This window comes from Ruegeria sp. BF7 (genome assembly GCF_056538605.1).
On the sequence record NZ_JBQFTM010000023.1, the window covers coordinates 1 to 41,827 of the forward strand.

Genomic DNA, 41,827 nt, shown 5'->3' on the forward strand with positions numbered 1-41,827 from the left:
CGCAGAAAACCCCGTCACCCGATGGGGAAGAACAATCAGCCAAATCACACCATCCCTCGTAACAACTCCTATCAACGCCGCAGTGAATTAAAGGCGTAGACCACCGCTTTTCAGCGGCGTGTGCCTGCATTAGCTTGCGGTGTGCAACTCTTGTCTTATCATCCTGCGGACCGTCACCGGGCTGCTGGTGGCGTCACTTCAATTCACGCAGTTCCTGTCGGGCTGGCGTATCGGTAACGCATAAAGTACGGAGAAATCATGTCGGGTCATGGCTATGAATCGGGTCGTCTGAACCTGCCCTTTGTCGGTATCGCGACCTTTGGCAAGAAGCCTTATGTTGAAGACTGGGACAAGATCGATGCCGATGTCGCTATCCTTGGCGCGCCGTTTGATTTCGGATGTCAGTACCGTTCGGGCGCTCGGTTCGGACCACGTGCCATACGCGAGGCCTCGACCCTGTTTAGTTTTGGCCACGCCGGGGCCTATGACCATGAGGATGACGCCACCTATCTGGGCAGCGATGTGCGTATCGTTGATTTGGGCGACGCTGATATCGTTCATACCAAGACAGACGAAAGCCACGCTAACATCGAATACGGGGTGAAAAAGATACTGGACGCCGGTGCCCTGCCGGTGACGATCGGAGGCGATCACTCGGTCAACATTCCCTGCATCCGTGCTTTTGCCGAGGATTGCGAAAAGAACGGCCCGATTCACTTAGTCCAGATTGACGCGCATCTGGATTTCGTGGACGAGCGCCACGGCGTCAGCCAAGGTCACGGCAACCCGATGCGACGGGCGATCGAAAAGGACTATGTCTCGGGGATGACGCAGCTGGGCATCCGCAACGTGTCTTCGACTGCCAGGGAAGGCTATGTGGATGCCCGCGCGCGCGGCTCGGATATCCTTTCGGTCCGGCAGGTGCGCAAACTGGGAACGGATGGTGTTCTGGACCGTATCCCCGAGGGCGCACGCTATTATGTCACCATAGATATCGACGCGTTCTGCCCCTCTATCGCGCCGGGAACCGGCACGCCCAGTCATGGCGGGTTTCTGTATTATGACGTGCTGGAAATCCTGCAGGGGCTGAGCAAGCGCGGCAACGTGGTCGGCATCGACTTGGTCGAGGTTGCCCCGGCCTATGATCAGACGGAAAGCACGCAAATCCTGGCGGCGCAGGTTCTGCTGAACTTCCTTGGTTTCATCTTCCACAACCGAAGATAGTGGCTAACCCAGATAGGCACGCAGACTGGGTGGCGGGTTGTCGAACAGCTGCTCTGTCGCCGCAGGCGGGTGCGCCCGTTCGTCGGCCACAAGCACGGTCTGGTCGGCGATGCGGCGGGCGTCCTGCGGGTCATGGCTGACCATCAGCAGGGTTGTTCCGGTCTCGGTCAGCAACCCCGCAACAAGGTCCAGCATTTCGGCTTTCAGTGCGGGTCCCAGCGCCGCAAAAGGCTCGTCCAGCAACAGCATTTCACGGTGTTGCACGAGGACCCGGGCCAACGCCACCCGGCTTTGTTGCCCGCCCGACAACTCGGCCGGTTTGCGTCCCTCAAAGCCGGGCAGTGCCACGCGGGCCAACGCGATCTGGACCTGCGATTGCTCCTCGGCCGACAGCCGCCCGTTGGGGCGCAGGCCCAGAGCAACGTTCTGTTCAACCGTCAGATGTGGAAACAGGTTGCCATCCTGAAACAGCATCGCCAGCGGGCGCTTGCCAGGAGCGAGACCGGAGATGCGCTGCCCTTGCCACAGGATTTTCCCCTGTTTGAGGCCGCGAAACCCGGCAATAGCCTCCAACAGCGTCGACTTTCCCGCGCCGGAGGGGCCGACGATAGCAACGCTGGACCCGGCTTCGACAGAAAAGTCAGCCTGCAAGGTGAAACCGCCATTCTCAATGACGCAACCGTCAAGTTTCAGCATGTAATCGCCCTCCGCGATCCAAAAGCCAGAACGCCCCCATCGAAAGCAACAAAAGCAACAGCGCCGCCCCGGCCGCCGCCTGCATTTGATAGGCCCCCATCAGCCGGTAAATCTGCAGCGGCAAGGTTGCGATCTGCGGATCGGCGAACAGGGCGATCACGCCGAGATCACCCATCGACAGCGCGGCCGCAAGACCTGCAGCAAAGCGGATTTGCGGGCGCATTCGGGGCAGCAGAATCCGGGTGAAGAAGGTCTTTTTGCCTATGTCCAATGACAGTGCCAGCCGCCCATGCCGCGTGACCACATCCCGCGCCGCAGGCACCAGAATACGCAGGGCGAATGGCAGCGCCATGACCGCATTCACCAGCGCCGTCACCGGCAGCGCTAGTGCGGTTGGGTTGGCCACCGGACGGATCAGGATGAACAGGCCAGTTCCGATCACCAAGGGCGACGCCGCCAGCCCCAGAATACCGCTGAGTTCGACGATCCCATACCGCCCGGTCGCAACGGCCATGGCCATGGGCAAGGCCAGCATCAACAGGACGGCCGTACTGGCCGCCGCCACCAGAACCGAGATCAGCGCGGCGCGGAACACCAGCGAAGGCATCTCGAACAGCCCCGAGATCCCCGAAATGACCACTGCCGCCAAGGGCAGCAGCAGAAACGCCGCCGCCGCCAGTATCCAAAACGTGTCAAGCACCGGCGCGCCGCCGTCCCAGCGGCGGATGGCCCGGTCCAGACCTGCCCCAAACCCATCTCCGCGCGAGAACTTCAAGGCGGCCAGTGCAGCCGCTGCGGTCAGGGCCAGTTGCAAGGCGGACAACAACGCCGCCCGGCCAAGGTCAAAATCATAGGTAAAGGACTGATAGATCGCGAGTTCAATCGTCGTCGCCCGTGGCCCTCCGCCCAAGGTCAGGGCGACGGCAAAACTGGTCAGACAGATGGCGAAGATCACGGCCAGTACACCCGGCAGGATGCGCCTGAGCATTGGCAGTTCGATCAGACGAAACATCGCCATCCCGTCACAGCCCAGTTGCGCGGCCAAACGAAAGCGTTCGGCCGGGATTTCCTGCCAGGCCTGCAGGATTAGCCGCGTGGCCAGCGGTAAATTAAAAAATACATGTGCCAGCACAACGCCGTGCAACCCGTAGATCCGCATCGGCGGCAAACCAAAGAATCCCAATACCTCCGAAATCCAGCCCGCGCGGCCAAAGACCTGCAACAGCCCGAGGATCGCCACAATGACCGGCAGAATGAACGGCGCCCCGAGCAAAGCAATCAGAAAGCGTCGTCCCGGAAATCGCCGCCGGGCCAGTGCCCGCGCAACAGGAACCGCTAGCGCTGCACTGAACAGGGCCGACAAAACCGCCTGCACAAGCGTGAACCGCAAGGCGGCCCAATCCGCCGGGCCGAATCCACCTGCCGCTTCGGCCCGCAGGGCTACGGCGGCGAGTGTCCCCAAAATCAGCGCGGCAACCATAGCCGCCGCGCCAACACCCGGCCAGGGGCTTACTGGCTGAGCGCGCTCAGCCATTCCGCAAGCGCCTGATCCCGCACAACGGCGGCCTCATCCGGAGAAAACAGCAGGGATTTTTCCGGCTGAATCAGCGTCTCGAACCCTTCGGGCAGACCAACTGCCGGGGTCACCGCCGGATACATCCAGTTGGTGGTCGGGATGATCTGCTGGAACGCATCTGAGACCATGAAGTTCAGAAACTGATCCGCCAGTTCCGGCTGATCGGACCCGGCCAGCTTGGCCGCAACCTCGACCTGCATATAGTGCCCTTCGTCGAAAGCGGCCGCCGCTTTGCTGGCGTCTTCCTCGGCGATCAGGTGATAGGCGGGCGAGGTGGTGTAGCTGAGGACCATGTCGGCCTCACCTTCCAGAAACAGGCCATAGGCCTCGGACCAGCCTTTGGTCACGGTAACGATGTTGTCGGCAAGACCGGCCCAGACATCTGGCGCCTCATCGCCATAAGCCGCCTGCACCCACAACAGCAGTCCCAGACCGGGGGTCGAGGATCGCGGGTCCTGAATGATGATCTTGGTGTTACCCTCGGCCAGTTCACGGAAGTTCGCAGGAGCCGCAGCATCCGCGTTATGGACAAAAGCGAAATAGCCCCAATCATAGGGCGCGAACACGTCATCCGTCCATTCGATCGGCAGCGTGTATTCGGCACTGACTGCGCTTGGGGCAAACAGGCCAGTTTCCTTGGCCGCGGTGATCAGATTGGTGTCCAGCCCCAACACCACGTCGGCGTCCGAGTTCTCGCCCTCCAACCGGATACGCGATAACAACGCCGCACCGTCCTCGACGCCGACAAGGTTCAGCTCGCAGTCACAGACCGCCTCAAACGCCTCTTTCACCTGCGGGCCGGGGCCCCAGTCCGAAACAAAGCTGTCATAGGTGTACACGGTCAGCTGAGGTTTATCGGCTGCCATAGCCGTGGTTGCGCTCAGGATTCCCGCAGCAATCATCAGATGTTTCATGTCATCCTCCATTGCGGCGAGAGGGCAAGGATGGATGAAACCGTTACCTTTCCCTCCGCCGGTTCTAGCCGGTTCAGGTTCAACGGGTTCGCCTATGGCATCTCAGCGTGGCAGGCCACGCACCCCGAGGTGAGGCTCTGACTAGGCGGGAACCGACCAAAAGACAACCCGTTTCGCATGCTGTCCGTTGGTCGGCTTCACCTTATTCCGCCGCGATGACCTGATCGGACGGGGCGCTGATCGGGGTCCAGTTCAGGTCTCCGGTATAACGCCAGGCCAGCTTGCCCTGGTCGTCCATGGCGATCAGATGCAGCCAGCCGTTGTCGAACAGCGCCTGCACCTGCGGGTGCCGATCAAGAATGCCCGACATCGCCTCGGGCGGTGCTTCGACGACAACCGACAGGCGAAGCGGTTCATGTTGATAGCTTTCGCCGTCATGGATCGACTGCCACGGTAAGCCCGGACGGGGCGCGCCGTTGTTGCCTTCAAGCACACCGATACCACCGACTACATTGTGCAGCAGCTTGTTGCCGCCGCCGAACAGGGCGGGCGCCACGGTCGAGCCGTAATATTGCAGGCTGATCCAGCTGACGACCACCACCGGGGCGGTCATGATCAGTTCCAGCACGCCAAAGCCGTCATCCTTGCGCCAATCGTAATTGTGCAGGAAGGCTTGCCCTTCCAGGTTCGCCCCGTCCGTGCGATGACGCGGGGCTATGATGAAGGCACGGCATCCGGCCAGGCCCCATTCGGGGCGGGTTTCAGCCCAGTCCTGCGCGCGGCGCTGAATATCCGTGGCGTTGTCGGCGCGCGGCAGACGTACCGCGCGTTCGGCCCGGGCAAGCTGTCCGGCCACATCCAGCCAGGTTTTCACCTGCGCCAGATCACCGGCCCGGTCGCCGGGCGGCAAATCCTGTTCATACAGGCTGACCCGATCTGTTGTGGTCGAGTGCATTGCTGCGACAAACAGGGTGTCGGCGGGGATGTCGATCCCCTGCCCAACCAACCCCGAACGGACCTGCGCATCGTTCAGCAGCCCGGCCAACAGCCGCGCGTTCACGTCGCCCGAATGACCTCCGCACGCGCCACAATGCAGCGCGCTTTCATGCGGGTTGTTGGTCACCTCGGCCCCGTGCCCGACCATTAGAACGATCCTGGCGAAACTGTCGGTCAGAGACATCGCCGTCAGCACCGCCTTGGCCATGCCAACGCGAGTGTCCAGATCGATTTTCGGGTCCAATTGAGGTGTCGGGTCAACCTTGGACTTTCCGGCAACCCCCAATGCGTCGCGCATCAGCTTTCCGGCATACAAGGGCCCGGTCGCCTCGACAAAAGCAAACGAGGATACAGCGGCCAGCTTGAACCGGCCCCAGGCCCGCTTGGCCCGGGCCGAGTAACGGCGGGCCAGATCCGCACCCGCCGGTTCCTTGGCCTGAGAGCACACGGATGGCTGTAACAACACCGGGCCATGGACCTCGGTGACATCCGACCCCGCTGCCTTGTGCGCACTGGCAAGGCCAAAGAACCCCGCAAACCCAAGCGTTTCGATCCCGGGATCCTGCGCCTCAAACGCGCGGCGGAACACCTCGGACCGGACGTCGATGCAGAACGCGGCCTGCACCTGCGCCCGACCATCGGCTTTGCGCGCGGTGCCCGAAAGCAGCCTTTCTCCCAATGCGCGTTGTTGTGCCCGTTCGGCGGCCTCCTGCAGAGCAGCATCGATCACAAATTCGGCGGTTGGCGTCACCGGTGCCGCATGCGCGGCCACAATCTCTGCCCATCGCTCGGCGATCTGATCTTCGTAAAGCACGAACAGCGCCTCATCGAAGACCATCCGCACGGCCAACAGCTCGGTCACGGTATTGTTCTGTTCACCTTTCAGCTCAGCTTCCCACTGCAGGTAGCGCGCGTATTGCGCCCATCCGCCCAGGGTCGTCAGCCACCGATGATAGGCGGTAGCGGCTGCCTCGGTGCTGAGCCCTAGCCGTTCGGACGACCGGCCAACTGCCCGCCAATGCGATCGGTTGGTACCCGCAACAAAGGCGCCAAACCCGGTCAGACCCTGAATTTCCGGCGTCAGGTCGCGAGAGGCAAACTCGCGCCAGACGCTGAAAGCGCCTCCGGTCCGGGCCTGTTGCCACAAAGCCTGCCCTTGATCGAAATGGCTGGCCGCCCAGATGCCGATGCGGTCCTCAATCAGGGCAGGCCAGTCCGTACCGGAAACCTCGGCCGCCAGTTCAGCCACAGTGGGCAAAGCTTCGGTATGCGGTGCCTCCGTTTTCAGCGAAACCATGACATCCTCAAGGCTTGGGACGTTGAACGGTCCCTCAATTGAAGAAAGCGCATCCAGAATGTCCGCCTCGGTCATCTCACCCGTACGCAACTTTGCAGCCCAATGTGTCCGATCAGGTGTGATCCGTGTGCCCGCAACCCGCGCCAGTCGCGCCGAGGTCACGGCCAGCGGCTCGTCGCTTTGGCCGAGAAACGGGTTCACCGCGACATTCGAAGATAAAGGGAACAAGGGCGGGATCGCATAAGCGGCGGATTTGGCTTCGGCCACCAGTTCCAGAAGTGGTGCGGTATACGCTTCGAGCTTTGCAAACATCGGTTCAGTTCCTTTCAGGCTGCGGACCGTCTGGACCAACCGTCCAGCAACTTGTCGAAAATCGCGTTGGCATAAAGACCGTTTGACAGGTGAACCCGCAGGCCCGCCGCTGCCGGGTGCGCCGCCCACAGCGGGAAAGTCGCCTGCGCCACCGCAACGAACCCAAAACTCAGCAAGGCCAGCACGATCAGCGCCCATTCCAGCGGTCCCGGCGCGGGGGTGGCGGGCAAGGCTCCGGCGGTCACATGCTGCGCAATGATCTGCAGCACGAAGTAACTGACCGAGGTCACCAGCGCATAGACCGCCGTGCGCTGTGTCAGCTGACGCGGCGCGGCATCGGCAAAGCCCTGCGCCAGCAGGTAAGCCACGCCGAAGATCAGGATGACGCCAAGAGTAATGGCCTGAACCGACTTGCCGTCAAAGCCCAGCACCGTCCCGACCAAAGCATAGATCACGATCGCTGTCCCGAAGGCCCGTAGCACGTTGCTGGCACTGGGCACCGCAATGGGACCGGGGCGGTGAATGGCGGTAACGTTTTTTACCGCCTCACCCGAGCTGAGGAACGCATGCGCTTTGTACAGCGAATGCGCCACGATATGCAGCAGCGCCAGCGGGAACAGCGCAAGCCCACACTGCATAACCATGAATGCCATCTGGGCAATCGTGGACCAGGCCAGCGAGGTTTTTACCGCAGGTTGGGTCAGCATCACCAACCCACCAAACAGCGCGGTGAACCCGCCCAACATCACCAGCAGGGCCATCACTCCGGGCGCCGCCAGCATGACATCGGCGAAGCGGATCAACAGGAATCCACCCGCATTTATCACACCCGCATGCAGCAGGGCCGAAACCGGCGTCGGGGCCTCCATCACCTCGGTCAGCCAGCCATGCACTGGGAACTGGGCCGAGGCCAGAACTGCCGCGACTGCGATCATCAGGGCCGCCGTCGTGGTCAGCCAGTTGGACTGAACCGTCGTCAGGATCGTGTGGATATCGGTGGTTCCGGTTGCCGCGATCAGCTGAACCACGGCTGAGGCCAGGGCGCATTCACTCAGCCGTGACACAATTGCCTTCTTGCGTGCGGCGCGTTGTGCAGTTGCGCGATCCGGGTAGAACAGCAGTAGCTTGTGCAGAACCAGACTGGTCGTGGTCCACGCAACCAACAACTGGATCAGGTTGCCCGACATAACCAACATCAGGACCGAGGCCAGCACCAAGGCCATCCATTGGGTGAATTTGCCCTGTCTGGCCTCGCCATCCATATAGGTCACAGAATAGCGCAGGACGATCCAGCCAATGAAGCTGACCAGCACCAGCATCACCGCGCTAACCGCATCCAGCCTGACTGACAACCCAACGCCGAAGGCTCCGATCAAGGCCGACGTGCCGGGGCCGTAGATCACCAATAAAAAGGAAGCGGCGGAGGCGATCACGAAGGCGGCAAAGGCCGCGGCTTCGGCCAGTTTCGGCACTCGGCCCGGGCGCAGTCCCGGATGACGCCCTGCATAGATTGCAGCAGCGATCAGGATCAGCGGGTTGAGGAGTGGGAGATAGAGATACAACATGGTGACGTGTCCCTGGGTTATCCGTTTGGGACAATCAGTTAGGACAGATTCTGTGTCATTAAAAATTCATTGTTCTTCTTATTTCGTTCTATTAAATAGAACGTTATGCCACTGAACTATCATCACCTGAGGTATTTCTGGGCCGTGGCCCATGACGGGAACCTTACCCGTACGGCACAACGGCTGAACCTGTCGCAATCCGCCTTGTCGGTGCAAATCAAGCAACTAGAGGAACGGTTGGGCCACGATCTTTTCGAGCGTCGCGGTCGTCAATTGTACCTCACCGAGGCCGGACGCATCGCCCTGGACCATGCGGATGCGATTTTCTCGACAGGACAAGAACTTGTCGCCACTCTGACCGAGACGGTGCAGACCCGCAAAGCCTTGCGCGTGGGGGCCTTGGCGACCCTGTCGCGCAACTTTCAGATCGGATTTCTACGCCCCATCCTGTCGCGGCCGGATGTCGAGGTGATCCTGCGGTCCGGTAGCCCGGCCGAGTTGATGGAGGGGCTTGAGACGCTGAACCTCGATCTGGTTCTGATGAATCGCCTGCCACCGGATGACAGCCTAACCCCGTTTGAGACTCACCAGATCGCCGAACAGCCGGTCAGCATCATCGGCACGCCCGACCGGCTGGACCCCAAAACGCCGATCAAAGAGCTGTTGAAAACGCAACCTTTCATCTTGCCCACCACCGACAACAGCGTGCGCACAGCGTTTGATGCCATGGCCAGCCGCCTGTCAGAACGCCCGCAAGTCGCGGCCGAGGTCGATGACATGGCGATGGTGCGACTTTTGGCGCGCGAGGATATCGGGCTGGCCCTTGTCGCGCCCATCGTCGTTACGGACGAACTGAATTCAGGGCGGCTGGTCGAAGCGCAGGAACATCCGCGCATCAAAGAAGCCTTCTACGCCATCACGCTGCGCCGCCGTTTTCCCAATCCGTTGGTTCAGGACCTGCTGTCACACGATCCTGACCCCATGCTTTTGCCCTGACCCCCACGAGCGGAAGAAATCGTACTCTTACGTATAGTGACAGGCAACAAAATGCTCCGGTAAAACCGCGCGCAATTCGGGTGCTTCGGCGCTGCATCTACCCTTGACAACCGGGCAGCGCGTGTGGAACCGGCACCCGGACGGAGCGGCCAGCGTGTTGAGAGTTTCGCCCCGAAGCCGGATCGGATCAAACCCCGCATCCGGGACGGCGGTGCAGATCGCGCACTGCAGAACTTGGATATAGGGGGTGTTTCGGCGCAAAGAACAACGTTTCGGTTGGGGCGCATTCGGCGAATTTCCCGGCATAGAGCACCGTGACCCGGTGCGACATCCTCACCACGACGAACAGATCGTAGGTGACGTACAGGGACGGAACACCTATCTCGGCCAGAATCGACACATCCAACGCTGAAACGCCTTCGTCGCAGAGCAGATGTTCCAGAATTAGCCTGCAGCGCGCCGCAATCTCGCGCACACGGGCATCCATCTGTTTTCCTTGATCGTGCTTGCGGCCGCCAGCGGCTCGGTATTGATATCGCGCACGGTCATGCGCTGGTTCAGCGAGGAATACGTATCCTGAAACACCAGTCTCATCTTGGACGGACCTTGCGCAGCTCGGACTCGGACGCATACGGCAGATCGATGTCACCTTTTTTCTTGCGGGTCTAGATCGGGACGTGGGCGGGCAGGTCCTTGACCTCGATCAGCGTATCGCTTTTGGGGATCATGTCGCGCTCTGATCTTTGTCACCGTGCCGTCGGCAGAGCACAGTGAAGCCCGGCATCGAGGTAGGTTCAACAAGTTCCTTCGCGTCTCAAATGCCGGAAGTTGCCCGTGCGCATATGACTGGGAACGGGAAGTCGGTCAACCGGCTCATGGGGCCGGGAGTATCACCCTGCACCGGTTTAAGCCGGTTATGCAAATGCTCGATGCTGTGGGTCGCGTCAACACCGCCGGGATGTACAGCCACGGGGTCTGTTCGATGGGCCGCACCGATTGTGCCTGCTGCAGAAGAACTCCCCTCAATACCAAGGGTGGACTCAAGCCGAGCCAGACGAAGAACAGCGCTTTGGCAGAGAACTAGGCGACGGCTGGACGCTTCCCGCGCTCGCACTGCGATCATCGATGAAGACTTCACAACCCACCTGTTGAGAGTGGCGAGGTCCACTTGAACGCCACGTTCGGCCATAATCTCTTCTAAACTCCGATACGACAAAATGTGCCGCAATTAGAAGTACACAGCATACAAAACTGCATCCTTGGGAAAATGGCCGCCGTTCAATGAGACCATGCTGAAACCTGTGAAAGAAACATATGCTGAGAACAAAAGTCGGAACCTGCGTGATCGCCAATCTAGACGAAAAAGCTTGCGACACACGCTGCAGGTCACACAGCCCGGCAATTAATGATACATCCCAAAAACGACTGCTCAACAAACCATTTATTTTGCGCAAGTTATTAGGCAGGCAACCAGCATTTAAGCGCACCGTGACAACAAAGCCCCTCAAAAAGGTTCACTTTTACGATACCGCCCCCCGCCACAACATGGGCGTTTCTGTCGGCTTAGCCGCCTGCTCGAGAATCTTGGTGATCAGACCATGGTTCGGGGATTTTCCGCAAACCGGATCCGAGGCCGACGCGTCCCCGGAGATGGCCAGCGCCTGGCAGCGGCAACCACCGAAATCGATTTCCTTTCGGTCACAACTCTGACACGGCTGGGGCAGCCAGTCAGTGCCGCGATAGGCATTGAACGCCGGGCTATCGAACCAGATTTCCGCAAGCTTTTTATCCTGTACAGATTCGAATGCTAGATGCGGAATACTCTCGGCCGCGTGGCACGGAAGAACTGTCCCGTTTGGCGTCACGTTCAGCCCAGTCGATCCCCAACCGCCCATGCAGGATTTGGGGAAATCCGCATAATAGTCAGGCGGCACGAAGTCGAAGGCCAACGTCCCGCGCAGCCGGTTTTCAGCCTCGGCCACGATACGTTTGGCCTCTATTGTCTGCTCACGCGTTGGCAACAGGTGATTGCGGTTCTTCGTGGCCCAGCCGTGAAACTGCACGCAGGCCACTTCAAGCCGGCGCGCGCCCATCTCGACCGCCAATTCGATGGTGCGTTCCAGATCGTCCAGATTATGCCGGTGCATCACCGCATTCAGCGTCAGAGGAATTCCCCGGTCTCTGATTTCGGCCGCCACCTTCATCTTGCGATCAAATCCGCCCCGATACCCGCCAACCCAATCCGCCAGCTCCGCATTGGTACCCTGCAGTGAAAGCTGGATGTGATCCATCCCCGCCGCTTCTAACACATCCAGCCGTCGCGGGGTCAGACCAATCCCACTGGTGATCAGATTGGTATACAGCCCGGCATCATGTGCCCCCTGCATCAATTCCACGATATCCGTGCGCGATGCAGGCTCACCGCCCGACAAATGCAACTGCAGAACACCGAGCTCTGCCGCCTGCCGAAAAACATCGACCCATGTTTCAGTGTCCAGTTCGCTGTCACGACCCAGCAAATCGGAAGGGTTCGAACAGTAAGGGCAGGCCAGCGGACAGCGGTGCGTCAGTTCCGCCAGCATGGCGATGGGTGAAGGTACACTCATAAGTGGACCCCCAGAAACATCCGGGCGCGCAACCCGATCATGAACCGCTGCACATCCTTGGAAATCTGCTCTTCGGGGGCGTCGTAAGTTGTTGCGAGGTCAGCAATGATTGCGCCAAACTCGGCGTAGCCATCCACCCGGGACAAAATAGCTTCGCCAATCTTGTCCAGAGCTATGGCCTTTTCAGGCGCCAGCAGAACCTTGCCGCCCCGCAGCCGGTCCTCCACCATTCGAACACCACGCGGCAGATAAGGGCGATCCGTATCGGTTAACGCCAGGCTCATGCCATGCCTTCTCCGGGCTGCCAGGCACCGGGCGGAATGCGGCCCGGTTCCACATATGCTCCCCACAACGCATCCAGCTGCGCCCACAGCACATTGGTCTTGAAGATCAGCGCCTCGCAGGCCGCATCCTCCTTTACCGGCGTATCGGCGTGCTCCAGAACCCAGGCCAATCCGAATTTCACGTCCTTTGGGGCCTCGGTCAGACGTTTTTTGAAATACGACATGCTTTCGGCATTGGCGAAATCATAGTGCTGCAACATACCCTCAATGCGGCGTTCGTGGATCTTGGGCGCGAACAATTCAGTGAGCGACGAAGCCACCGCCTCGAGCAAAGGTTTATCTCGTACATAGCGGATATAAGCGTCCACAGCGAATTGCGTGGCTGGCAGAACCCCCCGTCCGCTTGCAACATAATCAGGGTCCAGCCCTACCGCCTCGGCCAGCTTCAACCAGCGGCGAATTCCTCCGCCACCGTCCACATTACCGTCGTGATCCTCGATCCGGCTGCGCCATTCCCGCCGCATCTGCGGATCGCTGCACCGGGACAGGAAAGCGGCATCCTTCATCGGTATCGCTGCCTGATAGGCCCAGCGGTTGATGACCCAGGCCCGCACCTGGTCCGGATTACATTGCCCTCCGTGCAGCATGTGGTGAAACGGGTGCTTGTCGTGATAGCGTTCGGCCCCGATCGCACGCAGCCGCTCTTCCAGTGTTCCGACGTTGCGGCTGTGTGCGTTCATGTCACTATCTCCATCCCATCAGCAGCGACGCGCCAGCCCTGAGCGTGAACAAATGCGCGTTCCGGGCCGTCCGGCTGCCAGACCGGGTTTGTGTTGTTGATGTGTATAAAAGTCTTGTCTGCCTTCAGCCCGGCCAGTCGGGCAATCGAACCTTCCGGTCCGCCGATCGAGATATGCCCCATTCGTTTTCCGGATTTCACGCCGGTTCCCGACCGGATCATCTCGTTGTCGTCCCACAGCGTGCCGTCAAAGAACAAATGGTTCGCATCCGACAAGGTTTCCAGAAGATCCACGGTCACATCCGCGCATCCGGGAACGTAATAGGCCACGGTCTGCCCGTCGCTCAGGCGAACCCCCACAGTCTGTTCCCCGACCATATCGGTCTGAACCGTCTCGCCTTCCATGAACAGCGGCACCTTGCCCGGCACCGGGAACACCCGGGCCTGCAATCCCGGCAGAACCTCAAAGCCGTGGCCGATCTTAATCCGTTCCCGCGAAACCTTTTCCGCGTTCACCGCGTCAAACACACAGTTGTCCTCCAGAACCTTGTGGATCTCGGAAGTCGCATAGATTGTGAACGGCGTCTGCTCGCGCAGGGAAAGCAATCCGGCGATATGGTCAATATCGCCATTTGTCAGCAAAACTGATGCAATAGGTGAACCCCGCAAGCCGCGCGGATGCATCGAGGGGCAGGCCATCATCTGGGCGCGAATATCGGGGGATGCATTCAGCACCGCCCAATCGCGTCCACCCAGAGAAACGGCCAGCGATGACTGGCTCGCCGGGGCGATCTTGCCGCTACGAGCATCCTGACAATTGGAACAACCACAGTTCCACTGTGGCAGTCCGCCACCAGCCGCCGCGCCAAGAACCAGAAACCGCATGGCCGTTACCCGTTCAGACGCGGTTCAAAACAGATCACGTTCGTATTCGCGACCTTCGTCCTCGGACGGCGCGTACATGTTGATTTCCATGCCGCAGTTCACTTCTTTTAGTTTGGGTGCTGTCCAGGCCATCTTACTTCCTCCGCTGGCGGGTTAGAGTGCCTTAAACCTACCAACGAGCCCCAATCTTGCGTATTGGCCTTTGGTCGTAGACCGGGTCTGCGACCAATGTCCAATAGGGTGCGCGCACCTCCGCTGCGTAGGGTCGTTACATGCGCGTTATTTTGTTCACACTGCTGTTCTGCCTTTCGGCGCGCCTTGTTCCGGCCGCGCCGCTGGACCGGGCGACGCTTTCCGAGCTTATCATGCCACCGTTCTCCCTCGGTGACCCCATCGGTGAAAACGGTGTCTATCAGTTGCTGAACTCGGGGGGGGCCAAGGCAGGATATGTTTTTGAAACCGAACCGCTTGCCCCCCTGCCCGGCTTTTCGGGATCGGCGATCAACGCGCTGGTTGTCCTCGATTTAGAGGGAATATTCCTGGACGTACGCCTGATCGAACACAATGAGCCGATCTTTGTGTCAGGCTTGGGCGAAGCTCCGTTTCACAGATTTTTCGAACAATATCCCGGGTTATCCATTTCCTCATCCATCGTCGTCGGAACCCCCTATGGCAGCGGTGGGACCGGTTCGTCGCTGGTCTATCTGGATGGCGTCATCAAAGCCACAGCCTCGGTTCGTATCGCCCATGAATCGGTTATGGCCGCTGCCCTCGCCGTCGCACGGGAGAAGATGGAAGGGATTTCGACCATTCCACCCGCACATCCCGATCCGGAGTATTCCGAAGCCCTGACATGGGAAGATCTCGTGTCGCAGGGCATCGCAACCCATACAGTCATTTCCAATGCTCAGGTCAACGACGCCTTTGACGACACCATTTGGGAGGATGACGATCCCGAGGCCCAAACTGACCCGGACGCGCCTTACCTCGATCTCTGGATCGTGGATCTCGGTCCACCCTCCATCGCCCGCACGGTCTTGTCCGATGGCGGGTTTCGCGAGTTGCAGGACTTTCTCGCAATCTCACCGAATGACGAACCGATTCTGGTGATTGAAACCGCTCGTCACGGATTGGTCAGCCCGGATTTCGTGCGCAACACCGCGCCGGACTGGCTGTCTGCGGAACAAGACGGATTGCCGGTTGCGCTGCGCGACAGCGATCTATTTGTCGAACTGTCGGACAACTTGCCTGGCGAGTTGCATGACGGGGCTATGATGATCCTGCGAACGGACCGGCGCCTCGGGTTTGATCCTTCCCGGAAATGGACCCTGAACGTCGCCGCCACCCGCCAGCACGGCATGTTCCAGCCTGAAACCGGCTCTATCAATCTGCCGGTCACCCACGCAACCGACGAGCGGTTTTTCTCGCGCGCAAAAGCAACAAAGGCGACCCCCCCCTGGTTGGATGCTCTGCGCGCGCGGCAGGCCGACATGATCATTCTGACCCTGTTCCTGACCGGCCTGACCGCGCTGCTGTTATTTGCCCAGAATCCACTGGCACAAAGCCGCACCCTCACCCCGACTCGACTGGTGATTCTTGCTTTTGTGACAGTGTTTGTCGGCTGGTGGGGCCAGGGCCAGCTGTCAGTTGTCACGGTGCTGGCGGTTGTTCGTGCCACGTTTGAAGGCGGCAGTTTCGCCTTTTTGACCTATGATCCATTTTCGCTGCTGATCTGGGGGGCCACTTTTCTCGGGTTCGTTCTTTGGGGTCGCGGTTATTTCTGCGGCTGGCTCTGCCCTTTTGGCGCGTTGCAGGAATTCGCCCATAACCTCGGACGCACTCTGAGCCTGCCCCGGCTTGAGCTTTCGCCCGCGTGGGACTCACGATTCAAGCTTTTAAAGTACGCGGTGCTGGCGGGTCTTTTCATCACTCTGTTCACAGCGCCTGACCAATTGGACAAAGCCGCTGAGGTCGAACCTTTCAAGACTGCCATCACCACGTACTTCATCCGCGACTGGGGCTATGCCACCTATGCTGCGATCTGGCTGATCCTGGGGATGGTGCTGTTCAAGGGGTTTTGCCGTTATGTATGCCCGCTGGGTGCGGTGATGGCCATTGGCGGCTTGATCCGGGGGCGCGACTGGATCAAACGGAGAAGGGAATGCGGGTCACCTTGCCAACTGTGCAGGGCGAAATGCGCCTATGGCGCGATCCGTCAATCCGGCGCAATCCGATATTCCGAGTGTTTCGGCTGCCTTGATTGCGTCGCCATCCACAACGATCAAAACCGATGCGTACCTTTGATAATCGCTTCGCGGCGCGCCACCAAACGGATGGAGGCAGCCGAATGAGCCCGTTATCCCGCCGCCGGTTCCTGACCATTTCCGCCGCCGCGCTGGCAACGCCCGCCATCGCAACCCCGCTGCGCTGGCAGGGCCACGCCATGGGAGCACGGGTTTCAGTGGTACTGCATGCTCCGGAAGATCAGGCAAAACCCGCCCTTGATCAGCTGAGGCAGTTACTGCCGCGCCTGGAGCGTCTGTTCAGCCTTTATGACAGCAACTCCGATCTGTCCCGCCTGAACCGAAGCGGCAACCTGGACGCACCCCATCCGGATTTCGTCGCGCTTCTGGAACAGGTCGGTCAGGTTCACAGCGCAACAAGCGGGCTATTCGATCCGACCGTACAACCGCTTTGGCTGGCGCTTGCACGGGGCGAGGACCCCGCACCGACGCGCGCTTTGTTGGGTTGGGATCGCGTACAGGTCTTACCGCGGGTTGTTAGACTGGATTACGGTCAGGCGTTAACCCTGAACGGGATCGCGCAGGGCTTTGCCACCGACATTGCCCGGCAGGTCCTGCAGCAATCGGGCCTGACCAGAACGCTGATCAACATCGGAGAATTTGCAGCCCTCGGCGGCCCCTTCCGCATTGGCGTGGAAGACCCCGACTTTGGACTAGTGGCTACCCGCACGTTGGAAAACCGAGCGATTGCCACATCCAGCCCTTCGGCACTGACACTCAGCGCGGATCAGAGCCATATCCTGCACCCTAACGGGAAACCGCGCTGGTCCACGGTCAGCGTCGAGGCCGACAGCGCTGCCATCGCCGACGCGGCCTCGACCGCCTTTTGCCTGATGTCTGAACCCCGGATCCGTGATGCGCTCCGCGCCCTGCCCGGAACGCCGAAAGCCACGTTGGTCGATCGCTACGGGGATCTGAAGACCCTGGGATAAAGCCGCTTCAGCGCAATATCGGTGGCGCGAACGTCAGACCGTATTCGGCGAATATCTGCGCCACGCGCCCATCTTCTACCCCGGCAAAAACCGCATCTCCAACTGCATAGGCCAGTGGCCGATACGCAAAATGAACCGCAACCCCGGCGGTCCATTTCCCCACGGCAAAGCCCGGCAGCGGTGGGCTATGCACTGCCAGATTTTCGGTTGCGCCGTGTTCCAGCTGCGCCCGAGGCCCCATCGCTGCCATGGTTTGACCCACAGCCAGCCCCGCCATGGCATCCGCCATCGAAGGGAACCGGGTCACATTGTGCGACAGCTGCCCACCGGGAAAGGATGACAGGTAGAAATCGGCAATCGAGTCGTTCTCGACCCCGACCGTGTCAAAGCGGAAATAGGCCGGAACCGGTGGGTCCTCCGGATAGGCTTCTTTACGATAGGCGATGGCGATTTCTTCGACATGGTACTGCCCGGTGAAAACCACCTGTTCAACCCGGCAGGCAAATTCGCTGTCATAAGGCACATGCAGCATGACATTGGCCACACTGCCGCCGACGATAGGGCCTTTCCAAATCCAGTTGCGCAGATCGGTCTGCAGATCCTCGCCTGGCGCCACAAGATTGAACCGGGCCTCGACGCCCAGCTCCTGCGCGATCAGGCGTCCGATCTCAACATCCACGCCCTTGATCTTCCCGTCCTCCTCGAACGACCAGGGCGGAAAATCCTCGTAGGCGGCAAAGGTAATGAACCCGCGTTCCTGAATCGTATCGAGATTCTGCCCAACCCGATCCCGCGACACGTTTTGGGGCTTGGCTTGGGGCACATGATCTTCGCATCGGGCTGATGCGGTCTGTGCCGAGGCACAGACAACCGACAGGGAGAAAAAAGTTCCGGTAAGAAAACGTTTCATGTGCCCCAATCTGTATTTTCTAGTTGGCTGCTGACAGACCGATGGTCAGGACTTCGGCCGCACCGGCAAAATCCGGTTGATCGCCGGAAATCAGGCTCGCCGCACGAAAGGCAACGCTGTCGGCCACGGGTGCTCCGGAACCGGTCGCCACACCTTCGGCAACCGTATTCAACTCGCTGCGTAGGGCTTCGACATCACCTGTGCCACCATCCGCCATTGCGGTCAGTTCATCCCGGATCTGTATCAGCCGTGGCGTCACATCGTCCAATTCACCATCATCGGGCCGGGTCTCGATATAGGTGCGGATCGCCCATGCGGCCTTCTGCCCCAGCAATTCGCCAAAGGCGGGCATCTTGGTGATACCATTCTGGGTGTATCCGGTCTGGAATCGTTCGACAAACCATTCGTCGCCATATTCTTCGGCTTCGAGATAGCGCAGATCAGGCGCCAGCCCACCGGACACACCTCCCAGACCGTGGCACCGGGCACAGTTCTGATTGTAACCGCTGTCTCCGATCTCTATTGCGGCCTTCCAGACCTCTTCACCCTGATCGCGATAAGGGTTTTCGATCAGCCACTCTTCGCCCACATCCGGCAAAGCATCGGTATTCATCGGTTGCGGTGCCACATCGCCATGGGCATGCGCCATCGAACTTGCGGCAATCAGGCCAATCGTGGCCATGGACAGTCTGAACATCTAGTCCTCCCGTTCGTGTGTTTCCCACTCAGTTTTTAGCGGAGACGAACACACGCTCGATACGAGACTTAAGTTCTAGATCAGCCGATTCACCATACGACCATGGTCCAATGGCCCCCCCTGTCGATCAGGCCTTAGCCTTGGAGTAACCGAAAACCTTCTGGTGAGGAAACATGCGAAATCTCATGCTCACATTCACTGTCATGATGATTGCAGCTGGCACCGCGGTTGCCGAGATTCGTATACCAATGGTCTTTCTCAAGCAGGAAACCGACCGCCCTCCAACTCTGTCGAACCTTGACCCAATCCCCGACGACCTGGGCGAGAAGGGCGCCCATTTGGGGTTGAGTGACAACCAAACCACCGGGGCTTTTCTCGGCCATAAGTACCACCTGGAAACCGTGGTGATCCCCGTGGGTGGCGACCCGCTCGCGGCTGCGGGCCAAGCGCTGGAACAGACGCCTTTCCTGATCCTAGATGTCCCGGCAGACACCTTGCTGAAAATAGCCGACCTGCCCGCTGCGGGCGACGCCTTGCTGTTCAACACTTCCAGTGCCGACATGAGTTTGCGCAGTCAGAACTGTCGCGCCAACCTGTTGCACACTTTGCCGTCCTACCAGATGCGCAGCGACGCCATGATGCAATTTGCCCGCACCAAACGCTGGGACACGCTGGCCCTGATTTCCGGTGAACACCCGCAGGACCAAGCTTTTGCCGATGCTTTGCGCCAAAGTGCCGCTAAATTCGCCCTCAGCATCACGGCCGAAAAAACCTGGAGCTTTGATGCGGATATGCGCCGCAATGCAGCGCAGGAGGTTTCTCTGTTCACGCAAGACCTCGGCACATACGACTTGCTGCTGATCGCCGACGAGCTGAACGATTTTGGCCGCTACATTGCCTTCAACACCTGGCTGCCGCGCCCGGTTGCCGGCTCCGAGGGGCTCAGGCCCACAGCCTGGGCACCAGTGGTCGAACAATGGGGCGCGGCCCAATTGCAATCGCGGTTCCGCGACCTGGCCAACCGTCCGATGCGGCCCCGGGACTATGCCGCCTGGGCCGCCATTCGCACGATTGGCGAGGCCGCGACCCGCACCAATAGCTCGGAACCCGCCGATCTTCGCGAATTCATCCTGTCGGATACATTCGAACTGGCTGGCTTCAAGGGCCGCCCGCTCAGTTACCGCAAATGGAACGGTCAGCTGCGCCAGCCGATCCCGCTGGTCACCAAAAGTGCCCTCGTCGCCCAGCCACCGCTCGAAGGGTACCTGCATCAGCATAACGAGCTTGACTCGCTGGGCCTCGATGCGCCGGACAGCGCCTGCAATGCCTTCCAATGACCTGCTTTCACCTATTGCGAAAATTCTCGCGAGAGGCATCCAACGGAGCCGCACAATGAAACACCTGCTCTTCACTGCCGCCCTCAGCATCACGACGCCGCTTCATGCCGCCGAGATCTGGGTTACCAACGAAAAGGACGACACGATCAGCGTGATTGATGTGGACACGCTTGAAGTCACCCGAACGATTCCAACCGGCGAGCGCCCGCGCGGCATCACCTTTTCCAAGGATTACAGCCGCGTCTATATTTGTGCCTCGGACAGCGACACGGTTCAGGTAATGGATCCGAATACAGGTCAAATCCTGCACGACCTGCCATCGGGTGAAGACCCGGAACAATTCGTTCTGCACCCCAATGACCGCCATCTCTACATCGCCAACGAGGATGACGCGGTAACCACGGTAGTCGACACCGAAAGCCGCAAGGTGATCGCCCAGATCAATGTAGGCATCGAACCTGAAGGCATGGCCGTGAGCCCCGACGGCAAGATCGCCATCACCACCTCGGAAACCACCAACATGGCGCATTGGATCGACACCGAAACCCGCGAGTTGTTCGCCAACACGCTGGTTGACAGCCGACCGCGTCACGCCGAATTCACCGCAGGCGGTTCCGAGCTCTGGGTGAGTTCCGAGATTGGCGGCACCATCACTGTTTTTGACACAGTCAACCAATCCGAGAAGGCCAAAATCGAATTCGCCGTCAAGGGCGTGCATCCCGACCGTGTACAACCCGTCGGCTTCGAATTCACCGAAGACGAAAAGGCCGTTTTCGTCGCACTGGGCCCCTCAAACCACGTCGCTGTCGTCAATGCAGAAACGTATGAGGTCGAGGATTATATCCTTGTTGGCCGCCGGGTCTGGCACATGGATTTCTCCCCGGACAAATCGCTGCTGTTCACAACCAACGGTGTTTCGGGCGACGTGACCGTGATCGACGTGGCCAGCCGCGAGGCGTTGAAATCCGTCAAAGTGGGCCGCTTCCCCTGGGGCGCGGCGATGCGACCGTAACGCGCCCCATCCGCCATCCTCCGCCTGGGCTGCCAGTTAGGGCACGCGCGATGCAAGTCCGGTGCCTATTAGCCCCAAAAAACGAACCGACAGGAGATTAACCGTGCTAACCAAATCCCTAACCGTCGCCCTTCTGACCCTGGTTCTGCCCGCCGCTGCCATAGCAGATAACAACGATGACGAACCCCAGTTCGGCATGGCCGGCCTGCTCTCGGCTACCAACAAGGAAGATCTGCCGCCGATCATCCTCTCTGCCGGCATGCCCCTGACGGACGCCCCCTGGGAACTCAAATCCGGCACTTATTACGAATTCGAAATCCAGGGCGACGGCAGCCAGGAGCTGGCGCTTGTCGGCTCTGAATTCTTCCGCGCCATCTGGATCGACGAAATCGTGGTCGAAGGGCTCGAAATCCGCCCGCTGGGGCTCGACAGTATCGAGTTTGATGAGGCCGGCGAAATGGAGATAGGCTTCATCGCACTGAAACCAGGTCGCTACCATCTCAAGGTTCCCGGCTCTACCGGCGAGACCCAGAAACTAGAGATCGCCATACAGTGATCGGCCTCAGTGTCCAAAACCTGAGCTATGCCAAAAGTACGAAACAGGCGTCGGACGATATGAATTCTCACGTCCCGTCCGGCGCTTTCTGTGCGTTGCTGGGTCCGAACTGGGCCGGGAATCCACCCTGTTCGGCCTTCTAATCCGGCTGTTTACGTCCCTCAAGACCGCATCGAAATTGCCTAACACGACATGGCAAGGGACCCCCGCATTGCCTTGAAAAACATCCGAGTTGTCTTTCAGCAGCCCACGTTTGATTTGAATCTCTCGGTTATACTCACCCTCACCTTTTTCGCCGCGCTACACGGATTGTCGGGCAAGCTGACCCAATCCCGCGCCGATGCCGTTCTGGACCGGCTCATCACGCGCAACCGGTCAAAGGAAACCGTGCGCAACCTCAGCGGTGGTCACCGGAGGCGACTGGAAATCGCCCATTGCCTGATTCTGCTGCTCAATGGCATCGCGCTGATGTGGACCTGTGTTGCCTCAGTGGTGTTTCTTGGCTTGTCGGTCAGGGGGCTCGATCCCGCACGGGGGCTGACACGGCGCATGGCCTGATCTGTCTTACGACCTTTGTGCAATACCCCAGGGTCAACCTGTTCCCAATAATGCACATAGCCGGAAACCCGCGCGACTAGGCGCCTGGCTTTGGAACAAATACATCATGGGAGGAGCCCACATGAATCGCTTTATCACTGCAGCAGTTGCAGGGGTCATGTTGGCTGGCGCGAGCCACGCCGGAGTGACCGAAGAAGAAATCAGGAATGACCAGTCCGTCACGTCGCAGATCGTGACCAACGGTATGGGACGTCACCTGCAGCGTTTCAGCCCGTTGGACACACTGAACAAGGAAAACATCCATAAATTGATCCCGGCCTGGGCCTTCAGCCTGGGCGGCGAAAAGCAGCGCGGTCAGGAAACCCAGCCTCTGATTTATGACGGGGTGATGTATATCACTGGCTCTTACAGCCGTGTCTATGCCATCGACGTGAACACGGGTGAAGAGCTTTGGCAGTACGACGCACGCCTGCCCGAAGGCATCCTGCCCTGTTGTGACGTGATCAATCGCGGCGGTGCCATCTATGGCGACAATTTCTATTTCGGCACCCTGGATGCCCGCATCGTGGCGTTGGACCTGAAAACCGGCGACGTGAAATGGCGTAAGAAAATCGCCGACTACAAGGCCGGCTATTCCTATACAGCCGCACCGCTGATCGTGGACGGTCTGGTCGTGACCGGTAACTCGGGTGGTGAGTTCGGCATCATCGGTGAAGTGCAGGCGCGCGACGCCGAAACCGGCGAGCTTGTTTGGACCCGCCCGGTGATCGAAGGTCACATGGGCACGCTCAACGGTGAAGAATCCACCATGACCGGAACGCTCAACGCGACCTGGCCGGGCGATATGTGGAAAACCGGTGGAGGCGCAACCTGGCTGGGTGGTTCCTACGATGCCGACACCGATACGCTCGTCTTTGGTGCCGGCAATCCCGCACCCTGGAACAGCCATTTACGTAACGCCGGCACCCCGACAGAAGGCAACAAGGGCGACAATCTCTATGCCGCCAGCCGCATCGGCATCGACCCGAAAACCGGTGAGATCAAGTGGCATTTCCAGACCACCCCGCGCGAAGGCTGGGACTATGACGGTGTCAACGAAGTGGTCGCTTATACCGACCGCGAAGGCAACAAGCGCTTTGCCACCGCCGACCGTAACGGTTTCTTCTACGTGCTGAACCGCGAGGACGGTGCTTTTGTCAGCGCCACGCCTTTCGTCAAGGATATCTCGTGGGCCAGCGGCATCGACGAGACTGGGCGCCCGATCTTTGTAGAGGAAAACCGGCCCGGTAACCCGGCAGATGCGGCAGACGGCAAGAAGGGTGACGTGATCTTTGCCTCGCCCTCGTTCCTGGGCGGCAAGAACTGGATGCCGATGGCGTTCTCGCAGCGCACAGGAAATTTCTATGTCCCGTCGAACGAGTGGGGCATGGATATCTGGAACGAACCGATCTCGTACAAGAAAGGCGCCGCATATCTGGGCGCAGGCTTCACCATCAAGCCCAATTACGAGGACCACATCGGCAGCCTCAAGGCGATCGATCCCGACACCGGCGAGGTCAAGTGGGAATTCAAGAACGACGCACCGCTTTGGGGCGGTGTGATGACCACTGCCGGCGGCCTCGTCTTCACCGGCACGCCGGAAGGCAAGTTCATCGCCTTTGACGACGAAACAGGCGAAGAGCTGTGGTCGTTCCAGACCGGTTCGGGCATTGTTGGCCAGCCTGTAACCTGGGAGCAGGACGGCGAGCAATATGTCTCGATTGTCTCGGGATGGGGCGGCGCGGTTCCTCTCTGGGGCGGTGAAGTGGCCAAAAAGGTCAACTATTTGAACCAGGGTGGCATGGTCTGGACATTCAAGCTGCCCAAGGAACTGGCTGCAGCCGACTGATCCGGCACCGATACACTCAACCAAGAACGCGCACTCCCGAGGTGCGCGTTTGTCGTTCTACGACTTTAGGCGTATATCCTGCTAAGCCGCTACTTTGGTATGATGGCAGGCAACGCTATCTGATCTGGATTCAAATGCACGCGAACACCGACATAGCACAGGCGATCACTTTCAATTCCGCCCTAATCGTGGACGATCACCCCTTGTTTTGCGATGCCCTGTCGATGACATTGCAGGTTGTGTCGTCGATCACCAGCATGCACACCGCCCCGACTCTTCAAGGGGCGCTTGACATGATCTCGCGTGGCACTGAACCGGATCTGATCGTGCTCGATCTGAACCTGCCGGACGTAAACGGGCTTGATGGGCTTTTGCGTCTGCGCAACGCCACCAAATGCCCGATCCTTGTGGCATCGTCGATGGCCGACAATCGCATCATCAGTTCGGCAATTCACGCCGGAGCCGCCGGGTACATTCCCAAGCACAGCCAGCGAGACGTGTTCTATCAGGCGCTGGAAACTCTTAAGCGCGGGGAAACCTTTATCCCGTCCGACTGCGTTCTGCTCGAAGAAACGGACGCGGCCGAAAAGGACGATGCAATGAAGCGATTGGCATCGCTGACCAATCAGCAGGGCCGCATTCTGCAGCTGATCTGCGAAGGCAAGCTGAACAAGCAGATCGCCTATGATCTGTCGATTGCCGAGACCACGGTCAAAGCGCATGTCACCGCGATCATGCGGAAACTGGGTGTTCAGAGCCGTACGCAGGCGGTACTGATCGCAAAGCAGACCAGCTTCGCAAATGTCTTGCACGACCAAACACCACACGGCTAATCTGGCCCGCGGTTTTCAGGGGAGGAAATGAGATGGGCCATATTCATGGTCTGTCCGGGGCGGCACAAATCGTGCGGTCTGGACAAGTCGATTGCCTGGCCCCGGATGCGGTTGCGCAACTGGCCAGGGCGCTCAGGCCCGGAGATCTGTCCCTGGTTTTACTGTTTCTGTCTCCGGAAACTGATGTGTCCCGCCTGATCGACGAAGCCCAGCGGGTTTTTGCGCCAGCCCAGGTGGTTGGCTGCACCACGGCCGGAGAGATCGGCGAAAAGGGTTATACCGATGGCAAGATCGTGGCTGTCGGGTTTCCGCAAACCCACTTTCACACCCGGACCATCCTCATCGACGATCTCGATCGGTTTGACGCCCAGAACCTGATCGAGCGCATGATCCGCAACCGAAACCATATGGCGCGGGAAACGCCGGGCTGGATTTCGGATTTTACCTTTCTGTTAATCGACGGACTGTCCACTAAGGAAGATATGCTAACGTCGCAACTGTCCGTCGGACTCGGACCAGTCCCCTTTTTTGGCGGTTCGGCCGGCGACGGCACTGATTTCGGAAAAACTTATGTGCTGCATGGTGGGCGCGCGCATTCCAACGCCGCCATTCTCATTCAGGTCCGCAGCCGCTGCCCTATCCACGTTTTCAAGACCGACCATCTCATCCCGGCCCAGAAACGCATGGTGGTGACCGGAGCCGATCCGGCCCGGCGCATCGTCCACGAGATCAATGCCGAACCGGCTGCGCGGGAATACGCACGTCTGCTCGACAAGGATCCCGAGCAGTTGACAACCTTTACTTTTGCGGCCCATCCGGTGGTGGTGCAGATCGGTGATCAGCACCATGTGCGCGCGATCCAGCAGGTGGCCGAAAACGGCGATCTGGTGTTTTTCTCGGCCATTGACGAGGGAGTCGTCCTCACGCTGGCCGATGCCGAGAATATGGTCACGCATCTGTCCCGTGAAATGGCGGCCCTGTCTGAGCAGAAACAGCCGGAAATCGTGCTGGCCTGCGATTGCATCCTGCGCCGCCTAGAAGCCCAGCAGAAGCAGATGACAACCGACATCTCACGGGTGCTCGGGGAAAACCGGGTTGTCGGCTTTTCCACCTATGGCGAACAGGTCAACTCGATGCATGTGAATCAGACGCTCACCGGCGTCGCGATTTATCCGCCCGAGGATGGCTGAGCCATGACCAGCGAACTGATCGATCCCCGGGACACGCTCGAGCGTCAAAACGAAAAACTGCTTAAGATCACCGAAACGCTGATGCGGCGGGTCGAACAGAGTTCCGAAGCCTCAGGTGCCGCCTACACCCAGTTTCAGCGGGCGGTGATGCTTGAGGAGGAAGTGCGCTCGCGTACCAAGGAACTCGAGCACGCGCTGGATCTATTGAACGTCTCGAACGCGAAACTGGCAGATGCCAACGCCGAAACCGAAGCGGCCCGGGCCAACCTCGCCAATGCGATCGAGACGTTGAAAGAAGGGTTCGCCCTATTCGATCCAAGCGATGCGCTGGTCATGTGCAACAGCCGGTTCAGCAAGCAGATGCGGGATATTTATCACCTGCTCAAGCCGGGGCTGAATTTCGAAAACTATGTCCACCTGATCGCCCACAGCCCCTATCTGTCGCTGCCCGATGGCGAAACTCCGCAGGGTTGGGAGGCCTACCGACTGGCCCAGCACAAGAACAGTCACGCCGCCTTTAGCGTCCGCTTGGCCGACAACCGCTGGCTGCAAGTCAGCGAGCATCGCACGCCGGATGGCGGCACCGTGATCATCCAGACTGACATCACCGAAATGATGCGGCTCGAGTTACAGGAACGCGAACGCCTGCTGGACGATCAGGCAAAGCTGATCAAGGCCACGCTCGAGCATTTGAATCAAGGCGTTCTTATCTTTGACGACCAAAGCCAGCTTGTTGGCTGGAACCGCCGCGCCGGTGAGCTTTTGGCGATACCGGCAAACCAGATGCAGCTTGGAACCTTTTTCTCATCGTTCTACCGCGAAATCCGTGACGATCTGGAATTCCTTGGCCCGATCGACAATACCGATGTCGAAGCCTGGGTGGCGAGCAAGACCACGCGCGCTCCGCTGTCATTCGAAATTGGCATTGGCGCCGATCGTGTCCTCGCCGTCTTTGCCCAACAGATGCCCGATCAGGGATTCGTGATCAGCTTCACCGACATCACTGCGGAACGGGCGGCCGTCCGCGCAATCAAGCAAGCGAACGAAACCCTCGAACAGCGCGTGGCCACACGTACCCTGGACCTTGAGGACGCTTTGTCCGAAGCCGAACGGGCGAATGCTTCGAAATCGCGCTTTGTTGCCGCGGCGAGCCACGACCTGTTGCAACCACTTTCAGCGGCAAAGCTCTATGTGGCATCCCTCGATTGCGATCTGCAACGGTCCGAACTTCGCGAACGCGTTTCCAAAGTCAGCAATGCGCTGGTCAGTGTCGAGCAGATCCTCGCGGCCCTGCTGGATATTTCCAAACTGGATTCAGGTCTCGCTTCGGTCGACGTCTCGTCGATCAACCTGCGGGACATGCTGACCCAGCTAAACGATGAATTGGAACCACTGGCCCGGAAAAAAGGGTTGGAGTTTCGACTGGTCAACTGTGACGCGTGGGTCGAAAGCGACGCATCCTATCTGCGCCGCATCCTTCAGAACCTTGCTTCGAATGCAATTCGATATACGGAACATGGCAAGGTGTTGGTCGGCGTACGGCGCGGTTCGGGTTCGGTCCGTGTCGAAGTCTGGGACACGGGCCCCGGCATCCCCGAGGATCAGCAGGAGAAAGTGTTTTATGAGTTCCACCGCCTAAACGCGACGGCCAATCCGACCGAGGGCATGGGCCTTGGTCTCGCCATTGTCGAACGCGCCTGCCGCCTTCTGCAACACCCATTGCACCTTTCCTCGCATGTAGGGTACGGCACCTGCTTTAAAGTTGAACTGCCGCTCAGCGCGGCGACCCCAAGCAAACAACCCGCCAAAATTCCCGCCTCAAGCGGCAAATCACTGGAACACCAGATCGCTGTACTGATCGAAAACGACGCCGAGCTGCGCTCCGCCATGACCATCACTCTGGACAATTGGGGACTTGATGTGTTGCCCTGTGCGAACCTGGAAGAGGCCCAAGAACTGCTGCGGGAAGTCGATACAGCTCCGAACGTAATCATAGCCGATTATCAACTGGATAACGGGGCGCTCGGTATCGATGCAATCAACTCGATCCGCGCCATACATGGTCCGGTGCCGGCCTGTCTGGTGACGGCCAACCGCTCGCGCGATCTGCAGGGGATCTGCGAAACGCTCGACGCGGCTCTGTTCTACAAACCGATTGATCCGGATGAGCTTCGCGGATTTCTGGAAGATGCATTGGCAGGGACCGGGGACTAAGTCTGCTTGAGTGTCTGTAAGGTGGCTCCGGACAGCGGGTTAGAGCATTGGATTACTGTAATTCGGTATTTGTTCCGGCACGCATCTGCTGCACACGATCCTCCTAGCGTAAACAGACATCCGACCGCGTCAGGAACCGCCGCCCCGATCCATTTTCAAGCGAGAACATGCCGCCGATCCCATCAATCGCATCGACGATCAGGTTCGTGTGTTTCCAACGTTCGTATTGATCAGCGTTCATGTAGAATGGAACATCACCAATCATACCGACCAGAACATCGTTGTCCCCGACTATGTAGTCGTCCTGCTGAAAGCACATTGGGGCCGAGCCGTCACAACATCCACCCGACTGGTGAAACAGCAGATGCTCTCCAAACCGGCTTTTGAGATCCGCAATAAGCGCCAAAGCTGCGTCGGTCGCGGTAACGGTCATGGTGTCGGTCATTGCGTGGCCTTTCGGGAACACAAAGGAAAAGCCGTCCCCGAATTTCAGCGGGGACGGCCTGTTCGTGGATTGCTTAGAAGAAGCCAAGCGCGTTGGGGCTGTAGCTGACCAGAAGGTTCTTGGTCTGACGGTAATGATCCAGCATCATCTTGTGGGTCTCACGACCGATGCCCGACTGCTTATAGCCGCCAAAGGCCGCGTGGGCCGGATAGGCGTGGTAGCAGTTGGTCCAGACACGACCGGCCTGAATTTCACGGCCAAACCGGAACGCGCGGCTGCCGTTGCGGGTCCAGACACCGGCACCGAGGCCGTAGAGCGTGTCGTTGGCGATTTCCAGCGCTTCGGCGTCGTCCTTGAATGTGGTGACCGACAAAACCGGGCCAAAGATCTCTTCCTGGAAGATCCGCATCTTGTTGTGGCCCCTGAACACGGTGGGTTCGATATAGTTGCCACCTTCGACACCAGGCAGAGTCGACACGTTGCCACCGGTCAGCAATTCGGCGCCTTCATCCTTGCCCAGTTGCAGGTAGGAAGCGATTTTTTCCTTCTGTTCGATCGAGGCCTGCGCACCGATCATCGTGTCCATGCTCAGCGGGTTGCCCTGCTTGACCGCCTTTACGCGCTCCAGAGCGCGGGCGATGAAATCGTCGTAGATCGATTCCTGGATCAACGCGCGCGAGGGGCAAGTGCAGACCTCGCCCTGGTTCAAGGCAAACATGGTGAAACCTTCGAGGCATTTGTCGAAGAATTCATCATCCGCTTCCATCACGTCTTCAAAGAAGATGTTCGGGGATTTGCCACCCAGTTCCAGGGTGACCGGGATCAGGTTCTGCGACGCATACTGCATGATCAGGCGCCCGGTGGTGGTTTCACCGGTGAAGGCGATCTTGGCGATGCGGTTAGAAGAGGCAAGCGGCTTCCCGGCTTCGAGGCCATAGCCGTTGACGATGTTGAGAACTCCAGCAGGAAGGACATCGGCGATCAGCTCAGCCAGAACCAGAATCGAGGCCGGGGTCTGTTCGGCAGGTTTCAGAACAACGCAGTTGCCTGCGGCCAGCGCTGGCGCCAGTTTCCAGACCGCCATCAGAAGCGGGAAGTTCCACGGAATAATCTGACCAACAACGCCCAGCGGTTCGGGGATGTGATAGGCATAGGTGTCGCCGTCGATTTCCGAGACATGGCCCTCTTCGGCACGGATGCAGCCGGCAAAGTAACGCCAGTGATCGACGCACAGCGCCAGATCAGCAGCGATGGACTCGCGGATCGGCTTGCCGTTGTCCAGAGTTTCAGCGGCTGCCAGGGTCTGGGTGTTGGCCTCCATGATGTCGGCAATCTTGAGCAGCATGTTGGCGCGCTCGGTGGTCGAGGTCTTGCCCCAAGCCGGGAACGCGGCGTGGGCGGCATCTAGCGCGGCCTCGATGTCATCAGCGTTCGATCGGGCGATTTCGCAAATCACTTCGTTGGTGATCGGTGTGGTGTTTTCGAAATACTGGCCCGACTTGGGTTCAACGAATTCACCGTTGATGAAGTTGCCATAGCGCGCTTTGAACGGGAATTCGACGCCAAGGTGCGAGGTGTCCAGCGCAGTGCTGACCTGTACGTTTTGAATGTTCATGTCATTCCTCCCCTTTAAAAGAGTTCCAAGAAATGCAGCGAATCCCATGGCCTCAATCCTCATTGGTTCAGGCACCGGACCGGTGCTGGGCCAAACATAGGAAGTAGAACAGTGTTTCGATATTGTACCTTGGTCTGAGCGACTTAGGTCTCATTCAGCAAATGTGCGGGTTCAAATCGTTCAGATCCCCCTCGGCTGCTCAGGGCGGCATCGCGGTCGCCAACATGATCCCAAAGAGGCAATTCCCCAGCACTGCGACGTCTGGCTTGCTGCTATTTACCGAGATCGCAGCATGGGTGTTTCCAGGAAGTCGCTGACTCTGGCCGTGCAAAAAGCTTGCGGCACAAACGCTGGTTTTAAAACTGACAGGCGTTTCAACGCCGTGTCGGAAAAGATCAGGCCGGTTCAATTTGAACCGGCCTGAAAAATTTTTAGAAGTGCGCCGACTTGGTGTTTTCCGGCACCACCGGCGGGGCGAACTTGGTCAAGTCAATGCCTTCGACCGCTGCTTTGTATTCTTCGATCTTCGGCGTCCGGCCCAGGATGGCCGACAGCACGACAACCGGGGTCGAGGCCAGCAGGCTTTCGCCTTTCTTGTCCGGCGCATCGGCCACGACGCGGCCCTGGAACAGGCGGGTCGACGTGGCAAGAACCGTGTCACCCTTGGCGGCTTTCTCCTGGTTGCCCATGCAGAGGTTACAGCCGGGACGCTCGAGGTAGAGAATGTTCTCATACTCGGTGCGCGCCTGCGTTTTCGGGAACAGGTCGTCAAACTCGAAGCCCGAGTATTTCTCGAGCACTTCCCAATCGCCCTCTTCCTTCAACTCGTTGATGATGTTGTAGGTCGGTGCCGCGACCACCAGCGGGGCCTTGAATTCGACCTTGCCGGTTTCCTTTTCCAGGTTCTTCAGCATCTGCGCGACGATCTTGATGTCACCCTTGTGCACCATGCACGAGCCAACAAAGCCCAGATCAACGTGCTTTTCAGCATTGTAGTACGAGATCGGACGGATCGTATCGTGGGTGTACCGCTTGGAAACGTCGGCATTGTTGACATCCGGGTCGGCGATCATCGGCTCGACGATCTGGTCAAGATCGACGACGACCTCGGCGGAGTATTTCGCATTGTCGTCCGGGGTCAGTGCCGGTTTTTCACCCGACTTGATCTCGGCAATGCGGGCATCAGCGATGTTGATCAGCTTTTGCAGCATGCCGTTATCATGCTCCATGCCCTTGTCGATCATGATCTGGATGCGTGACTTGGCCAGTTCCAGCGAACCGATCAGGGTGTCGTCGTTGGAGATACAGACCGAGGCCTTGGCCTTCATCTCGGCGGTCCAGTCGGTGAAGGTAAAGGCCTGGTCGGCCAACAGCGTGCCGATATGCACTTCGATCACGCGGCCCTGGAACACGTTGTCGCCATGCTGTTCCAGCATCTGCGCCTGGGTGGCGTGCACCACGTCGCGGAAATCCATGTGCTCGGCCATTTTGCCCTTGAAGGTCACCTTGACCGATTCCGGGATCGGCATCGAGGCTTCACCGGTGGCCAGCGCCAGCGCCACGGTGCCCGAGTCGGCCCCGAAGGCCACACCTTTGGACATGCGGGTGTGGCTGTCGCCGCCAATGATAACCGACCAGTCATCCACCGTGATGTCGTTCAGCACCTTGTGGATCACGTCGGTCATCGCATGATAGACGCCTTTGGGATCGCGACCGGTGACAAGGCCGAAATCGTTCATGAACTTCATCAGGCGAGGCGTGTTTGCCTGTGCCTTGGCATCCCAAACCGATGCAGTGTGACAACCCGACTGATAGGCACCATCAACGATAGGGGACACGACTGTCGCGGCCATCGATTCAAGTTCCTGCATGGTCATCAGGCCGGTGGTGTCCTGCGACCCGACGATGTTGACCTTCACACGCACGTCCGAACCGGCGTGCAGGGTCTTGCCCGGAGTTGTGCCGACAGCGTTCTTGTTGAAGATCTTCTCAACCGCGGTCAGGCCCTGACCTTCGTGGCTGATCTCTTTCGATGGAGCAAAGACCAGAGGTGCTTCGACACCCAGCGTCTCGGCCGCAAATGTCTGTAGCTTCTTGCCGAAGACAATGGCGTAGGAACCGCCCGCCTTCATGAATTCCACTTTCTGCGGCGTGAAGGACGCGGACACATCCACCAGTTCTTCACCATTTTCGCTCAGCAGCTTGTGCTCTTTGGTGTTGATCTTCAGCACCGTGCCGGTCGCGACCGAATACTTCTCTTCAAGAATCGGGTTGCCGTCATTGTTCAGGATCGCATTGCCGTCTTCGTCGACCTTCTTGACCCAGTTCTTCAGGTCGATGCCGATACCGCCGGTCACACCCACGGTGGTCAGAAAGATCGGTGAGATACCATTGGTGCCTGCAACGACCGGAGCGATGTTGACGAAGGGCACATAGGGGCTGGCCTGCTTGCCGGTCCACAGTGCCACGTTGTTCACACCCGACATCCGCGACGAGCCCACGCCCATGGTGCCCTTTTCGGCGATCAGCATCACTCGCTTGTCAGGATGCTGAATTTTCAGGGCTTCAATTTCCTGCTGCGCTTTCTCGGTGACAAAGCACTGACCGTGCAGTTCCCGGTCCGCGCGCGAGTGCGCCTGGTTGCCCGGCGACAGCAGGTCAGTCGAGATATCACCCTCGGCCGCGACATAGGTCACGACTTGAACCTCTTCGTCGACGTCGGGCAGCTTGGTGAAAAACTCTGCCTTGGCATAGCTTTCCAGAATGTCTTTCGCTACCGCGTTGCCAGCCTCGAAAGCGGCCTTCAATCGGTCGGTGTCGGCGTCATACAGGAAGACCTGCGACTTCAGCACTTCGGCGGCCTGACCCGCAATCGCGGCGTCGTCACCCAACGCCAGGTCCAGCAGAACCTCAACCGAGGGGCCGCCTTTCATGTGCGACAGCAGGTCGAACGCAAAGGGAACCGAAATCTCCTCGACCACGGCCTCGCCGAGAATGATCTCTTTCAGGAACTTGGCCTTTTCGCCTGCAGCGCTGGTTGTGCCGGGCAGCGTGTTGTAGATGAAGAAGTTCAGCGACTCCGCCCGATGTTCGTTGCCGGTATCCTTGATCTGATCGACAATCTCTTTGACAAGGGCGCCATCATCGATGGGCTTGGGGTGCAGCCCCTGTTCCTTACGGGTTTCGATTTCGCTGAGGTAGTCTGTATAAAGGCTCATGGCTGATCCGGCTGTTTGCAATTTATGACGCTGTCTGCCGGATTCGCGGTGCTCTGGCGAGACCCGGCATTTTGTTTGTATGCGGCGGTATACCATTCTGCGGAGAATATCAAGGGACCATCTGCGCCGATCGAACGCGTTCGGGTGATGAACGCCTTGGCTGCGGCTCATCGAAACCAGTAGTCCCAGCCGTCCAGATAGTACCCCGTCAGAATATGGGTCTGCAGCGTATTGGGTTCGACTGCGACGCGGTCCATGTCCGAGCCGAACACCTGCGCTGCCTGCCACACGTCATCGGTCAGAAAACTCAGCCCCTTCGGCAGGTTCAGATCCCGACCCGGCAGCGGTTCGGGTGAGGCCAGCACAAACCCCCACTCGCCGAAACTGGGCACATAGCTGTGATAAGGCAAAGTATGCAGCCCTCGCCCCGGGTGCTGCGGATTACGGCTGCGGTTCAGGGTTTCCACCACCGACCAGAAGGCCTGCCGCGCAAAGAATGGTGACCCGGCCTGTGTGACCAACAGCCCCTGCCCGCTCAGCCGCTCGACAGCCAGCCCGTAGAATTGCCGTGTATATAGCCGCGACAACGCGATGGATTTCGGGTCCGGCAGATCAATGAGGATCACGTCAAAGACCCGGTCCTCCCCTTCCAGGAATTTCCACGCATCCTTGTTGACGATGGTGACGCGCGGATCGGACAAGACCCTGTCGTTCAATGCCGACAGGTCCGGATGGTCGCGGAACACCTGTGTGACGCGAGGATCAAGATCAACCAGCGTCACGCTTTCGACGTCTGCGTAACGCAGCACCTCACGCACGGCCATACCGTCGCCGCCACCGAGAACCAGAATATCCACCCGCCGCGGAGCAAGCGCCATGGCCGGATGCACCAGCGGCTCGTGATAGCGGTGCTCATCCAGCGTATCGAACTGGATCGAGTGGTTCAGGAACAGACGCACCCGGTCACGATAGCGCGTCACCGTGATCTGCTGATAGGGCGTCGCCTCGGACAGGATCACGTCATCCTCGAACAGTTCCGCCTCGGTGACTGAAACCAGTTTCTCGGAATGCCACAACGCCACCATGGTCGCTGCAAAGGCCAGCACCCAGACGCCCACCAGCAACCGGCTGGCCCAGTGCCGGAACAGGAACAGCGACAGCCCCGCCACCGCCAGATTCAACCCGCCAAAGGCCAGACTGGCCGACATCAGTCCCAGATGCGGGATCACCAGCAAGGGAAAAGCCAGCGAGGCCACCAGCGCACCCACGTAATCGACGCTCAGGACATTTTCGAACCGGAACTTCAGCGCGCCGATCTCTTCCAGTACCCGCGCGATCAGGGGTATTTCCATCCCCGACAGTACCCCGATGGTGATCAGCGCCGCATAAAGCGGGGTCGCCACATGCCCCATCCACGCATAGTTCAGAAACAGCACTGGCGCCATGAAGCCACCGACGATCCCCAACAGGATCTGCGCCCAGACAAAGCCGGAAAACGCGTGCGTGACATAGCGCGACAGCCACGCGCCCAGCCCCATGGCCGACAGGAATATCCCGATGACCAGTGAGAACTGCCGTACCGAATCCCCCAGCAGATAGCTGGAGAGCGTGGCCGCGATCAGCTCATAGATCAGCCCGGCGACGGCAACCAGAAACGTCGCGGCCAGCAGCCACGCGGCGCGGGCCTCAACCGCCCGGGCCGCCGTCATGACAGGATGACGGCCGCGATGATGATGGCAACCGAGACGAACAGCAGCCCGATCAGGATCGACAGCGCCACGTTCTGGTCATGCTCGATCTCGCGCACGATCGAAAACGGGGTCAGCCAGTCGATGACCTTCCACACCACCCACATCAGCGTGACACCGAGAAAAGTGTAAAAGATTGTGCTGATAATCTCTGCAATCTGAATGGCTGCTAAATAGTCCATGATGTCCCCGTTATTTCACGCGATTTGATCGATAATAGCCGCCGCCGTCGCTGCCGACGCGAACCGACCTGTCCAGGTCACGGCTTTCACCGCCGTAACCGTAGTAAGTTACGTATCCCGTGGCCCCCACGGCCGCGGTGGAAATCAGTAGGAAGATGATCCGGAAAGCTGTCACATTAATCCTCGTCCACCCAGTCAGTCCCCGACCAGCGCGCCTTTCGATGCAGCCATTTACGCCCGAACTGATACAGGAACAACGCCCCGAAGACCGCGCCCAGATAGGCCATCCACTTGCCGGTGAACAGACCCGTCCGGACATCCAGTGACAGGTGGGTGAACGGTTCACCTGACGGATGTTGCCGTCCGTTCCCCCCATGCCACAGCCCTTTTTCGGCCGCCGAGAGCGTCAGAGTGTAGGTTCCGCTGATTTCAGGTCGAAAGCGCAGCCGAGTCGCCGGGGACCCTTCGCTCCAGTTGCCATCGGAATCACGGCCGGAATAGGATTCGATGGTGCGACCGGTCTCGAACACCGGCTGGCCGTCAGGGTCCAGCATCTCCATCTCCAGATAGGCCCAGCTGTTCCGCAAGTTCCCGGCCACCCGGATCGAGGTCAACCTGTTGTCGGCCTCCAGCGGAATGGCGATCTCAACCGGAAGGTCCCGCAGGTCCACTTTGGTGTTGCGCAGCACGACCCGCCCGTCCTGCACGTTGAACGCCAAAGCCGTCACCAGGCAAATGGCCGCGAACACAAACGAACTCCACAACAGGAACCAGTAGTTTTGCCCTGCCACAAAGGGTTGCAACGGATGGACGCGGTAGGGCTTGAGGTCCAGCGTAACGCCAAAGGCCGCTTCGGCCTCGGCCTTGGTCACATAGATCGAACGGTAGGTTTCGCGCTCGCTGCCCGTTTGCGAAAACGCAAGCATCGCCGAGTTGGACATGGCCGTGACGGTCACCGTCCTCTCACCGAACTTTGGCCGCCAGGTAAATTCGCCTTCGACATAGGTGATCTTGCTGGTCGTGGTCTCGTAGTAGCGGAATGGTTCCCTATTGATATGAATGGTTGGTCGATGCTCAGCGCTTTCCACCACGTATTCGGACAGCCAGCCTGTTCCCCTGTATCGACGCGAAAACACCAGGTGGTCGTTCTCAAGGGTCAACCAGGCATAGCCATGGGTAGGCGAATAAAGCTGATGATCGATCCAGGTGAATTCGCGCCCCGCCCAGCGTTCGGTGTGCTGGATCAGGCCGATGATGACAAACTCGACGTCATACAATCTGCCGCGCATCCCGATCGACAGCGGTGTATCTGGTCGCTTCAGCCCGGCGAACCTACGCAGAACCTTATAATTGTCCTGTGCATTCAATTCTGATCCGCAAAATTCGCAGATTTTGACCACTACCCGTCCACCGCCCAAAACGTCCAATCCTGCTCCGCAGGAGGTGCAATTGATGGATGTAAGCTCGGGTGTCCGGGTCATGCCTGTATCTGCACCTTCACACCGAACGGGTCGTGCCAGCGCCCCTCATACCACGCTGTGTTTTCGCCCCAGAACTCACCGGAAAGCAGCCGGAAACCATCGGTCGAGGCATTGACGAACCGATATGTCTCGCCCACCTGCAGTTCCTCGTTGAACTGCCCGCGCAAGGCGATGCACTCGGCCTGTTCGACTTCGGTTACGGTGTAGGTGGCACCGTCGAAGTCCAGCGTCTCGCCGGGTTTGAACGGAGGCTGGGACTTAGGTATCTGCGCTTCCGGGATGCGGACTTGTTCAACAACGTCGCCTTCGTCCACTGAAATCCACGAGGTCGCGCCCTTTTTCGAAATCCCGCAGTATTCGTCCCAGAACCCCCGCCCATAGGAAAAGCGCGCGTGGCCGAGGATCTGAATGGTCTTGCGCCCCAGTTCGATGGTGTCTCCGACAGCGAACAGCAGCGGTGCATCATGCATCACACCTTGATCTCCGGCCTGCTCGATGTGGTCGCCCTTCAAAAACAGGGTTGTGCCACATGACGAGCAGGTCACGAGCTTGGCGGCTTTCAAAATGATCGGGCATAAAGTCCCGCAATTTGGGCAATTAAAATCCTGCATGGCTTCAGGTCGCGCATAGAGGTGAAAACTTCAAGCTGTGATTGAACCCTACTCCGTAGCTTCGACCCGGACACTACGCACATCCGGGTCAACGCGGCTGTAGGCAGCCAGCAACCTCCCATTCCATTTTTGCGCGATATAGTCCGCCATGAACCGCGACGGCGCCACAAGTGTAACCGCCCCCCCTGCCCTGTCGGCTTCGGCCAGATGCCGAAACCAGCTAGCCCAAAGCTCGGGGTCTCGTCCGTGCAGGATGGCCTGAACTTGCGTCCAGACATCCCCATCCGAAGTATCCGGCGGCGCCGGTTTGGCCGTAAAAGGTACCACATTGGTGTCTGACTCAGGTTCCTCTGTCATTCGCGCCAGGAAATCGGGCCCGATTGTCGGCCACACTTCGGACGTGTCGATCATCAACTGTTTCAGATCCAGCTCATAGACCGCGACGCGCCCGCGGGCTGCGGGGCGCTTGACCGCGATCCAGCCCATTGTCCGCAGCTTGGCCATTTCACGTTTGACGGTGCGTTCGTTCACCGACCACAAACGGGCGATTTCCTCTCGGCCGATCGACAGCTCATTGTTGCGCCAGTTGTATCGGGTTGTGATCAGGGCGATGATCCGCAGGATGCTGCGCTGCCGATGCTTGTCGCCCGACAGGGCGTGCACGGTCAGTGCTGACAATATATCATACTTGATCGCGGGCGCATTTCGCCCGACCGGTTTTGCAACCTGCATTCCAGTTCTCACCGCTCTGTCTGCCTCAGACGGTTTATACCGCCAACGTCGCGCTGTTTGCCAACGCTTTTCGCCTTGATGTCCTGATTAGCGTCCAATCGGACGATTCTGTCAAGCGGAGTCTGAATTGAAGCCAGGTCCCGGCTTGTCCCAAATCAAAAATCAAAAAGAATATTGGTGAAGTATTGGTGATGGGGGACATACTGGCTGTCCCCTTATTGAGTGGTTTTGTCCCCCCATATGGGGTGGCGTCAGCCTTTATGCCCCCCTAAATCCTGTTTCAGAGCCGGTGAATTCGTCCCGCTCCGAATCATCAGGGCTTCGAATCGGCCAACACGCGCGAAGCCCTTTATTTCTTACCCGTGGGTAAGATCACAGTGTCATTATATTTCCTTTTGCCTAAAGCGCAAATCAAGCGTAAATAGGAAACACATAAAAAATAGCGTCCCAAACGATGAGACTTGAGGCATGTACACGCACGAAGACCTGAACGCATTGCGCAATCAGTCCCTCAAACTGCAGGGCTGGATTCGCCAGCAGACCTTCAGCCCCGAGATGGAGAAGACCCTCCGCCGGTTTTCAAGCTGGGAGGTGTCCGAGCTGATCTTTCGCGTCAATCAATCGACTTTCCGCGGCAAGCTTGCGGCTGACCCATCCCTTCCCGGCGGTGAAGTGGAGCCCGAAGGCCGTCAGCGCTGGTTCAGCCTGGAAGAGGTGAATGAGCTGCGTCGGCGGCTCAAGGTGAACCGCAAGTCGCTGATGCCACCCCGGCCTGTGGGCAAGCGTGCCATCCGAGCTGCGGTAGCCAACTTCAAAGGTGGCGCGGGCAAGTCCACAGTCGCCCTGCACCTGGCCCATGCGGCGGCGCTGGATGGCTATCGCGTGCTGGTGGTGGATTTCGACCCACAAGCGACGCTAAGCCATTCCATGGGTCTGACCGACGTGGCCGAGGACTTCACCGTTTGGGGCATCATGGCTCGAGACCTGATCCGCGAGACCGGGCGGATGAATAGCCGCTCTGCCGCCGCCGAATCCGGAACCGCCCTACCCCGCCGCGAATTGCCGCCCTCGATCACCGATATGGGGCTTGGTGATCTGCGCATATCGGATTTCATAAAGCAGAGCTCGTGGTCGACCATCGATGTCATTCCCTCCTGCGCCAACGCGGCCTTCGTGGAATTTGCTTCGGCGCAGTACCGGCACCTGAACCCCGAATGGTCGTTCTTTGCCGCGGTGTCACGGTATCTGGATCAGATCCCGGACGATGCTTATGACCTGATCCTGTTCGATTGCCCGCCTGCCATTGGGTATCAGTCGATGAACGCGGTTTTTGCCGCTGACATGCTTTATGTCCCTTCAGGGCCCGGATATTGGGAATACGACTCGACCACCTCCTTCATCGGTCAGTTGGCCGAGGCGTTGGAGGATCTGGCTTATGGCTTCGACAAGACCTTACCCACGGGTAAGATCGGCCTGCCCAAGACGTTCTGCGAGATACGCTTTCTGCTGACCCGGTATGAACCGGGCAACGCGCTGCATTTGGCCATGTTCGATGCGTTCAGGAAAGTGTTCGGTGAGCATGTCGCCGAACATCCGGTGGAAATGACCCGCGCCGTCGAGCAATCCGGTCGCTTCCTGAGTTCGGTCTACGAGATGGATTACCGCGAAATGACGCGGGAAACCTGGCGCCGCGCGCGCTCGACCTTTGATAATGTGTATGAAGAATTCCGGGGCGTGATGCTGTCGGCCTGGGACAAGCTGGAGGATGACGCATGAGCCGTAAACGCAGAATGTTTGACATCGACATGCCGGCCATGGAGGACATCCCGGTCGGCAAGGTTCCGGACAAGGTGCTTGAGAAACGGCGCGGTCCGATGGCCACGGCAATCTCGGAAAACGCCGACGCCCTGCGCGATCAGCAATCGACCGAAGAAACCATCCGGGCCGAAAACGACCGCTTGGCGCACGAGCTTGTCCGCTTGCGGTCCGAAGGTTTGGTGACCGAACATGTGGCTCTGGTGGACGTGGTCACCGAGAAGTTGACCCGAGACCGCAAGCCCGGCCCTGACCCTGAGCTGGACGAGTTGAAAGACTCAATCCGTGATATCGGCCTGTCGAACCCGATCCGGTTGGAACGTCGTTCCGATGGTCGTTTCGACCTGATCCAGGGCATGCGTCGCCTTTCGGCATATCAGGCGCTGTTCGAGGAGACCGGTGAAGAAATCTATTCCAAAATCCCGGCTGGCATCTCCGACGAGAGTGATTTGAATGACAGTTATCGCCGCATGGTGGATGAGAACCTGATCCGCAAGGATATCTCATTTGCCGAAATGGGGGCGCTGGCCCGGGCCTATGCTGACGATCCGGCCAATGACTGCGCCGATGTCGACAAGGCGGTTGCGATCCTGTTCAAATCCGCCAGCTATACCAAGCGCAGCTATATCCGGTCTTTCGCCAGCTTGCTGATGATGCTGGACAAGGTGCTGATGCATCCCAACGATATTCCGCGCAATTTGGGGGTCGAGTTGAAACGCAAGCTCGACGCCAGTCCGGGCTTGATCGGTCAGGTCAGCACTGCGGTGATGAGTGAACCGGATCGTGACGGCCCGCGTGAAGTGGCAATACTGCGGTCGTTTGTTGAAGCCGAGGGGAGCGTCCCCAAGAGACCGGTCACCGCTTCGGGTGGAAAAACGCGGCGTGCAAAAACCACATTCCAGGTGTCGGGGCGGGCAGGGGTTGCGAAATGCTCAGCCTCTAGCGGGCGGCTCGAATTGCGCTATGACCTGGATTTTTCACGTGTCGACCGTGCCCGGCTGGAGCAGGCAATTGCAACTCTGATCGGCGATCTGCAGGAAGAGGACGATCTTACCCACGGGTAAGGTTTTGATATCGAATTCTGCACTGTGACGAACGCCGGGCCAATCGCCCGGCGTTTCCCGTTATCGAAAGTCACCCCAGCAGATCAGTTGCCGGGTTTTCGGCAATATCGACGTCATCGTAGTATTTCTGCGCCTGTACCATGGAGCGGTGCAGGGACAGGCGCATGGCGGCCTGGATCGGGGCGCCGTCGAGCGCGGCTTGCGTCAGAAAGCCGGACCGCAGCCCGTGGGGGGAGGCAAACCCCTCGGGCAGCCCGGCCAGTTTCAGGCGGTGTTTGATGATCTGATTGATCGCATCCGGTGACAGGCGGCGGCCCAACACCCGGTCGGCCTTGGAGACTGGTCTGAACAGGGGGCCGTCGCTGATCTGCCCAACCTCGATCCAATGCACCAGTG

General features: G+C 59.1%; 38 protein-coding genes, 1 pseudogene and 1 riboswitch. Of the genes and pseudogenes, 14 read left to right on the top strand and 25 right to left on the bottom strand.

Features of this window, described 5'->3' with window-relative positions; genetic code table 11:
• Nucleotides 1-258: 258 nt before the first annotated feature.
• Nucleotides 259-1,224 (top strand): agmatinase, encoded by a 966-nt coding sequence (gene speB / locus ACR0IK_RS22820; protein ID WP_480643417.1) that lies wholly within the window; start codon nucleotides 259-261, stop codon nucleotides 1,222-1,224.
• A 3-nt stretch (nucleotides 1,225-1,227) separates the two neighbouring features.
• Here speB and ACR0IK_RS22825 read toward each other — a convergent pair whose 3' ends face one another.
• The 5 genes from ACR0IK_RS22825 to ACR0IK_RS22845 all read right to left on the bottom strand — a co-directional run bounded on the left by ACR0IK_RS22825 (nucleotide 1,228) and on the right by ACR0IK_RS22845 (nucleotide 8,580).
• Nucleotides 1,228-1,920: a thiamine ABC transporter ATP-binding protein gene (locus ACR0IK_RS22825; protein WP_480643418.1), complete on the bottom strand. Its 693-nt coding sequence runs from the start codon at nucleotides 1,918-1,920 to the stop codon at nucleotides 1,228-1,230.
• The gene (locus ACR0IK_RS22830; RefSeq protein WP_480643419.1) at nucleotides 1,907-3,454 is read right to left on the bottom strand and encodes a thiamine/thiamine pyrophosphate ABC transporter permease ThiP; all 1,548 of its coding nucleotides are present in this window, start codon (nucleotides 3,452-3,454) and stop codon (nucleotides 1,907-1,909) included. The genes ACR0IK_RS22825 and ACR0IK_RS22830 overlap by 14 nt, the downstream gene beginning before the upstream one ends.
• Complete coding sequence (gene thiB / locus ACR0IK_RS22835) at nucleotides 3,430-4,410, bottom strand: thiamine ABC transporter substrate binding subunit (protein ID WP_480643421.1); 981 nt, start codon at nucleotides 4,408-4,410, stop codon at nucleotides 3,430-3,432. Before thiB ends, ACR0IK_RS22830 begins: the two co-directional genes overlap by 25 nt.
• Nucleotides 4,411-4,442: 32 nt before the next feature.
• Nucleotides 4,443-4,547: riboswitch (TPP riboswitch) on the bottom strand.
• A 65-nt stretch (nucleotides 4,548-4,612) separates the two neighbouring features.
• Nucleotides 4,613-7,015, bottom strand: coding sequence for a YbcC family protein (locus ACR0IK_RS22840; protein WP_480643423.1), 2,403 nt, complete (start codon nucleotides 7,013-7,015; stop codon nucleotides 4,613-4,615).
• Nucleotides 7,016-7,029: 14 nt separating this feature from the next.
• Nucleotides 7,030-8,580 (bottom strand): proton-conducting transporter transmembrane domain-containing protein, encoded by a 1,551-nt coding sequence (locus ACR0IK_RS22845; RefSeq protein WP_480643424.1) that lies wholly within the window; start codon nucleotides 8,578-8,580, stop codon nucleotides 7,030-7,032.
• Between the two features lie 105 nt (nucleotides 8,581-8,685).
• On the opposite strand from ACR0IK_RS22845, the gene ACR0IK_RS22850 reads away from it, so the two are divergent.
• On the top strand, nucleotides 8,686-9,576 hold the full coding sequence (locus ACR0IK_RS22850) for a LysR family transcriptional regulator (protein WP_480596163.1): 891 nt from the start codon (nucleotides 8,686-8,688) through the stop codon (nucleotides 9,574-9,576).
• Nucleotides 9,577-9,603: 27 nt separating this feature from the next.
• On the opposite strand, the gene ACR0IK_RS22855 is transcribed toward ACR0IK_RS22850, so the two are convergent.
• The 9 genes and pseudogenes from ACR0IK_RS22855 to pqqA all read right to left on the bottom strand — a co-directional run bounded on the left by ACR0IK_RS22855 (nucleotide 9,604) and on the right by pqqA (nucleotide 14,222).
• On the bottom strand, nucleotides 9,604-9,882 hold the full coding sequence (locus ACR0IK_RS22855; protein ID WP_480643426.1) for an oligopeptide/dipeptide ABC transporter ATP-binding protein: 279 nt from the start codon (nucleotides 9,880-9,882) through the stop codon (nucleotides 9,604-9,606).
• Nucleotides 9,764-10,063 (bottom strand): hypothetical protein, encoded by a 300-nt coding sequence (locus ACR0IK_RS22860; RefSeq protein WP_480643454.1) that lies wholly within the window; start codon nucleotides 10,061-10,063, stop codon nucleotides 9,764-9,766. The genes ACR0IK_RS22855 and ACR0IK_RS22860 overlap by 119 nt, the downstream gene beginning before the upstream one ends.
• A complete protein-coding gene (locus ACR0IK_RS22865; RefSeq protein ID WP_480643427.1) occupies nucleotides 10,021-10,170 on the bottom strand; it encodes a hypothetical protein in 150 nt (49 codons plus the stop codon). The genes ACR0IK_RS22860 and ACR0IK_RS22865 overlap by 43 nt, the downstream gene beginning before the upstream one ends.
• 508 nt (nucleotides 10,171-10,678) lie before the next feature.
• Nucleotides 10,679-10,867, bottom strand: a pseudogene (locus ACR0IK_RS22870) (IS6 family transposase); the annotation flags it as partial.
• A 229-nt stretch (nucleotides 10,868-11,096) separates the two neighbouring features.
• Complete coding sequence (pqqE, locus tag ACR0IK_RS22875; protein ID WP_480643428.1) at nucleotides 11,097-12,182, bottom strand: pyrroloquinoline quinone biosynthesis protein PqqE; 1,086 nt, start codon at nucleotides 12,180-12,182, stop codon at nucleotides 11,097-11,099.
• The gene (pqqD, locus tag ACR0IK_RS22880; RefSeq protein WP_480643429.1) at nucleotides 12,179-12,466 is read right to left on the bottom strand and encodes a pyrroloquinoline quinone biosynthesis peptide chaperone PqqD; all 288 of its coding nucleotides are present in this window, start codon (nucleotides 12,464-12,466) and stop codon (nucleotides 12,179-12,181) included. Before pqqD ends, pqqE begins: the two co-directional genes overlap by 4 nt.
• The gene (gene pqqC / locus ACR0IK_RS22885; protein WP_480643430.1) at nucleotides 12,463-13,206 is read right to left on the bottom strand and encodes a pyrroloquinoline-quinone synthase PqqC; all 744 of its coding nucleotides are present in this window, start codon (nucleotides 13,204-13,206) and stop codon (nucleotides 12,463-12,465) included. The genes pqqD and pqqC overlap by 4 nt, the downstream gene beginning before the upstream one ends.
• The gene (gene pqqB / locus ACR0IK_RS22890; RefSeq protein ID WP_480643431.1) at nucleotides 13,203-14,090 is read right to left on the bottom strand and encodes a pyrroloquinoline quinone biosynthesis protein PqqB; all 888 of its coding nucleotides are present in this window, start codon (nucleotides 14,088-14,090) and stop codon (nucleotides 13,203-13,205) included. The genes pqqC and pqqB overlap by 4 nt, the downstream gene beginning before the upstream one ends.
• Nucleotides 14,091-14,114: 24 nt before the next feature.
• Entirely contained in the window at nucleotides 14,115-14,222 is a 108-nt protein-coding gene (pqqA, locus tag ACR0IK_RS22895; RefSeq protein ID WP_170429904.1) for a pyrroloquinoline quinone precursor peptide PqqA, read from the bottom strand.
• Nucleotides 14,223-14,362: 140 nt separating this feature from the next.
• Here pqqA and ACR0IK_RS22900 point away from each other — a divergent pair, with 140 nt between their 5' ends.
• Both ACR0IK_RS22900 and ACR0IK_RS22905 read left to right on the top strand, forming a co-directional pair.
• The gene (locus ACR0IK_RS22900) at nucleotides 14,363-16,441 is read left to right on the top strand and encodes a 4Fe-4S binding protein (protein WP_480643432.1); all 2,079 of its coding nucleotides are present in this window, start codon (nucleotides 14,363-14,365) and stop codon (nucleotides 16,439-16,441) included.
• Nucleotides 16,438-17,325: an FAD:protein FMN transferase gene (locus tag ACR0IK_RS22905; RefSeq protein ID WP_480643434.1), complete on the top strand. Its 888-nt coding sequence runs from the start codon at nucleotides 16,438-16,440 to the stop codon at nucleotides 17,323-17,325. The genes ACR0IK_RS22900 and ACR0IK_RS22905 overlap by 4 nt, the downstream gene beginning before the upstream one ends.
• Nucleotides 17,326-17,332: 7 nt before the next feature.
• On the opposite strand, the gene ACR0IK_RS22910 is transcribed toward ACR0IK_RS22905, so the two are convergent.
• Together ACR0IK_RS22910 and pedF are read right to left on the bottom strand one after the other, a co-directional pair.
• Complete coding sequence (locus ACR0IK_RS22910; protein WP_480643435.1) at nucleotides 17,333-18,235, bottom strand: substrate-binding periplasmic protein; 903 nt, start codon at nucleotides 18,233-18,235, stop codon at nucleotides 17,333-17,335.
• 19 nt (nucleotides 18,236-18,254) lie between these two features.
• Nucleotides 18,255-18,932 carry a cytochrome c-550 PedF gene (gene pedF / locus ACR0IK_RS22915; protein ID WP_480643436.1) on the bottom strand — a complete coding sequence of 226 codons (678 nt, stop codon included), beginning with the start codon at nucleotides 18,930-18,932 and terminating at the stop codon, nucleotides 18,255-18,257.
• Between the two features lie 173 nt (nucleotides 18,933-19,105).
• On the opposite strand from pedF, the gene ACR0IK_RS22920 reads away from it, so the two are divergent.
• The 8 genes from ACR0IK_RS22920 to ACR0IK_RS22955 all read left to right on the top strand — a co-directional run bounded on the left by ACR0IK_RS22920 (nucleotide 19,106) and on the right by ACR0IK_RS22955 (nucleotide 28,520).
• Entirely contained in the window at nucleotides 19,106-20,269 is a 1,164-nt protein-coding gene (locus ACR0IK_RS22920) for an ABC transporter substrate-binding protein (protein ID WP_480643437.1), read from the top strand.
• A 55-nt stretch (nucleotides 20,270-20,324) separates the two neighbouring features.
• On the top strand, nucleotides 20,325-21,281 hold the full coding sequence (locus ACR0IK_RS22925; RefSeq protein ID WP_480596187.1) for a YVTN family beta-propeller repeat protein: 957 nt from the start codon (nucleotides 20,325-20,327) through the stop codon (nucleotides 21,279-21,281).
• Nucleotides 21,282-21,384: 103 nt separating this feature from the next.
• Entirely contained in the window at nucleotides 21,385-21,837 is a 453-nt protein-coding gene (locus ACR0IK_RS22930; protein WP_480643439.1) for a cupredoxin domain-containing protein, read from the top strand.
• Between the two features lie 216 nt (nucleotides 21,838-22,053).
• Nucleotides 22,054-22,395, top strand: a complete 342-nt coding sequence (locus ACR0IK_RS22935; RefSeq protein ID WP_480643440.1) for an ATP-binding cassette domain-containing protein — start codon at nucleotides 22,054-22,056, stop codon at nucleotides 22,393-22,395.
• 121 nt (nucleotides 22,396-22,516) lie between these two features.
• Nucleotides 22,517-24,283, top strand: a complete 1,767-nt coding sequence (locus tag ACR0IK_RS22940; protein WP_480596193.1) for a PQQ-dependent methanol/ethanol family dehydrogenase — start codon at nucleotides 22,517-22,519, stop codon at nucleotides 24,281-24,283.
• A gap of 134 nt (nucleotides 24,284-24,417) precedes the next feature.
• The gene (locus ACR0IK_RS22945; protein WP_480596195.1) at nucleotides 24,418-25,116 is read left to right on the top strand and encodes a LuxR C-terminal-related transcriptional regulator; all 699 of its coding nucleotides are present in this window, start codon (nucleotides 24,418-24,420) and stop codon (nucleotides 25,114-25,116) included.
• A 32-nt stretch (nucleotides 25,117-25,148) separates the two neighbouring features.
• The gene (locus ACR0IK_RS22950) at nucleotides 25,149-26,306 is read left to right on the top strand and encodes an FIST N-terminal domain-containing protein (protein WP_480643442.1); all 1,158 of its coding nucleotides are present in this window, start codon (nucleotides 25,149-25,151) and stop codon (nucleotides 26,304-26,306) included.
• 3 nt (nucleotides 26,307-26,309) lie between these two features.
• Entirely contained in the window at nucleotides 26,310-28,520 is a 2,211-nt protein-coding gene (locus ACR0IK_RS22955; RefSeq protein ID WP_480643443.1) for a hybrid sensor histidine kinase/response regulator, read from the top strand.
• A 103-nt stretch (nucleotides 28,521-28,623) separates the two neighbouring features.
• Here ACR0IK_RS22955 and ACR0IK_RS22960 read toward each other — a convergent pair whose 3' ends face one another.
• From ACR0IK_RS22960 to ACR0IK_RS22995, 8 genes are all read right to left on the bottom strand, one after another.
• Entirely contained in the window at nucleotides 28,624-28,965 is a 342-nt protein-coding gene (locus ACR0IK_RS22960; protein ID WP_480643444.1) for a DUF779 domain-containing protein, read from the bottom strand.
• 73 nt (nucleotides 28,966-29,038) lie between these two features.
• Nucleotides 29,039-30,580, bottom strand: coding sequence for an aldehyde dehydrogenase (gene adh, locus ACR0IK_RS22965; RefSeq protein ID WP_480596204.1), 1,542 nt, complete (start codon nucleotides 30,578-30,580; stop codon nucleotides 29,039-29,041).
• Nucleotides 30,581-31,011: 431 nt separating this feature from the next.
• A complete protein-coding gene (locus ACR0IK_RS22970) occupies nucleotides 31,012-33,798 on the bottom strand; it encodes a bifunctional aconitate hydratase 2/2-methylisocitrate dehydratase (RefSeq protein WP_480643446.1) in 2,787 nt (928 codons plus the stop codon).
• A gap of 167 nt (nucleotides 33,799-33,965) precedes the next feature.
• Entirely contained in the window at nucleotides 33,966-35,507 is a 1,542-nt protein-coding gene (locus tag ACR0IK_RS22975) for a polyamine aminopropyltransferase (RefSeq protein ID WP_480643447.1), read from the bottom strand.
• Nucleotides 35,504-35,728, bottom strand: a complete 225-nt coding sequence (locus tag ACR0IK_RS22980; protein ID WP_480596211.1) for a DUF350 domain-containing protein — start codon at nucleotides 35,726-35,728, stop codon at nucleotides 35,504-35,506. The genes ACR0IK_RS22975 and ACR0IK_RS22980 overlap by 4 nt, the downstream gene beginning before the upstream one ends.
• Nucleotides 35,729-35,904: 176 nt before the next feature.
• Nucleotides 35,905-37,209 carry a DUF4178 domain-containing protein gene (locus ACR0IK_RS22985; protein WP_480643448.1) on the bottom strand — a complete coding sequence of 435 codons (1,305 nt, stop codon included), beginning with the start codon at nucleotides 37,207-37,209 and terminating at the stop codon, nucleotides 35,905-35,907.
• Entirely contained in the window at nucleotides 37,206-37,679 is a 474-nt protein-coding gene (locus ACR0IK_RS22990; protein ID WP_480643449.1) for a DUF4178 domain-containing protein, read from the bottom strand. The genes ACR0IK_RS22985 and ACR0IK_RS22990 overlap by 4 nt, the downstream gene beginning before the upstream one ends.
• A gap of 189 nt (nucleotides 37,680-37,868) precedes the next feature.
• Entirely contained in the window at nucleotides 37,869-38,552 is a 684-nt protein-coding gene (locus ACR0IK_RS22995) for a DnaA N-terminal domain-containing protein (protein ID WP_480596217.1), read from the bottom strand.
• 468 nt (nucleotides 38,553-39,020) lie between these two features.
• Between ACR0IK_RS22995 and ACR0IK_RS23000 the strand changes: the two genes are divergently transcribed.
• Nucleotides 39,021-40,328, top strand: coding sequence for an AAA family ATPase (locus ACR0IK_RS23000; protein WP_480643451.1), 1,308 nt, complete (start codon nucleotides 39,021-39,023; stop codon nucleotides 40,326-40,328).
• Complete coding sequence (locus ACR0IK_RS23005) at nucleotides 40,325-41,431, top strand: ParB/RepB/Spo0J family partition protein (protein ID WP_480643452.1); 1,107 nt, start codon at nucleotides 40,325-40,327, stop codon at nucleotides 41,429-41,431. Before ACR0IK_RS23000 ends, ACR0IK_RS23005 begins: the two co-directional genes overlap by 4 nt.
• A 70-nt stretch (nucleotides 41,432-41,501) precedes the next feature.
• Here ACR0IK_RS23005 and ACR0IK_RS23010 read toward each other — a convergent pair.
• Nucleotides 41,502-41,827: tyrosine-type recombinase/integrase (locus ACR0IK_RS23010; protein WP_480643453.1), on the bottom strand; the 326-nt coding region annotated here is incomplete at its 5' end.

Coding starts and splice junctions, on each gene's coding strand:
- ACR0IK_RS22990 (WP_480643449.1), bottom strand. CDS start 37,679: ATGCATGATGCACCGCTGCTGTTCGCTGTCGGAGACACCATCGAACTG.
- ACR0IK_RS22975 (WP_480643447.1), bottom strand. CDS start 35,507: ATGACGGCGGCCCGGGCGGTTGAGGCCCGCGCCGCGTGGCTGCTGGCC.
- ACR0IK_RS22910 (WP_480643435.1), bottom strand. CDS start 18,235: ATGAAACGTTTTCTTACCGGAACTTTTTTCTCCCTGTCGGTTGTCTGT.
- ACR0IK_RS22905 (WP_480643434.1), top strand. CDS start 16,438: ATGAGCCCGTTATCCCGCCGCCGGTTCCTGACCATTTCCGCCGCCGCG.
- ACR0IK_RS22950 (WP_480643442.1), top strand. CDS start 25,149: ATGGGCCATATTCATGGTCTGTCCGGGGCGGCACAAATCGTGCGGTCT.
- ACR0IK_RS22855 (WP_480643426.1), bottom strand. CDS start 9,882: ATGCCGGGAAATTCGCCGAATGCGCCCCAACCGAAACGTTGTTCTTTG.
- ACR0IK_RS22970 (WP_480643446.1), bottom strand. CDS start 33,798: ATGAGCCTTTATACAGACTACCTCAGCGAAATCGAAACCCGTAAGGAA.
- ACR0IK_RS22940 (WP_480596193.1), top strand. CDS start 22,517: ATGAATCGCTTTATCACTGCAGCAGTTGCAGGGGTCATGTTGGCTGGC.
- ACR0IK_RS23005 (WP_480643452.1), top strand. CDS start 40,325: ATGAGCCGTAAACGCAGAATGTTTGACATCGACATGCCGGCCATGGAG.
- pqqB (WP_480643431.1), bottom strand. CDS start 14,090: ATGCGGTTTCTGGTTCTTGGCGCGGCGGCTGGTGGCGGACTGCCACAG.
- ACR0IK_RS22985 (WP_480643448.1), bottom strand. CDS start 37,209: ATGACCCGGACACCCGAGCTTACATCCATCAATTGCACCTCCTGCGGA.
- ACR0IK_RS22945 (WP_480596195.1), top strand. CDS start 24,418: ATGCACGCGAACACCGACATAGCACAGGCGATCACTTTCAATTCCGCC.
- ACR0IK_RS22830 (WP_480643419.1), bottom strand. CDS start 3,454: ATGGCTGAGCGCGCTCAGCCAGTAAGCCCCTGGCCGGGTGTTGGCGCG.
- ACR0IK_RS22960 (WP_480643444.1), bottom strand. CDS start 28,965: ATGACCGACACCATGACCGTTACCGCGACCGACGCAGCTTTGGCGCTT.
- adh (WP_480596204.1), bottom strand. CDS start 30,580: ATGAACATTCAAAACGTACAGGTCAGCACTGCGCTGGACACCTCGCAC.
- ACR0IK_RS22865 (WP_480643427.1), bottom strand. CDS start 10,170: ATGAGACTGGTGTTTCAGGATACGTATTCCTCGCTGAACCAGCGCATG.
- ACR0IK_RS22860 (WP_480643454.1), bottom strand. CDS start 10,063: ATGGATGCCCGTGTGCGCGAGATTGCGGCGCGCTGCAGGCTAATTCTG.
- ACR0IK_RS22955 (WP_480643443.1), top strand. CDS start 26,310: ATGACCAGCGAACTGATCGATCCCCGGGACACGCTCGAGCGTCAAAAC.
- pedF (WP_480643436.1), bottom strand. CDS start 18,932: ATGTTCAGACTGTCCATGGCCACGATTGGCCTGATTGCCGCAAGTTCG.
- pqqD (WP_480643429.1), bottom strand. CDS start 12,466: ATGAGCCTGGCGTTAACCGATACGGATCGCCCTTATCTGCCGCGTGGT.
- ACR0IK_RS22900 (WP_480643432.1), top strand. CDS start 14,363: ATGCGCGTTATTTTGTTCACACTGCTGTTCTGCCTTTCGGCGCGCCTT.
- thiB (WP_480643421.1), bottom strand. CDS start 4,410: ATGAAACATCTGATGATTGCTGCGGGAATCCTGAGCGCAACCACGGCT.
- ACR0IK_RS22825 (WP_480643418.1), bottom strand. CDS start 1,920: ATGCTGAAACTTGACGGTTGCGTCATTGAGAATGGCGGTTTCACCTTG.
- ACR0IK_RS22920 (WP_480643437.1), top strand. CDS start 19,106: ATGCGAAATCTCATGCTCACATTCACTGTCATGATGATTGCAGCTGGC.
- ACR0IK_RS23000 (WP_480643451.1), top strand. CDS start 39,021: ATGTACACGCACGAAGACCTGAACGCATTGCGCAATCAGTCCCTCAAA.
- pqqA (WP_170429904.1), bottom strand. CDS start 14,222: ATGGCCTGGACAGCACCCAAACTAAAAGAAGTGAACTGCGGCATGGAA.
- ACR0IK_RS22840 (WP_480643423.1), bottom strand. CDS start 7,015: ATGTTTGCAAAGCTCGAAGCGTATACCGCACCACTTCTGGAACTGGTG.
- pqqE (WP_480643428.1), bottom strand. CDS start 12,182: ATGAGTGTACCTTCACCCATCGCCATGCTGGCGGAACTGACGCACCGC.
- ACR0IK_RS22995 (WP_480596217.1), bottom strand. CDS start 38,552: ATGCAGGTTGCAAAACCGGTCGGGCGAAATGCGCCCGCGATCAAGTAT.
- ACR0IK_RS22980 (WP_480596211.1), bottom strand. CDS start 35,728: ATGGACTATTTAGCAGCCATTCAGATTGCAGAGATTATCAGCACAATC.
- ACR0IK_RS22925 (WP_480596187.1), top strand. CDS start 20,325: ATGAAACACCTGCTCTTCACTGCCGCCCTCAGCATCACGACGCCGCTT.
- ACR0IK_RS22845 (WP_480643424.1), bottom strand. CDS start 8,580: ATGTTGTATCTCTATCTCCCACTCCTCAACCCGCTGATCCTGATCGCT.
- ACR0IK_RS22850 (WP_480596163.1), top strand. CDS start 8,686: ATGCCACTGAACTATCATCACCTGAGGTATTTCTGGGCCGTGGCCCAT.
- speB (WP_480643417.1), top strand. CDS start 259: ATGTCGGGTCATGGCTATGAATCGGGTCGTCTGAACCTGCCCTTTGTC.
- pqqC (WP_480643430.1), bottom strand. CDS start 13,206: ATGAACGCACACAGCCGCAACGTCGGAACACTGGAAGAGCGGCTGCGT.